We start from the raw sequence: 57,671 nt of genomic DNA, 5'->3' as shown, positions 1-57,671 counted from the left end.
AGCTCTTCGCCCTGTTCGACGCGGGTAACGAACGGTTTTTCCAGCACCACATGTTTACCCTGCTGCAGAGCGAGCTTGGCCAGTGCAAAGTGCGCGTCGTTGGGGGCGGTGATGATCACCAGCTCGGCATCGCTTTCTGTCAGCAGGGTTTCCGCATCCGCATACACGGCGACGTCAGGATACTGCTGCCGTACCTGCTCGCCTTTCGAGGTGCTTACCGCAGTAAAGCGAAACTGGGGCAGGTTCAGGATAAACGGCAGGTGGAAGGTGGTGGCGGAAAAGCCGTAGCCGATAATGGCGGTTTTGATTTCGGTGGTTGTCGGCATGGTATTGGGGCTCTTAAGCTATTTGGTGCCGGATCAGGCTCGCCCATTGCCTTTGGCAATAATCTCGTTCACCAAATCCGTAGTAAACAGGGATTTGGATAAGTACTGCCGGCCACCGGATTTGGCCACCAGAATCAGCCCCAAATCGGTTTCAATAACACGCTCGATATCCGACCACAACAGCGCGGTTTGCGCATAGGCATTCTGCGTCTGGATGCCTTCTTCATCGATGGTTAGTTGCACTTCAGCACCGGCACCTTTTCCCCACATCTGCCGCGTTAACCACCAGGCGCGCCGGAAGCGAATATGCAGCAGCTCCAGAATGGCCAGCGCGATCAACAGGTAACCGGCGACTTTGGGTTGCCCGGTAAACAGCAGTAACCCGGCACCCGCCGCAAACAGCAAAACCGGAAAGAGATAGTTGGGCTGGGCACCTTTCCCATAGGGCAAAGACTGATCGAAACACTCGGCAAGGTATTCTCGGGACAGGGTAAATTGGGTTGTAAACGGTTGCACGGGAGCCACTGGTTGTTTTCGGTTGGTTGTCTGGTTTGACGTTATACCTTCCCCGAATGATTGTAGATAGGCCATTGCACCTGTTACCGGACATAGATCACGATGAGGCTATCCGCTCTTTTTGCTTCTTCTGATATCCCTGACCAGATATGACTTTCCCGGACCCCGCTTCAACTCAAACAGGTCGATGGAGCGGAACAGGCTGCTCAGGTTTTTGTAACCGTAGTTGCGGCAGTCGAAGGATGCTCTGTTGGAAATGTTGGAGCCGACGGCGCCCAGTACGGCCCAGCCATCATCGTCCTCGGTGGCTTCGATCGCCTGACGCAGCAGGGTAATCAGCTTGGTATCCGATTTGATGTTCTTGGGCTTATCACCGTTCTCTTCCTTGACCACGTCTGATTTGTCGAGGAAAAGGAACTTGGAGCAGGCATTCACGAAGGGCGGCGGTGTCTTGCGCTCGCCAAACCCGAGCACCACCTTGCCCTCGGCCAGCGCTCTGGTCACCATCGGGGTAAAGTCGCAATCCGATGAGATAAAGCACATCACGTCGATGTCCTTGGTGTACATCACATCCATCGCATCGATCACCAGCGCAATATCGGAGGCGTTCTTGCCCTTGGTCAGATCATACTGCTGCACTGGCTGAATAGCATGTTCGTGCAGAAGATCTTCCCAGCCTTTTAGAGACGATGACTTCCAGTTGCCATAGGCCTTGCGAATGGTGACCACGCCGTATTTGGCGACCTCGCTCAGGACATCCTCAAACTTGCTCGCCGGGGCATTGTCGGCATCGATAAAAAGGGCAATCTTCTGCTTGATTTCGTCCATCTTACATCCGTGGTAATTCTGGGTTTAAGGTAATGTATACGTCAAAACGTTGATTTGAACCCATTTAATATCAGTTTGTATACGCCGTGCCATCGGCTTCTTTATGTTCTTCAGCTTCCTGTAATTCTTCAGCAAATATTTGATGCAGGCCGAATCGATAGCTATCGGTGCTGTTCGCAGCATGCGTTCCGTTCGGCGTAGTATTGAAGGCTATTTTCCAAGGGGTACTTTCCCTGTTTGCCCAATAATCTTGCCATTCCAGAGCGCTGGCACGCAGGGCAGGGATATCGTGGGCACTGCTGGTGACCACCAGAGTCAGATCATGGCGGGAAGCCTCGGCGGGAGTGGCGAAAAACTGCTCCCGTCCGGGGTTCAAGGTGGGGTTGCTGGCTATTCGGCCCCAGAAAAGGTCCGGCTTCTGCATCGCCGTGTACAACACCATATAGCCACCCCGGCTCTGGCCGAACAGGATGCGGCGCTGCGGGTCGGCCCGGTACTTTTCTTCTACGTGTGGCAGCAACTCCGTTTCCAGAAACGCGAGGAAGTCCTCGGCACCACCTTGCTTTATCTGATTGTTCTCTGCCGGTGTTGAGAAGTCGTAACTGCGCCGATTGGTGGCGGCATCAAAGCCACCGTAGGCAATGCCGACAATGATAGCCTCTGGAAGCTTGTCATCGTAGGTCAGGAACAGGTGGTTGGCGGCCAGTATAGGAAACAGGGAATCCCCGTCGAGCAGATAAACCACCGGGTAGTGTCGTTCCTGGTTTTGGTCGTAGCCCTCAGGATAGCGAATATAGATATGGTAGGAGCGGCCAATAATTTCGGAGTCCAACCGGAAGTAGTCACCTTTCAAGGCCGGAAGAAAGTCCAGTGGTACCACCTGACTGCCGGTAGGGTCGAACTTATTGCTGTCCTGATTGCTGGCAGCTAAGCAGGTTGTAACGAACAGTACGATGATCAACATGAAAGGAGATCGCTGTTTATTCAAAATTCCTCCAATGGCGTGCGGTGTTAATGCATAGTGCGATGATCAGTAAAAAATTCTTTTACGTGTTTTGTGTTATGCAGTGTCGAAATGTTGATCTGACCCTATTTTAATTTGTGCGCCAGAAATTCTGTTCTGACTCCAATTTTTTGACCCCAATTTTTCGCAATTTTTCGTATTCCAGTCTTTTCAGTCATTGTCTTTGATGGTTGGGCGTGCCAGTGCCCACTTTGCGAGCCGCCAAAGCGCTATCGCTATTGCAATTGGGAATATAAAAGTACTGAGAAAGAAGACCACGATAAGTTCAACCGTATCTTTTGCAGTTTCCTTCATGGCCTCGGAATAGCGTTCAAGTTGTACCGCTGAGGCCGCCTTGATTTTCACCCCTGCCGCCCATTCTTTGAGCTTTTCCCATGACCCTTGTACAGATTCCTCCGGAATCTCTGCACCGCGCTCGGCATTGATCGTACGAACACGGCTCGACGCTTCAGAAATCCCCTGTTCTGCTTCGACGTGTTGGGCTTCCAAAAAGCTTGAATACATCCACTCTGACCCGACCACCGCAATGGGAACGACGAATCTTACCATAGCGAGAACTACAAATCCTCGCCATAGATAATGCCGCCATTCGGAAATAGATTGAGCTCCAAAAGAACGTAAGACCAACGAAGAAAAGCCTAGCGCGACAAGAAATATTGAATACGGCAGCCAGCTCGATATTTCTATCAATACCCTTTGCGTTCCAAGCGCTACTGAGCTTACTAACATAAAGCCAGAAAAACGCTCCACTAGATCGTTCAGTGGATCCAGTACCTCGCCTGGCGCCAATGTCAAGCCCATTCCTAGTGGGGTGACGCTAACCTCGGTTCCCTGTGCTACTGAGATGACAGCGTTCAAACTGCGCGCTATTCCGAAGGTAACAAGAGAGCGCTTCAACGCAGTCTCCACCGCTTCTTCGGCTTCAGAGTCGAAAGCTCCCGAGAATGCACCTATTGCAACAACAATTGTGATCAGGAGCGGCCAAGTAAAATTTCTAAGTATGCCTTCGTTCATACCTTCCCTAAGTCGTCAAGCAGATTATTTAAAAAACGCGAAAACGGGGAGTAGAGCAAAGTTTTGGTATAAGCACTCGTGTGTACAAATTCTACTCTGACTCTAATGTTTTCAGGCCTGTTATCAAATAGCTGCTTTTGTTCACTTTTATTCTTCTAAATGAGTTTGCTGATTAGTGTCGAGGATTATCTGAATTGAGTGAATTCTACGTCAAAACTTTACTCCGACCCCATTTATTCGACCCCATTTATTCATGAGGGTAGGTGATTTCCAGTTGCCATAAGCCTTGCGAATGGTGACGACACCATACTTCGCGGCCTCGCTCAGTACATCTTCAAACTTAGCCGCTGGGGCATTGTCGGCGTCGATGAAAAGGGCAATCTTTTGCTTGATTTCGTCCATCTTTATTTCATAGGTGTATCGGCTCAGGCGACATTTTTGCGTCAAATATTTGCTCTGACTCGATTGATTCCTAAATACCGTCAGATTCTATTGAATCTAAAAGATTAAGGATGTCTTCGGCAAACCTCTCAAGTACTATATTCAGTGTCCACGCCTTTTTCCCGAATTCTACTCCCTTAAGCTGAATTGCGATTTTGCTGTTACCCTCCCATAGTTCTGGTGGGAGCACGGGCTTTGCAACAGTGTTGGCGTGTATGATTTTGTCGCAGACCTGTTTCAGTGTTGCAGGTCTATCAATTAGTTCGTCGTCATAATAAAGCCAAGATGATTCCGGAAGCTCTATATTGGGGTTTGAAATGGTTTCTTGATATAAATTAATTCTGATCGCAATGGCGAGATTCAGGAGATTGCTTGAAATTAAGTTTTGAAGAGCAGATTCCAAGTTTTCTGTAATTTTTAGTCGACAATCACGCGAGGAAAAGCTGCTGCTTGTAAAGTCAAGCCCGTGACAGGTAAGGCAAAGACGCCTTAGTTCACTAAAATCCTGGCGATGTCGTGATATTAGATCTCTCATTTAACTATTTGCCTTTGAAAAATGGAGCCAAATCAGCTTTTGGTTGCTTTTTTTATGTGGTTCTGCGTCAAATTTTGATCTGGCCATTTATTGTTTATTGAATTGCCTATATCTTGAAATGTTTTTTCATTACTTTTTCGGAAATATGGTCTTTATATAGGGCAACTCTGATGCACATCAAATAGCGAGGGTCTCTCACTGAGTAGGAGTTGCTCTTCTCATTTTTGTTTAAGAGGGGCTTTTCACCTTTTGTGAGTTCTCCTAGTATCGATCCGATTCCCATGTTGGTTACCGGTATCGTGCTTGGGAATTCTTTTCTGATGAGATTGTCGATATCGTTAGAGTCAAATTGATGGCGTCTTATTTTGGCAATACAAAATATTACTTGATTTCTTCTTGCTACGGCCGTTTCTCTACTATTTAGGTGGTTTTCAATAACTTGATAGCTTTGGCGTAGTCCTTGTCTTAGCCAGGATAAGTCGGTTTTGTGAAGTAGAGACTTATCATATTTCCAGTCGTTATCCTCGATTTCATATGCTAGACACTCGCAATATTCGTGTACGCGTTGAGCGATGCCGAGTGTAACGTCCCATACGTGGTCTGATAGATCGAGCAGCGATTGACCAGTAATATTTATAGATAGCTGATCAAATCCTTTTTTTATTATTTCCATAACTTGTCCGGAGCCAAGACCTGTTACTTTTTCGACTTCTTGAATGCGGTTGGCAACTGACTCTAGGTTTTTGGTTTCATTAAAATACTGTAGTACCCCATTCGGGATGCCTACTATAAGAAGATTTATATTGCATGATGCATATCGTTCATCATCGAGCAAAATGACTATGTCGGCCAATTCATCCATTAAGTCTTTGGAGCCAAAAATGGATTCCAAGTTATCAAGTACAATAATTTTTTTATTTGGCGTGGTGTCCGCAAATAACTTAAATGCCTTGAGAAGGGGTTCCTCTTGGGTTATGTCATAGCTCCCGTTATGTTTTATGCCACCTTTGGCAAAGTATGCACTTACTTCAGCCGCCTTTTCTTCATTGAACCCTAATTTTGTGACTGTGCCAGGCTCTATGAGGCAGCTGCAAATTTCACTCGTTATAGACTTTAATCTGGATGCATTAGCGCAGTTGGCTACAACGTATGGGATCGAGTTTTCTTTTAGAACTTTCTTGTAGAGCCACGATTTTCCATTTCCGCTGTCGCCGAAAATTAGTGTATGAGAATTTCTTTTTAGTGATCTTCCAAGTGACTTTTCATACAGAGGTCGCAACACATACATCTCTGTATTAACTTCGCTTTGTCTCGGGGTGAAAACATCGGTGATTTCTTTGCGAATACTCATTTATAGGTGAAAACCTTGATTGGCAGATTGTCGGCGTTACCATCAAACTCCGACAGGCTACATTTTTATTGTTCAGTTTCTCTGTACGAATAACAGGGCTTACTAGTAAATATGTAAAGTGGCTTGCTAAATTTGGAATTCAATTAACTAAATTGCATGCCATAAGAATAAAAAAAGCGGGCATTACGCCCGCTTCAATACCTCTCTTCCTGTGAGCGACTCTTCGTTGTAGTAAATCCTTTTCTACAGTCGATGCATTTAGTGGTTTACCACTGTAGTGCACCGCCGGTCTGGTATTCGATAACCCGTGTTTCGAAGAAGTTCTTCTCCTTGCGCAGGTCCATGATCTCGGACATCCAGGGGAAGGGGTTCTGGGCGCCCGGGAACTGTTCTTTCAGGCCCAGCTGGCTCAGGCGACGGTTGGCGATGAAGTGGAGGTATTCCTCCATCATCGCTGCGTTCATGCCGAGTACGCCGCGGGGCATGGTGTCGCGGGCGTAGGCCACTTCCAGTTCCATACCTTCCAGGATCATCTGGGTTACTTCCAGCTTGAACGCTTCGGTCCACAGGTGCGGGTTTTCCAGTTTGATCTGATTGATCACGTCGATGCCGAAGTTCAGGTGCATGGACTCGTCGCGCAGGATGTACTGGAACTGCTCGGCAACGCCGGTCATCTTGTTGCGGCGGCCCATGGACAGGATCTGGGTGAAGCCACAGTAGAAGAAGATACCTTCGGTAACGGCGTAGAAGGCGATCAGGTTGCGCAGCAGTTCCTGGTCGGTTTCTACGGTGCCGGTCTTGAAGTTGGGGTCGCTGATGGAGCCGGTGTGCGCGAGGCTCCACGCAGCTTTCTTGGCGACGCTGGGTACTTCGCGGTACATGTTGAAGACTTCGCCTTCGTCCATGCCCAGGGACTCTACACAGTACTGGTAGGCGTGGGTGTGGATGGCTTCTTCAAACGACTGACGCAGGATGTACTGGCGGCATTCCGGGTTGGTGATGTGGCGGTAGATGGCCAGCACCAGGTTGTTGGCTACCAGGGAGTCGGCGGTGGAGAAGTAACCCAGGGAGTATTCCACGATGCGACGCTCGTCCTCGGTCAGACCGGCGGGGTCTTTCCACATGGACACGTCTTTGTTCATGTTCACTTCCTGCGGCATCCAGTGGTTGGCACAGCCGTCGAGGTATTTCTGCCAGGCCCAGTCGTACTTGAACGGTACCAGCTGGTTCAGGTCGGCGCGGCAGTTGATGATGCGCTTTTCGTCTACCTGGATACGGGCGGCGCCCATTTCCAGTTCTTCGAGGCCCGGGGCCGGGTCCAGGTCGGCGACGGCGGCGCGCGCGGCTTCTACGGCAGAAGAGGCGGCTGCAGTTAACGAGGATTCGGCTTGGGCCGCGGTCGGTGCCGGGGCACTGCTGGCGCTCTCTACCTGGTAGCTAGCGCCGGGTTCGGTGACTGCCTGCTCGGATTGCAGGGCGCCCGGCACCGGTTGCGGTTCTTTGGCCTTGGGTTCGGCTTTGGATTGAGTCTCGAAATCGTCCCAGCTGAGCATGACTTCCCCTTGTAATTCCGTGCGATTCCCGTGCCAAACGGTCATCTGCATTGTGTGTTTTTTGCAGCCTGCGCCCGGCCCGGATTTGTTTGCTTTTTTAGTGAGCAATTTCCGGGGCCGGGGTGGCGCTTATGGTCTTGGTTGCACGGCGCCGGCTACTGGGTAACTGGTCCGTGCGGTGCTCTCCCCCGAGAGGCTTTGGTTCTGCTCACGAGCTTCGCTTCGCGAGGCTCGTGAGTTCGCCTGCAAGCAGGCTCCTACAAAGTTACTGGCAGGCTTCGCAGTCCGGATCGTCCAGGGAGCAGGCTTTGGGCACTGCAGCCGGGGCGGGTTCGGCCTGGGGTGCTGCGGCGACCGGGGCGCTGCCGCCGGCACTTACCGCGTTCAGGGTGCCGGTGGTCACGGTGGACTTTTCCGTGGAGGTAGCAGCCAGTGCGCGCAGGTAGTAGGTGGTCTTGAGACCGCGGAACCAGGCCATGCGGTAGGTCAGGTCCAGCTTCTTGCCGTCGGCGCCGGCGATGTAGAGGTTCAGGGACTGGGCCTGATCGATCCACTTCTGGCGGCGGCTGGCGGCGTCCACGATCCAGCGCGGCTCCACTTCAAACGCGGTGGCGTATTTGGCTTTCAGGTCGGCCGGGATACGGTCGATCTTCTGCACGGAACCCTCGTAGTACTTGAGGTCATTGACCATCACCTTGTCCCACAGGCCGCGGGCTTTCAGGTCGTGTACCAGGTAGGGGTTCACCACGGTGAATTCACCAGACAGGTTCGATTTCACGTACAGGTTCTGGTACGTGGGCTCGATGGACTGGGATACGCCGGTAATGTTGGCGATGGTCGCGGTCGGGGCGATGGCCATCACGTTGGAGTTACGCATGCCCTGGCTGGCTACCTTCTCGCGCACCAGATCCCATTCGAGGGTGCTGCTGGTGTCCTGGTCGATGAACTGCTCACCGCGGTTCTTGGCCAGGATTTCGATGGAGTCGATCGGCAGGATGCCCTGGCTCCACAGGGAACCTTCGTAGCTGCCGTAGCTGCCGCGCTCTGCCGCCAGGTCGCTGGAGGTGGAGATGGCGTAGTAGCTGATCGCTTCCATGGTGGTGTCGGCGAACTGCACGGCTTCATCGCTGGAGTAGGAGATGCCGGCCTTGTACAGCGCGTCCTGGAAGCCCATCAGGCCCAGGCCCACCGGACGGTGGCGCATGTTGGACTGACGCGCGGTTTCCACGGAGTAGTAGTTGATGTCGATGACGTTATCGAGCATGCGCACGGCGGTCTTCACGGTGCTTTCCAGCTTGCCCATGTCGAGCTTGCCGTCTTCGCCGATGTGCTGGGACAGGTTTACGGAGCCCAGGTTACATACCGCGATTTCGTCGTTCGCCTTGGTGTTCAGGGTGATCTCGGTGCACAGGTTGGAGCTGTGAACCACACCGGCGTGCTGCTGCGGGCTGCGCAGGTTACAGGCGTCCTTGAAGGTGATCCAGGGGTGGCCGGTTTCAAACAGCATGCCCAGCATCTTGCGCCACAGGTCGAGCGCGCGCACTTTCTTGTGCAGGCGCAGCTTGCCTTCGGCGGCCATTTTCTCGTAGTGGGTGTAACGCTCTTCAAACTTGTTGCCGAACAGGTCGTGCAGGTCGGGGGTGTCCGCCGGCGAGAAGAGGGTCCACTCCTTGTCTTCGAACACACGCTTCATGAACAGGTCCGGTACCCAGTTGGCGGTGTTCATGTCGTGGGTACGGCGACGGTCGTCACCGGTGTTTTTGCGCAGTTCGAGGAATTCCTCGATGTCCAGGTGCCAGGTTTCCAGATAGGCACACACGGCGCCCTTGCGCTTGCCGCCCTGGTTCACCGCTACCGCGGTGTCGTTGGCCACTTTCAGGAAAGGAACCACACCCTGGGATTTGCCGTTGGTGCCCTTGATGTAGGAACCCAGGCTGCGTACGGGCGTCCAGTCGTTGCCCAGGCCGCCGGCCCACTTGGACAGCATGGCGTTGTCCTGGATGGCGCCGTAGATGCCGTGCAGGTCGTCTGGAACGGTAGTCAGGTAGCAGGAAGACAGCTGCGGACGCAGGGTACCGGCATTGAACAGGGTCGGGGTGGAGCTCATGTAGTCGAAGGAGCTCAACAGGTTGTAGAACTCGATCGCGCGCTCGTTGGGGTTCTCTTCATTAATGGCGAGGCCCATGGACACACGCATGAAGAACAGCTGCGGCAGTTCGAAACGCACTTCGTCGGAATGCAGGAAGTAGCGGTCGTACAGGGTCTGCAGGCCGAGGTAGGTGAACTGGTGATCGCACTCGGGCTTGATTGCCTCGCCCAGTTTTTCCAGGTCGAAGCTGGCCAGTGCCGGGTCGAGCAGTTCCAGCTCGATACCGCGCTTGACGTAAGCGGCCAGTGCCGGCTTGTACAGGGTTTTCATTTCCTGCTGGGTGGCGGACTCAGCCACGTCCAGGAAGCGCAGGGCTTCGGCGCGCAGTTTGTCCAGCAGCAGGAAGGCGGTGGCGTAGGTGTAGTTGGGCTCCTGCTCAACCAGGGTACGCGCGGTGATCACCAGTGCGGTATTGATGTCGGTTTCGGAAACGCCGTCGTACAGGTTCTTCAGCGCTTCGGACAGGATCAGTTCGCCGTCCACGTCGGTGAGGCCTTCACAGGCTTCGCTGACGATGGTGCGCAGGCGCTCCATGTCCAGCGGGATCAGGCTGCCGTCTTCCAGTTTTACACGGATGCTCGGGTGGGCATCGGCGGGCTGTTGGGCAGCGGCTTTCTGCTGTTCTTTTTCTTTACGCAGGCGCGCGTGCTCTTCGCGGTAGAGTACGTAGTCGCGGGCAATCTTGTGCTCGCCGGCGCGCATCAGTTCCAGTTCTACCTGGTCCTGAATCTCTTCGATGTGGATGGTGCCACCGGAAGGCATACGGCGCTTGAAGGTAGCGCTGATGTGGGACACCAGATCCGCCACGCGCTCGTGGATGCGGCTGGAGGCGGCCGCGGTGCCACCTTCAACGGCGAGGAAAGCTTTGGTTACGGCCACGGAGATTTTGCCGTCGTCATAGGGGACGACGGTACCGTTACGCTTGATCACACGGACTTGGCCAGGGGCTGTCGCAGCGAGGGTGGTGTTGCTGCTGGCCTGGTCGCTAACCGAATCCTTGGTGGTGCCATTTGGCACAGGCTGAGAACGCCCTGTCTCTGTGTGCATGAAATTCTCCGTAGTTAGTGTGCGCGTCGCGTGTGACTCGCTTTGGTTTTTACTTTGGTATTTTGAAACGTTGGCTTGTCGCCGAAACGGTTTATCCGGGAGCCCGCGACCGGCTGGGGTCTACTGGCGCCTTTACTATCTCTTCCTGTTCTCTCTCCCGCAGTATCTCTTTAGTAACTCTTTCCCGCCGCGGGGCCATCGGCCGCGGGCTGACCGGATTGATCCGGCAGGCACAAGCAGTGATGACGAAGCCAGGGCTTCGCTCGGGTAACTCTTGCGGGGTACTGCGTGATACTGCGTCAGATTGTGCGCACCTGGACTTGAACGGAACACGCAAGTTGCGGGCCAAGCCACTCGTGCCCGGTCGCGGGCTGTTTGCAGGTCGATCGTTGTAGGTGCGACGGAGTCGGAACACAAGATGTTGTGGTTGGATTCAGGCGAGGTGTGCCGTTTTCCGCGGGGTCATTTGCCCCTGAAACCCAATATGTTGGGGTCCGTACTCGAATGACCAACAAGATAATGCGGTTGGGGGCCTAATTCAAGGCGGATAACTTAGGGGTTAGTTGTGGATAATTTGTGGGTAGTCGGTGCGGCGGTTAAATTTTCTGCTCGCTAGCGCCCGTAGTTACTGGCTGGGTATAAAAAATGAGCAATGGCGTCGGTTGCCCGGGATTTTTCAGAATATTTTTTAATAGCAACCACGCCTCAAATTAAGCGCAGCAATAATAATTTGGAGCTGATTATTCACTGATCAAAAGGGCACCGGTAGGTCAAAAAATGCACGGATTGTTCCTGCTGTGGTGTGGCGGGGCACGGGGGGGAGGTTTGTACGAAAAGTGATCAGAAAAAGGGGGCGCCGGAGTAGCCCGGCGCCCCTTTTTACCGATGTATCAGTTGCTGTTGTCCAGCAGGAATTCCATCAGTGCCTTCTGCGCGTGCAGGCGGTTTTCGGCTTCGTCCCACACCACGGAGATGGCGTCGTCCTCCAGCAGCTCACCACTGACTTCCTCGCCGCGGTGGGCGGGCAGGCAGTGCATGAAAATCGCATCGCTGTTGGCGTGGCTCATCAGCTCGTGGTCTACCAGGAAGCCGTCGAACGCCTTGATGCGAATCTGCTGCTCGGTTTCCTGACCCATGGAGGCCCATACGTCCGTGGCAACCCAGTCCGCGCCGCGCACGGCGTCTACCGGTTTGCGCACGATGGATACGCGATCGCCGGCGACAATGCTTTCGTCCGGGTCGTAGCCTTCGGGGCAGGCAATGCGCAGTTCAAAGTCGTACTGGCGTGCGGCGTTGATATAGGAGTGGCACATATTGTTGCCGTCGCCCACCCAGGCCACCACTTTACCCTCGGGGCTGCCGCGGTGTTCCACATAGGTCTGCAGATCCGCCAGCAGCTGGCAGGGGTGGTAACTGTCGGACAGGGCGTTGATCACCGGTACCTTGCTGTATTCGGCAAAGCGCTCCAGCACGTTGTGGCCGAAGGTGCGGATCATCACCATGTCCACCATGCGCGAGATGACCCGCGCGCTGTCTTCAATAGGCTCGCCGCGGCCGAGCTGGGTATCCCGCGGGGACAGGAACAGGGCGCTGCCGCCCAATTGCGCCATGCCGGCCTCGAACGAGACCCGGGTGCGGGTGGAGGATTTCTCGAAGATCATCCCCAGCACCTTGTTGCGGAACGGCTCGCTGGAAACGCCCTGGTTACGTAGTGCCTTGAGTTCGATGGCGCGCTCGATCACCGCGCGCAGTTCGTCCCGGCTCAGGTCGAGGAGGGTGAGAAAATGTCTGACTGCCATGGTTGTTTTCTCCGTATTCAGGCGGCCTGTTGGGCGAAGTCGCGAATCAGGCCGGCGACGCCGGTGGCGATCTGCTGACACTCCGCATCGGTCAGGGTGAGTGGCGGCAACAGGCGCACCACATTGCCGGCGGTGACGTTGATCAGCAGGCCCTGGTTGCGGGCCAGTTCCACCAGGTCGCCGCAGGGGCGATCCAGCTCGATGCCGATCAACAGTCCGAGACCGCGGATCTCTTTTACATGGGGACAGCCTGCCAGTTCGCGTTGCAGCTGGTCCAGTAACTGGCTGCCGAGTTCCGTGGCCCGTTCGATCAGCTGTTCGCCCTGCAGGGTTTCCAGGACCGCGAGCGCTGCGCGGCAGGCCAGCGGGTTGCCACCGAAGGTGGAGCCGTGTGTACCGGCGGTAAACAGCTGGGCCGCCTTGCCGCGGGCGAGGCAGGCGCCGATGGGAACACCGTTGCCGAGCCCCTTGGCGGTGGTGACCACGTCCGGCAACAGGCCCGGGCAGTGCTGGTAGGCGAACAGTTTGCCGCTGCGGCCGTTGGCGGTCTGGATTTCGTCCAGCATCAGGAACCAGTCCTGCTGATCGCACAGGGTGCGCAGTCTGGGAAGATAATCGGCGTCGGGAATGCGGATACCGCCTTCGCCCTGCACCGGCTCCACCAGAATCGCGACGATGTCGCTGTGCTCGGCGGCGAGCTTCTCGATCGCCTTCACATCGTTATAAGGAACCCGCAGGAAACCTTCTGGCAGCGGTGCGAAGCCTTGCTGCACCTTGGGGTTGCCGGTGGCAGTGAGGGTGGCCAGGGTGCGGCCGTGGAACGCGCCTTCGGTCACAATAATTTTGGGGCAGGCGAGACCGCGCTCGTTGCCGAGCTTGCGTGCCAGTTTGATCGCGGCCTCGTTGGCCTCGGCACCGGAATTGGAAAAGAACACATTGTCCATACCCGACAGCGCGACCAGCTGTTCCGCCAGTTTCTCCTGGGGCAGCAGGTTGTACAGGTTGGAGGTGTGCAACAGGGTGCTGGCCTGATCCTGGATGGCAGCGGTGACCGCCGGGTGGCAGTGTCCGAGGCCGCACACGGCAATTCCGGAGAGAGCGTCGAGATAGCGTCGGTCTGCATCGTCCCACACGTAATTGCCTTCACCTCTGACCAGGGTCAGGGTTCTGTTACCGTAGTTTTGCATCAGTGCGGGATTGGCCACTTTGCTATCTCCTCTGTAGGTGGGCCACAAAAAGGGGAGCCGCAGAAAATGCGCTTGGCGCGTTATTTTGCCGCGAATTCCCCGGGAAGCCGGCAATACTAGCACAGCGAGGCGACGGCACCAGCGGGGCGTGCGCGCTGGAGGGAATCAGGTACAATGCGCGCTTTCCCGTGATCGATCGGCTTCGGGCCCCGCCCGTGGCCGCAAATTTTCCAACCCGAGGTTTGCTTCCACTATGGATACTCTGGAGAACATCAAACAGCAGATCGCCGACAACGACATTCTGCTTTATATGAAGGGCAGCCCCAATGCGCCCCAGTGTGGTTTTTCCATGCGCGCATCCCAGGCGATCATGGCCTGTGGCCAGCGATTTGCCTATGTGGACATTCTGGCAAACCCGGATATCCGTCAGGAACTGCCGAAGTACGCCAACTGGCCGACCTTCCCGCAGCTGTGGGTCAAGGGCGAGCTGATCGGCGGTTGCGACATCATCATGGAGATGTATGAGAGCGGCGAACTGAAGACGTTGATTGAAGAAGCGACCAAGGGAGCCGAGCAGGGCGAGTAATCGTTGCTGTTACCCGGATCAGGTTTCTGGGGGCACAAAAAAACCGCGAAATTTCGCGGTTTTTTTGTGCCCGGCCTTTTCTCCCCAACTTTGTTGTAGGCGCCTGCAAGCAGGCTCCTACAAGATGGGTAGTACGTTTACTCTTCGGAAGCGCGGGCCATCTGGGTTTGCAGGTAATTCTGCAGGCCGACCTTGTCGATCAGGCCCAGCTGGGTTTCCAGCCAGTCCACGTGCTCTTCTTCAGACTCGAGAATTTTCTCCAGCAGTTCGCGACTGCCGTAGTCGCGCACGGATTCGCAGTAAGCGATGCCATCGCGCAGGTCGGGAATGGCTTTCTGCTCCAGCTTGAGATCGCACTTGAGCATTTCCTCGGTGTTTTCACCGATCAGCAGCTTGCCCAAGTGTTGCAGGTTGGGAATGCCCTCGAGAAACAGAATCCGCTCGATCAGCCAGTCGGCGTGTTTCATTTCGTCGATGGACTCGTGGTATTCCTTGTCTGCCAGTTCCTTCAGGCCCCAGTCTTTGAACATACGCGAGTGCAGGAAATACTGGTTGATGGCGATTAGCTCATTGCCCAGTGCCTTGTTCAAATGTTCGATAACCTTGGGATCGCCTTTCATTGCTATCTCCTTGTGTCCTGAAAGGACGTTTTATTAATCATAGAAATCCTAAGCGCGCACCGAATGATATAGGGGTAAATCCTTGCGGATTTCCGAACCCCATTTTTCTCTCACGAATTGTAGGGTCGCTACGGCTTTGCGGGTGAGTTTGCGTTGCAGGGTTTGGCAAGTCAAGCGCCGATTTTCGCGGAACGTGCAGGGAAAAAGCACGAAAATTAATTGGAAAACGGCAGAAAAAATCAATGCGAATAATTGCCGTTTAGATTGTTTGTGGGCGCGTGGCGAATATGGGTTTCCATTACGGAAGGCGCTAGGGCAGGAGCTGGGTGCGCAGGTGATTGATTTTTTTCTGGATGGTTGTGGTGTCGTATTTGTCGTCGATCTGTTTTTCACAGTCTTCCGCCAGGCGTTCGACACAGTATTTCAGTGCGCGCCTGTCTTCCTCGCGGCTGCAGATTTCCGCCAGTTGCTGCAGTGCATCCAGCAGGTGGTGCAGCACCACGGCGCTTTGGCTGCCGTACTCGCGTATTTCATCCAGTGCCGCGGCCAGTACATCGGCGAAGTCCAGTTCGGTGGTTACCAGGCGCAGGCGCTGCTGGTGGTCGTGAAAGCAGTTGGGCAGTGGCGGGCGTTGCAGCACTACACCGATACCATCGATCAAGCGATCGATACAGGAGTAGGCGGTGAAGGGGTCGTTGATTCCGGGGGAGAGCGCGCGCACGGCAATCTGGGCGAGCTGGCGAATGGAAAAGATGATGTCCTGTTCTGCGGTGGGTTGGGCGCCGACGGTGATGGCACTGCGCACTGCCTCGGCGATTGTCTCGCTATCGATGGTGCGTGGGGGATCAAACACGCGGGCCATGCCACTCCAGTGATTGAGAAAGGTGCCGGGGTGACATTCGAGGTGGATACAGCAATCGTTATCCGTGGCCCATCGCCGCAGCTTTTCCCGGTCGATCAATTGCACATAGCCGCTACTGCGGGTGTTTACCCACAAGTAGTCGTCACCGAGATTGAGGTCGCGAATGTCAACACGGCTGTTGCGCGGGTCGCGGCTTTCTTCGGTTGGATAGATCTGCTGCAGGGCACTGCGGAATTCCCGATTGATGTGAAAGGTGATGTTGTCCACCTGGATGGACTGAGCCACGTTGTGAATGAAATAAATCAGGTAGGCGATACAGAGCAGTGTCAGCAGCAGTGCCATGCTCACTGCCAGGCTCTGGTTTCCTTCGCTGCCGTTAATCTGGCTGCTCTGGATGCCGCGCATAACCATCAGGGCGTATACAAAGGTAGAGAGGAAAATACCCAGGGAAATCTGGGTGCCGCGGTCGCGGATAAAATTGCGCACCAGGTGGGGGCCGAACTGGTTGGCGGCCAGGGTCAGCGCCACGGTGGTAATGGAAAAGACGGTGCCGGCCACGGTAATGGTGCTGCCGGCGATGATCGAGAGCAGGGCGCGCGCGCTCTCCGGGTCGCGCAGTTTCAGCCAGCGCAAGCCGGGAAGGTGATCCACGGTCAGGTGCTGATCAAGCAGCAGCAATCCGTGAGCCAGTAAAATGGCGGCTGCCATCATTACTGCCGGCACCAGCCAGAAGCTGGCGCGCAGACGTTCGGACAGGTGCAGCAGCCGCTGTTTCATAAACTATCCGGGGCTATGGGCGATGCCATTAAAGATAGGTCAGGGCCTGTGGCTCTGCGGCGGCCGAGGCGTTCTTGAGATACGAAGGCTTGGGGGATACGGAGGATTTGGGTGATGACGAAGCAGAATGGTGCTGTCGACCACGGTGGGCGAACTGGCTAGCGGGGCGATGAGATTAGGGTGGGTCGGAGGTGCCCGTGATGGGCAGGGATTCCCCGGGCGCCGAAAAGGAAATGGCGCCCGTGGCGGGGTTCAGTCCGGGCGGATCAGCCGGCGGAATAGAACAGGGCGCTGTTGGCGGTGGCCATAACGCCGCCGGCCATGGTTTCGTCGATGATCTCCTGGGTCAGCTCGGCACAGCGGCCGCACTGGGAAGATACGCCCAGATGGCGACGCAAAGCCTTTACCGAGGTAGAGCCGTCGTATACGGCCTCTTTGATCTGGCTGTCGGTGATACCTTTACAGATACATATGTACATTGCGGGAAACCTGGCGCAAAAACAGACTGAAATTGAACGTGCAGAGGATCTTATTGGTAATGAGAATAAGTGTCAATAAGATTATTCGACCGTTCAGTAATTAGTCTAGCCAGTGGTGATGGCGCCAGTAGTGCTATTTGGGACCTGTTGGTCAGCTGCTTCGCGGCGGAGTGAATCGGGAAATGCACAGTGTGCCTGGCGACTTCTGTCGTGGCTTCTATCGCCTTTATATAAAAATTTAATGGGACTGCCATAAGGCGCTGTGTATCATAGCGGCCCCCTATCAAACTTTTATCAATCTATAGCCGCTGGTTATAAATTGACCGTTTCCACTATAAATTATCAAATCCGTTGAGGAGGTTCTCATGGCCGTATTAGTAGGCAAGCCCGCTCCTGATTTCACTGCAGCTGCTGTTCTGGGTAGTGGCGAAATCGTTGACACTTTCACCCTGGCAGAAGCCATCAAGGGCAAGAAAGCGGTTATCTTCTTCTACCCGCTGGACTTCACCTTTGTATGTCCTTCCGAGCTGATCGCTTTTGATCACCGCTTCGAAGAGTTCCAGAAGCGTGGCGTTGAGGTAATCGGTGTTTCCATCGACTCCCAGTTCTCCCACAACGCATGGCGTAACACCGCTATCAACGATGGCGGCATTGGCCCGGTTAAGTACACTCTGGTTGCTGACGTTAAGCACGAAATCTGCCAGGCCTACGACGTTGAGTCTGAAGGCGGCGTTGCTTTCCGTGGTTCTTTCCTGATCGACGAAGAAGGCGTTGTACGTCACCAGGTCGTTAACGATCTGCCGCTGGGCCGTAACGTTGACGAAATGCTGCGCATGGTAGACGCGCTGGCGTTCCACCAGGAGCACGGTGAAGTTTGCCCGGCTGGCTGGCAGGAAGGTGACAAAGGCATGAACGCTTCTCCGGAAGGCGTTGCTGCTTACCTGAGCGAGAACTCCGGCAAGCTGTAAGTTTGCTTCGGTAGTGAGGGCGCAGTCCTGCGTCCTCAGCGCGAAAAACCGCCGTAAGGCGGTTTTTTTATGCCTGAAAAACGGAGCCTGGATGTGGGCGGCTAATGTGCGCGTTCGTTCCAGTTTTATTACAATGTGGCAGCTCTCGTCGCGAAGGGACCTTCTCTCATGGAGTTCCGAATGTTCCGGGAGTGAAACCGCAAGGCCAGGCGTTGCCTGACCGTGTGGCCGGTAAATTTGCGCGCCCGAACCAGGGATTTTTGCCCGGCCTGCTAGTCTTATTAACAGGTTCCCGGCAGAGAACTGGCGCTCGCTTTACCCGGTTTCCGCTATAGTGCGGTGCGGGAATGGCGAAGCCCTGTCGCGGCAGTCTGAAGTGCGACCCATGGTGTTTTTACGGTGATTCAAGGTTTTTCCAACAGTATTCGCAGCAGGATTTCCGGACTGGTTCTGGCAGTTTCGGCAGCGCTGCTGCTCGGCAGTGCAGCAGTGGCGGATACCGGCGGTTCGGAGCGCATCGGAAAAAGCATTCGCGACGGCGGCAAGGTAATCAGCAAGAGTGTCGATGCCAGCGCCAAGGAATTTGATCGCTATTTTCGCCAGCTGCTGGAGCAGCAGGGAATTCCGGGTGCGGCGTATGTCATCGTCGACCACGACCAGGTCGTGGCGATGGACACCTATGGCGTGCGGGTGAAGGGCAAGCACGAAAAGGTCACCTCTCATACCGTGTTCCGCCTGGCTTCAGTGTCCAAGACCTTTGCCGCCAGTATGGCGGCGGGGCTCGAGCACGAGCAGAAGTTCAGCTGGGGCGACAAGGTGGTGCGCTATGTGCCGGAGCTCACTTTCAAGACTCCGGCGCTGTCCATGCAGCTGCAGGTGCAGCATCTGTTGAGTCACTCTTCCGGCCTGCCCCCGAATGCCTATGACAATTATCTGGAAGACAATCGGCCTCTGTCGAAAATTCTGCCGATGTTTTCCACCATCGACCCCTACTGCACGCCTGGCAAGTGCTACGGCTACCAGAATGTGCTGTTCAGCCTGATCGAAGACGTTATCCAGAAGGCGACCGGTGTGCCCTACGGTCGGCAATTGAAAGAGCGCTTCTTTGCCCCCCTGAACATGGAGGATGCCTCCCTCGGCTGGGAAAGCTTTATGGCAACCAGCAACCGCGCCGCGCCCCATGTGCAGACAGGCAAGGGCTGGCGTCCGGTAAAGGTTGAGAAGGAGTATTACCTGGCGGCACCGGCCGCGGGGGTGAATGCCAGTATCAGCGACATGGCCCAGTGGCTGAAGGCGCAGATGGGCTACTACCCGGAAGTGCTGTCTCATGCCGTGATCGAGGATGTCACCACCGAGCGGGTGGAGACCCGCCGCCATATGCGGCACCGTATCTGGCGCGATTATATCGACCACGCGGGCTACGGCCTTGGCTGGCGGCTTTACACCGTGGGGGATGACCGGATTATTTTCCATGGTGGCTGGGTGGCGGGGTTCCGCGCGGCGATTGCCTATTCCGAGAAGCGCAAGGTGGGCATCGTCATATTGATGAACGCTGAATCGCGGGTGATTTCCGATCTGACCGGCAATTTCATCGCCGATATCACCGGCCGGGGCCAGCTGGTACAGGCCATTGCCGCTGCGGCCAAAAAGTGACCGGGAGGGGCTGAGCCTCCTCCCCTTGGTGCTCTACACCTTCTGCTCTGTCTGTCCTGTTTCTTGGGACCTTTCTTCTCCCGGCTCCTCTTGCAGCGCTTTTTCCTGCGCTGCATATCCCTGCGTTATCTGCGGAATTTAACCTTGTTGCCGGTTTTTCCCGGCTCCTCGACAGTGTCTGCGCTTGAATTGATCGGGCTCGGCCCAATATTGGAAGTCTGTTTGCGTTTTAGCTATCGACCAGATACAGGGGAGAACAGATTCATGACTGTAGAGGCGCATAAAGAAAAACACGGCTTCCAGACCGAGGCCAAGCAGCTGCTTCACCTGATGATCCACTCGCTTTACTCCAACAAGGAGATTTTCCTGCGCGAGCTGGTTTCCAATGCGTCGGACGCTGCGGACAAGCTGCGTTTTGAAGCCCTCTCCAAGCCGGAATTGCTGGCGGAAGATCCGGATCTGCGTATCCGCATCGAATTCGATAAAGATGCCGGCACCCTGACCATCGCCGATAACGGTATCGGCATGAGCCGCGACGAGGTGATCGAAAACCTGGGTACCATTGCCCGCTCTGGTACCGCCAGTTTCATGCAGAACCTGACCGGCGACCAGAAGAAGGATGCCCATTTGATTGGCCAGTTCGGTGTCGGTTTTTACTCCGCCTTTATCGTCGCCGACAAGGTGGACGTGTTTACCCGTCGTGCCGGTAGTGACGCCAGCCAGGGCGTGCACTGGGAGTGCAATGGCGAAGCGGATTACTCGGTGGAAAGTGTCGAGTGGCCGAGCCGCGGTACCCGCGTGGTGCTGCACCTGAAGGATGAGGCAAAAGAGTTTGCCGATAGCTGGCGCCTGCGCTCCATCATCAAGAAATACTCTGACCACATCGCTATTCCGGTAGAAATGCTGAAAGAGGCAATGCCTACTGGTGAAGAGGGTGAAGACGAGTCGGCGAAAGCGCCGGAGTTTGAGGCGGTCAACGCCGCGCAGGCACTGTGGACTCGTCCGCGTTCCGAGCTGAAGTCCGAGGAGTACAAGGAGTTCTACAAACACATCTCCCACGACTTTGACGACCCCCTTACCTGGAGTCACAACCGTGTTGAAGGCAAGCTGGATTACACCAGCTTGCTGTATATCCCTGCGCGCGCGCCCTTCGATTTGTACCAGCGCGATGCTGCCCGTGGACTCAAACTGTACGTGCAGCGCACCTTCATCATGGACGACGCCGAGCAGTTCCTGCCGCTGTACCTGCGCTTTGTAAAAGGGGTGCTGGACTCCAACGATCTGCCCCTGAACGTGTCCCGGGAGATTCTGCAGAAGGATCAGAATACCGACGCCATCAAGAGTGCGCTGACCAAGCGTGTACTGGACATGCTCGACAAGCTGGCGAAGAAGGACGTGGACCAGTATCAGACGTTCTGGGATCTGTTCGGCACGGTCTTGAAGGAAGGTCCGGCGGAAGATTTCAGCAACAAGGAAAAAATCGCCAAGTTGCTGCGTTTCGCCACCACCCATACCGACAGTGCCAAACAGGACCAGTCTCTGGAGGATTATGTCGGCCGCATGAAGGACGGGCAGAAGCACATCTATTATGTGTGTGCGGACAACTTTGCCACCGCCAAGTCCTCCCCTTATCTCGAAGTCTTCCGCAAGAAGGGGATCGAGGTGCTGCTGCTCACCGACCAGGTGGACGAGTGGTTCGTTGGTCATATGCACGAATTTGATGGCAAGCAGTTCCAGGATGTGGCCAAGGGCGCGCTGGACCTGGGTGATGCCGAGAACGACGACGACAAGGCCGAGCGTGAGAAGGTCGAGAAGGAGTCCGGCGCCCTGGTAGAGCGGGTGAAGGAAGTACTGGCGGAGCGCGTTGAGGATGTGCGCGCGACTACCCGCCTGGTGGATTCCCCAGCCTGTCTGGTCGCCAGCGAGCAGGATATGGGTCTGCAGATGCGCCGTATCCTCGAGCAGGCGGGACAGAAGTTGCCGGATGCCAAGCCCATCTTTGAGCTGAATCCCGGTCACCCGCTGGTGCAGCGACTGGATCAGGAGCAGGACGAGGACCGCTTCGCGGATCTCACCAACATCCTGCTGGATCAGGCCAACCTGGCTGCCGGCAATCAGCTGGCGGATCCCGCCGACTATGTGCGCCGCCTGAATGCCCTGCTGCTGGAACTCAACCGCTGAGTTCTGGTTCGTCTCTTCCGGCCGGGCGATGCCCGGCCGGATGCCTTCCGCGGTACGTCCGGTAGCTGTATCGAGATACATCCGGTGCTGGTTACCACGATTTTGTGCGGCGTCTGGCACGGCTGATACGGTCTTGCATTGAATGCCAGAGTCTGCGCTATATTTCCTGTTGCCGGTTTTTTACGCGAATTGGTGGGGAATAGACGCTAATTCGCTGGAAACTTGGCAAATACGAACAAAAATTTATATCGTCATTGGGCACCGGTTGCCGGCTCCGTATAATCCCCTGCTGTAAAGCAAACATCACAGAGCGTTATGACCCAGAGAGACGTACCCTCGAGCGCCCCTGAATCCCGTTATTCCATCGCCATTCTCGGTGGCGGTAGTTTTGGCACCGCGATTGCCAATATCGTTGCCGGCAATGGCCACGATACCCGCCAGTGGATGCGCGATCCCGAGCGCGCCGCCGCCTGCATGGCGCAGCGGGAAAACCAGTACTACCTGCCCGGTGTTGCCCTGCACCCGGATCTGCTGGTGACCAGCGACCTGGAGCAGGCGGTGCGCGGTTGCCAGATCGTGTTTGTCGCCATCCCCAGTCAGTCGTTTCGCGAAGTGGTGCACCGTACCGCCCCTCTATTGGCGCCAGACACCATGCTTATCTCGCTTACCAAGGGCGTGGAGCACGACAGTTTCCACCTGATGAGCGATATCCTGCGGGAAGAAACCGACGGGATGCGCGTGGGGGTGCTGAGCGGCCCCAACTTTGCGAAAGAAATCGTCGCCGGTCACTACACCGCGACCGTTATCGCCAGCGAAGACGAGGCGCTCTGCAGCTCCATTCAGAAAGTGCTGCACTCTGAGACCTTCCGGGTTTACTCCAGTAACGATGTCTTTGGTGTGGAGCTGGCCGGGGCACTCAAGAATATCTATGCCATTGTCACTGGTATGGCGGTGGCGTTGGGGCGGGGACAGAACACCACCAGCCTGCTGATCACCCGTGCGCTGGCGGAGATGATGCGCTTCGCGGAAGCGGTGGGTGCGGACCCCATGACGTTTATCGGTCTTGCCGGTGTCGGTGACCTGATTCTGACCTGCTCCTCGGATCTCAGCCGCAATTACCGGGTGGGTTATCTGGTGGGCAAGGGCAAGAAGCTGGACCAGGCAGTGGCGGAAATTGGCCAGGTTGCGGAGGGGGTGAACACCGTTCGTCTCATCAAGGCCAAAGCTGATGAATTGGACGTCTACATGCCCTTGGTTTCTGCGATTCACGCCATATTATTCGAAGGTACCGCGATCCCTGAGGTAATTCGCGAACTGATGTCCGGGGCGCAGACGTTTGACGTGGCCTACTCGGCCAAGCCCTGAGCACACTGAAAATAACGGACTTATCGATGAATAATGAAACCCTCAAACGCAATCTGACCTCAGGCGACCACTGGCTGCGCCTGCTATTTATGGTTTTGTTTGTGTTTCTGCTCGAAGTGGCCGGTGTGGTAATACTGGCGACCATCGCACTGCAGTTTCTTTTTGCGATTATTTCTGGCAGCCCTAACGACAATCTGCGCCGGCTCGGCAACCAGATTGCATCCTATATTTACCAAACCCTGCAGTTTCTGATTTACAACACGGAAGAGAAGCCGTTTCCATTTTCGGAATGGCCAGAGTCCTGATTTGATTCAGGACTATAATGTTTTCCCGCGCGCCGGTGCTTGCTGCCGGCCACTCCCTTTTGTGGTGCCCAACAACGGACTGGTGATCGCCCCATGAGCAATGAAGAATTGAAACAAAACCTGACCTCGCCCAACCAGTGGATCCGTCTGATCTACATGGTGCTGTTTGCCGTACTGCTGGAAGTCGCCGCCTTTGTGATGCTGGCAGTTGTTATTGCCCAATTCCTGTTTGCGATAGTCAGCGGCAGTGCCAACGACAATCTACGCCGGCTGGGTGACCAGATTGCCTCCTACATCTATCAGACCCTCCAGTTCCTGATCTACAACTCCGAAGAGAAGCCTTTTCCCTTTTCCGAGTGGCCGGAATCGGAAGAGGAAGACCTTTCCTCCTATGAAAGTGCCGAGGAAGTGGATGGCGAGATTATCAGCGCCGACCTGAACCCGGAAGACGATGTGGCTGAGGCGGAAGCGGAGCTGCTGGAACCCGAGCGTCCGCCACAGCCGGCTGCGAAAGCCGAAGGCAACACCGAATCCGCCATCGAGCCCGCGCCGGAAGTCGATTTAAAAGAGGAACCGGCCCAGGAAACCTCTGCAGATCTAGGTGAGACGCAGGAAACACCAAAAGAGACCAAGCCCAGAGCGAACCGGAAATCCAAAAAATCCCGCAAAACCGCTGAGGCGGAAGAGGAAACCGTTATCGAGCTGGGCGCAGATAGTGCCGTCGAAAGTACAGAAACCGTGCGCGGTGAAAGTTCTACCGAAAAAAGTACCGGCGATAAATAAGCCGTCGATTCACCGTCCGTATTTTGATGGGAGAACCCTGTGCTGTTGTTCGTATTACGCCACGGAAAGGCTGAGCCCTACAGTAAAAGTGATGAAACCCGTGAGCTGACCGACAGGGGGCGCATGGATGTGGCGGCAGTGTGCAAGGAACGGGCATCCGAGTTGGCACAGGTCAGGACTATCTGGGCGAGTCCGTTTGTACGCACACGCCAGACTGCCAAGATCGTTGCGGAAGCCTTTGATCTGCCGGTGGAGTTTCAGGAGGTGCTGGTTGGCGACACGCCGGTAAGCGAATTGCTGGATGCCCTGGCTGAAGTCGAGGAGGAGCGTTTTCCGCTGCTACTGGTCAGCCACCAGCCGCTGGTGGGGAGCCTGATCAACGGGCTTTGTGGTAGCGGCAATGAATACTCCATGGGCACCTCCAGCCTCGCGTGTCTTTCTGCCGATGTATGGGCGCGGGATTGCGCCGAGCTGGAGTGGCTGCAACACAAGCCGTGAACCTGCTTCGGCGGATACAGCTGAGGCCATGAGCCTTGTCGCCTGCGGCCATTGCGGTTGCATAGAGCCGCTGTCAGCATGGCAGTTTGAATCGGCCATCGTTGTTTTCCATGCATTATTCTCCCCGCGAAATCAGCCTGGATGTTCAGGGCAATACCATCGCCGCACGCCAGTGGGGCAACCCCGAAGGTGTCCCTGTGCTGGCGCTGCACGGCTGGCTGGATAACTGTGCCAGCTTTGATGCCATGGCGCCGCATCTTGCCAATCTCAATCTGGTGGCGGTGGATCTCGCAGGGCACGGTCAGAGTTACCACCGCCACCAGGACGCCAATTACACGGTCTGGACCGAGATTGAAGATGTGCTGGGGATGGCGGATGCGCTTGGCTGGGAGCATTTTTCCATGCTCGCCCATTCTCGCGGCGCGGTGATTGCCACCATTACCGCCGCCACCTTCCCCGAACGAGTGCGCCAGCTGGCGCTGATCGATGGTCTGGTGCCACCGCCGGCAGCGGACGATGAAGCTCCGGAAACCCTGCGCAGGGGGCTCGAACAGCGTGCCCGTTATCGCAACCGCCGAACCAAGGTGTTCGATTCGTTGGAGGTTGCCGCTGTGGCGCGCAAAAACGGATTGTTCAAGCTCAGTGACGATGCGGCGTGGCGACTGGTAGAGCGCGGTGTGCGCAGTTGTGAGGGCGGGTATACCTGGAGCAACGATCCGCAGTTGCTGGCCAGTTCACTGGCAAAATTGAATGAAGCCCAGGTAAAGGCGTTCCTCGCCCGTGCCACCATGCCGATTCGGCTGGCGTTGGGGAAGTCCGGTATTCAGGGGATGATCGAGCGTATTCGTCCCCTGGCAGAACAGTACCCGAATATCGAAATCCGTGAATTTCCCGGCGGCCATCATCTGCACATGGAAGACAGTGCGGAGGCTGTTGCACAGTGGTTTTTGCCCTTCCTGAATTAAGGGTGGCAGTATCCGCTGGAGGAGATTAAGAGGAGATTAAAACGGCACCCGCTTCGAGTAGCTGGCTTTTTCCATCTCCCGCACTTCCACAGAAATTTCTGGTACTTCCGGCGCCGCTTCGCACAGGCAATTGAAAATGGCTGCGCTCAGGGCTTCTTTCTGCTCAGTGGTACGGCCTTCGAGAATGCGTACCTCTGCGTGAATAAACAGATCGCTTGCGCCTTCGTGGTTTTTGCCGAGCACAAAATCCTGATAGGGCAGGGCACGGGTTTTGATCGCGCTGGGGTTGAAGAGCCCGGATTCGCTCATGGCCTGCTGGCCACTGCTGACCAGTGCAGGAATGGAAAGCATTTCTTCCAGTTTCTGCGAATACTCGATTACCAGATGTGGCATCGCCGGACTCTCCTCGGGTGATTAGCGAATCAGAGACAGGAATTCATTGCGGGTGGCCTGCTGGCTGCGGAATGAACCCAGCATGGCGGAGGTCTTCATCACCGAATTCTGCTTTTCTACACCGCGCATCATCATGCACATATGTTTGGCTTCAATGATGACGCCAACACCGGCGGCACCGGTCACACGCTCAATGGTCTGCGCAATTTCTACCGTCAGTTGTTCCTGAATCTGCAAACGGCGGGCAAACATGTCTACAATGCGCGCCACCTTGGACAGCCCCAGAACCTTGCCATCGGGAATATAGGCAACGTGAGCCTTGCCGATAAACGGCAGCAGGTGGTGTTCGCACAGGGAGTAGAGTTCGATGTCTTTTACCAGCACCATCTCGCTGCAATCAGAAGGGAACAGGGCTTCGTTGACCACTTCTTCCACGGTCTGCTGGTAGCCGCGGGTCAGGTACTGCATGGCCTTGGCGGCGCGCAGCGGTGTGTCCTTCAGGCCCGGGCGATTAATGTCTTCGCCGATGGCTTCGATGATGTGTGCGTAGTGTTCTTTCATCAGTATGCTTCCAACGTCTCGCCCGCTGTGCGTATTACTCCGCGATACGCAAAAAGTTGGGCGTTCGATCACCGGTGTGTGTGCCGGTGGGTGCTGCCATATACAGGAACCCGGTCCGGGGATCCAGAGGGTGCGCTACCCTAAGCCTTTGTTGAGCGCGAGTAAAGCGACAAAATTTGAGGAATATCCGCAATGATAGAGAAACGTGAGTCCAATTTGCATGAGTTGTGCACAGTTTTGGACTACGTCCGCTGGGGAGCCAGTCGCTTTAACGAGAGCGAGCTCTGGTTTGGCCATGGCACCGACAACGCCTGGGATGAAGCCGTCCTGCTGGTCACGCACGCGCTGCATCTGCCGGTGGACAGCAAGCCGGAGATTCTCGCCGCCCGCCTGACCATGGAGGAGCGCCGTGAGGTGATGGCCGCGCTGGAAAAGCGTGTCAATCAGCGTGTGCCCGCCCCTTATATCACCAACGAAGCGTGGTTCTGTGACCTTCCATTCTATGTGGACGAGCGGGTGCTGGTGCCGCGTTCACCCATCGGTGAGCTGATCCGGCAAAATTTTGAGCCCTGGCTGCCGCGGGAGCCGCTGGCGATCCTGGATCTGTGTTGCGGCAGTGGCTGTATCGGCATTGCCTGCGCGGAGACTTTTCCTGGTGCCCGGGTGGATGTCAGTGATATTTCCGCAGATGCCATCGAGGTGGCCCAGATCAATATCAACCGCCACCACCTGAACGAGGAGGTGCGCGCGGTGCAGTCGGATCTGTTTGCGGGCCTGGAGGGCTGTAGCTACGACCTGATTGTCAGTAATCCCCCCTATGTGGATGCACGGGATCTGGCGGAAATGCCGGCGGAGTATCATGCGGAACCCGGGCTGGCGCTGGGTTCAGGGGATGACGGCCTGGACTTCACCCGCCGGCTGTTGCTGGAAGCTCCGAACTATCTGCAGCCGGAGGGCATTCTGGTATGCGAGGTCGGAAATAGCTGGGAAGCACTGGAAGACGCCTACCCCCGGGTGCCGTTTATGTGGCCGGAGCTGGAGGACGGCGGACACGGGGTGTTTGTTTTGAGCCGTGAAGATCTATTGGCTTGTCGGGAGTTTTTTGAGAGCGCGGGTGGCTGAAAGCCTGCTTCTCCAGCAAGGCTTGGTGGCGGTAACGCTAGCGGGTGGGGCTTTGTGAAACACGCCGTGCACCCATCCCTGGGGGCTCTGCACCGCCATCCATGGCGGTGAAGGTTTCACAAAGCCCCACCCGCTATCGTCACCTTCGCCCCAAGCGCATTGTGCAAAGTACAATTAAGCAAACACCACTGATAACAAGATAATTCACCGAGTCGACAGCGGCGGAATCCTCTATAATGCGCCGCTTTCATCGAATAATTCACTGGGGTAGGGAATACCGGGTATGTCGGGCAACACTTTTGGCAAGCTGTTCTGTGTCACCACTTTTGGTGAGAGTCATGGCCCTGCACTGGGCTGTATCGTTGACGGCTGCCCTCCCGGGCTTGAAATTTCCGCCGAAGAAATCCAGCTGGAGCTGGATCGCCGCAAGCCGGGCACCTCGCGCTATACCACTCAGCGTCGCGAAGCCGATGAAGTGAAAATTTTGTCCGGTGTTTTTGAAGGTAAAACCACCGGCACGCCCATCGGCCTGCTGATCGAAAACACCGATCAGCGCTCTAAAGACTACGCCAATATTGCCGAGCAGATCCGCCCGGCCCACGCGGATTACACCTACTGGGCCAAGTACGGTCTGCGGGACTACCGCGGTGGCGGCCGCTCTTCTGCACGGGAAACCGCCATGCGCGTGGCGGCAGGGGCAATCGCGAAAAAGTGGCTGAAGCAGCAGCTGGGTATCGAAGTGCGCGGTTACCTGTCCCAGCTCGGACCTATCAAGGTGGAAAAGCTCGACTGGTCCCAGGTCAGTGAAAACCCCTTTTTCTGCCCGGATGCCGACAAGGTGCCGGAGATGGAAGAGTACATGCAGGCCCTGATCAAGGAAGGCGACTCCATCGGTGCGCGTATTTCCGTGCATGCCAGTGGTGTTCCCGCTGGTCTTGGCGAGCCGATCTTTGATCGCCTGGATGCGGATCTGGCACATGCCCTGATGAGCATCAATGCGGTGAAAGGCGTGGAGATCGGGGCCGGTTTTGCTTCGGTGGAGCAGAAAGGCACCGAGCACCGGGATGAAATTACTGTGGAGGGGTTCCAGTCCAACAACGCCGGTGGCGTATTGGGGGGGATTTCCAGTGGCCAGGAGCTGATCGCGCATATCGCACTCAAGCCCACTTCCAGTCTGAGGATTCCCGGCCGCAGTCTGGATATCAACGGCAATCCCATCGAGGTGGTGACTACCGGTCGCCATGACCCCTGTGTCGGTATCCGTGCGACCCCGATTGCCGAGGCGATGATGGCGCTGGTGTTGATGGATCACGTATTGCGCCAGCGGGGGCAGAACGGCGATGTGGCGTTTGGTTTGAGGATTCCCGCGGGCGACGCGGGCTGACTTACGGGTATTCACCCCTCAATGCCAACGCAATAAAAAAGGCGGAGCGCTGAAAACGCTCCGCCTTTTTTATTCGCTGCGTGCCTGATACTTACAGGTGCAGGCTCAGGCCAAGGTAGGGGCCTTTGATGTCCAGGTCGCTTTCCAGGACGTCCAGCTCCTGTACGTCCAGAGTCATAGCGCGGTAACCGGCTTCCACAGCGAAATCCAGTGCAGGAACGAAATCCCAGCGAATTTTGGCGGTGACGTCGGTGTGGCTGTCGCCGTTATAGCTGGTGCCGTTACCCTGGGCGATGATGGACCAGCCAGTGAAGGGCAGGTCGAAGCGGACCATGCCGTAGACCATCGGCAGTACACCAGAGAGTTCTAGGGTTTCGGAGGTGGCAGGAATGGCGCCAACCACGTCTGGGCTTGAGTAGTCGTTTGCCGCCTCAAAATAACCGTCGTACTGGCGGGCAGTCAGGCCCAGGTCCAGGTTCACCCAGTTGTCGAGAATCTCGTAGTACAGGGTGGCATCGGTGTGGGTCAGGGTCAGGTTTGCGCTGATATCCTGATTGGCGATAAAGGTTTCACCACCGAACTCTACGTTCTGGCTCAGGTTGGCAACACCGTTGGTTTCGATCTTGCTGTGCGCGACCATGATGTTCGGGATCAGCGGGATCGGGTGCTCCAGTGCAACCTGCAGAAAGGTGGCGTTGTCTTCGGCAAAGCCGAAATCATCCGCGTCTACATTCGCGGCGCCAACCAGGCCGCTGTATGCGGGCTTCCACATACCGGCAGTGGCATCAAGGCCGAGGATGGTGTCGGCGCTGGCTGCAGTGGAGGCCAGGGCGGTGCAAATGGCCAGAGTGAGTTTTTTCATAGGTGAGGCTCCCCTTTTTTAGTTTTGCGGCGCAGTTTACCCCTTTTTTGTGAAGATTCCTTGACCAATTGGCGTTTCAGAGAACTTATTTCCTGTCTTTCCCGTATTTGTGAGCGTATTACACCTGTAAATGCCGGGTGTATCACACAAAACTTCTCCGGCTATTCAATACCCTTTGGCTTCCTTGACCAGCAGTTGCTGCAGGGCGTTGGCCGCGTTGCTGAGGGTGCGGTTGCGGTGATAGATAACACCGAGGTTGCGCAGGATGTTGAGCTGGGGCATGGGCAGTTCGGCCAGGGTTTCATCCACCAGTGTTTTCGGCAGTACGCTCCAGCCCAGGCCCACCCCGGCCATCATCTTGATGGTTTCGAGGAAGTTGGTGGCGAGCTTGGCGTGCAGCTTGAGACCGTGAGCATCGAATTCCCGCTTGATCAGGCGCCCGGTGTAGGTATTCAGATCGGGCAGGATGGCGGGGTAGCGGGCGAGCGCGGGCAGGTCCAGCTCGGGCATCTGGGCGAGGGGGTGATCCGGTGCGGCGACGACAACGCAGGGGTCGGGCCAGATGATCTGGGCGTTGAGGCTGGGGTAATCCTTCAGGGCGAGGGTAACGACGGCGAGTTCGTATTCTCCGGCCATCAGGGCTTCGTAGGCTTGTTCGGAGTCGACGAAGTCGATATCCAGGGCGACGTCGGGGTAGCGGTTGCTGAAATCCCGCAGCACCGGCGGCAGGTGGTGCAGGCCGACATGGTGGCTGGTGGCAATTCGCAGGCTGCCACCGATGGTGTCGCCGAGGCTTCTGAGTTCGCGCTCCGCATCGCTGACTTCGTTGAGGATGTGGCGGGCGCGAGGCAGCAGGGCTTTACCGGCATTAGTGAGCTGCAGGCGGCGGCCGATGCGGTCGAACAGGGGAGCACCCAGCTGTTGTTCCAGGGAGGCGAGGCGCTTGCTCACCGCCGGTTGCGTCAAGTGCAGGTGTTCCGCCGCTTCGGAGACTGAGCCCTGTTCGGATATGGCTAGAAAGGCCTTAAGCCACTGGATTTCCATGGGGTGAGTTAACCTCGCTGGCGGAGCTACTTGCGGATGGGGCTTTGTGAGACACGCCCTGTACCTATCCCTGGGGGCTCTGCAAAAACATCCATGTTTTTGACGGTCTCGCAAAGCCCCACCCGCAAGCAGCGCCTTCAATTCGGGGGTTCATTAACCCGAATCTGGTTTGTAGGGGCTTTGGTACAGAGTATTCCAAAACCGAATGCGCCATATAATAAATATAAATTGATGTTATTCAATGCCCCCCATAGACTCCCGCATGTTATCCATAGTGGAGTTGCGGAAATGAGCCTCGAAAAGAATAAAAAACAGACGCTGTACGACAAGCTTTGGCAAGACCATCTGGTTAAGAGTCGTGAAGACGGCACAGCACTGATTTATATCGATCGCCACCTGATTCACGAAGTGACCTCGCCCCAGGCCTTCGAAGGGCTGCGCCTGGCTGGTCGCAAGCCTTGGCGTACGGATTCCGTGGTGGCGACCCCGGACCACAATGTACCGTCCGATGCTGCGGAGCGCGCCGGAGGTATTGAAGGTATCCAGGACGAGGTTTCGCGTATCCAGGTCAGGACGCTGGATGAGAACTGCAAGGACTTCGGCATTGTTGAGTTCGGTATCAACGATCCCGGCCAGGGCATTGTGCATGTGATCGGCCCGGAAACCGGTGCGACCTTGCCGGGTATGACCGTGGTTTGTGGTGACTCCCACACTTCCACCCATGGTGCATTGGGTGCACTGGCCCACGGTATCGGCACGTCCGAGGTGGAGCATGTAATGGCCACCCAGTGCCTGATCCAGAAAAAAATGAAGAACATGCTGGTGCGTGTGGACGGCAAGATCGGCCCGGGCGTCACGGCAAAAGACGTGGTACTGGCGATTATCGGCAAGATTGGTACTGCCGGCGGTACCGGCTACGCCATTGAGTTTGGTGGCGAGGGGATTCGCAACCTGTCGATGGAAGGTCGTATGACCGTCTGCAACATGGCCATCGAAGCCGGCGCTCGCGCGGGTATGGTGGCGGTGGACCAGACAACTCTGGACTACGTGAAGGGCAAGCCGTACGCACCTAAAGGCGAGTTGTGGGAAAAGGCGGTAGAAAACTGGAGCCGCCTGCATTCCGACGACGGTGCGCATTTCGATCAAGTTGTTGTTTTGCGCGGTGAGGAAATCGAACCGCAGGTGAGTTGGGGAACTTCTCCGGAAATGGTCGTGCCGGTCAGCGCGCTGGTGCCGAGCCCCGCGGATGAGAGCGACCCGACCAGGAAAGCTGGTATTGAGCGCGCGCTGGAATATATGGGGCTCAATGCCGGTCAGAAGATTACCGACATCAATCTCGATCGCGTATTTATCGGCTCCTGTACCAACTCCCGTATCGAAGACCTGCGCGCAGCGGCAGAAGTGGCCAAGGGCCACAAGAAAGCCGACAGTGTGAAGCAGGTGCTGGTGGTACCGGGCTCCCAGTCTGTGAAAATGCAGGCGGAGAAAGAGGGACTCGATAAGGTGTTTATCGAAGCCGGTTTCGAGTGGCGCGAGCCTTCCTGTTCCATGTGCCTGGCAATGAACGCAGACAAGCTGGGGCCGGGTGAGCACTGTGCGTCTACGTCCAACCGGAATTTTGAAGGTCGTCAGGGTTACGGTGGTCGCACTCATCTGGTGAGCCCTAGCATGGCGGCGGCGGCGGCCATTGCGGGTCACTTCGTTGATGTGCGTGAAATACAGACGGGGACAGCCTTGAGCGGGGGGAATAGATAAAGATGAAAGCTTTTACTCAACATAAAGGTGTTGCCGCGCCGATGGACCGTGCCAATGTGGATACGGACCTGATTATTCCGAAGCAGTTTTTAAAGTCGATCAAGCGCAGCGGTTTTGGTCCGAACCTGTTCGACGAGCTGCGTTATCTCGATGAAGGTCAGCCGGGGCAGGATTGCAGCAATCGCCCGGTAAACCCGGAGTTTCCGCTGAACCACCCCCGCTATCAGGGCGCTTCGGTGCTGTTGGCGCGCAAGAATTTCGGTTGTGGTTCCAGCCGTGAGCACGCGCCCTGGGCGCTGGATGACCACGGTTTCCGCGCCATCATCGCGCCGAGTTTTGCGGATATTTTCTTCAATAACTGCTTCAAGAATGGTCTGCTGCCGATTGTTTTGGAAGAAGAGATTGTCGAGCAGTTGTTCCAGGAAATGTATGCCGAGGAAGGTTACGAGCTGGTTATTGATCTGGAAAAGCAGCATGTAATCAAACCAAATGGCGAGGCCATTGCTTTTGAGGTGGACGAATTCCGCAAACATTGTTTGCTGAACGGCCTCGATGATATTGGCCTGACGCTGGAAGATGCGGACGATATTCGTGCCTACGAGGCCAAGCGCCGCGAACAGGCGCCCTGGTTGTTTGATGCAGTGAAGTGATTCGGCCAACAGAATAATTGGAAGAACAATGAGCAAGAAAATCCTGATCCTTCCGGGCGATGGTATTGGCCCGGAAATTGTTGAACAGGCGGTTGCGGTACTGAAAGTTGCCGATGAAAAATTCAACCTGAACCTGGAATTTACCGAAGGCCTGATCGGTGGTGCTTCCATCGATGCCCATGGCGAACCGCTGACAGATGCGGAGCTGGCCAAAGCTGGCGAGTGCGATGCGGTGCTGCTGGGTGCGGTTGGTGGTCCCAAGTGGGATACCCTGGATCGCGCCATCCGCCCGGAAAAGGGCCTGCTGAAAATTCGCAGCGGTCTCGGCCTCTACGCCAACCTGCGTCCGGCCATTCTCTATCCGCAGCTGGCCGCGGCCTCCTCCCTGAAGCCGGAAGTGGTTTCTGGCCTGGATATTCTCATTGTACGCGAGCTCACCGGCGGTATTTACTTCGGTGAGCCCCGCGGCATCAAGACCCTTGAGAATGGCGAGAAGCAGGGCTACAACACCTACGTCTATAAAGAGTCTGAGATTGAGCGTATCGCCCGCACCGCGTTTGAAGCGGCACAGAAGCGCGGCGGCAAACTGTGCTCCGTGGACAAGGCCAATGTGCTGGAAGTGACCGTGCTGTGGCGCGAAGTACTGGACCGCCTGGCTCCGGAATACCCGGATGTAGAGTTGTCCCATATGTATGTCGACAACGCAGCCATGCAGCTGGTGCGCGCGCCCAAGCAGTTCGATGTGATGGTGACCGGCAATATGTTCGGCGACATTCTGTCCGACGCTGCCGCTATGCTCACCGGCTCCATCGGTATGCTGCCGTCCGCATCGCTGAATGAAAAAGGCTTTGGCTTGTACGAACCCTGCCACGGCAGTGCGCCGGACATCGCCGGTCAGGGTATTGCGAACCCGCTGGCCACGATTTTGTCCGCGGCCATGATGTTGCGCTATTCCCTGGATTTGGGGGAAGCGGCAGATGCCATCGAAGCAGCGGTCAGTAAGGTATTGGATCAGGGACTGCGCACGGCGGATATCTACACGGAAGGCACCAAGAAAGTTTCCACCGCAGAAATGGGCGCAGCAGTGGTGGCCGCTTTCTAATTGTCTGCGGTTTAGTCGTTACGTCATCCCGGTTTCTTTATAAAAGTGGCGCGGCCGCTCCGGGATCCAGAAACAAACAGATTCAACAAGGTAAAGAAATGAACAAGGTAGGATTCGTAGGCTGGCGCGGTATGGTCGGCTCCGTTTTGATGGGTCGCATGCTGGAAGAAAACGACTTCGCGCACATCGCCGAGCCGGTATTTTTCTCCACGTCCAACGCCGGCGGTAAAGCGCCGGAGATTGGCAAGGACGTTGCGCCGCTGAAAGACGCCTACGATCTGGATGCACTGGCCGAGCTGGACGCTATCGTCAGCTGTCAGGGCGGTGACTATACGAAGGAAGTATTCGGCAAACTGCGTGAGAAAGGTTGGAATGGCTACTGGATTGACGCCGCTTCCAGCCTGCGCATGAACGACGATGCCATCATCGTGCTGGATCCGGTGAACCGCGACGTGATCGACCGCGGCATCGAATCCGGCGTGAAAAACTATATCGGCGGTAACTGTACCGTGAGCCTGATGCTGATGGGTCTGGGTGGCCTGTTCAAGGCGGGTCTGGTTGAGTGGATCACCGCCATGACCTATCAGGCTGCCAGCGGCGCCGGCGCCAAAAATATGCGCGAGCTGATTTCCCAGATGGGCAGCATCCGTGACGGCGTAGCCGCGGAGCTGGCGGATCCAGCCAGCGCGATTCTAGATATTGATCGCAAGGTGGTCGAGAACATGCGCAGTGGTGACTTCCCGACTGCCGAGTTTGGGGCACCGCTGGCCGGTAGCCTGTTGCCCTGGATTGATACCCAGCTGGAATCCGGCCAGAGCCGTGAAGAGTGGAAGGCCCAGGTGGAAGCCAACAAGATTCTCGGTACCAGTGCTACGGTACCGGTTGACGGTACCTGTGTACGTATCGGCGCCATGCGCTGTCACAGCCAGGCCTTCACGGTCAAGCTGAAGAAAGATGTACCGCTGGCGGAAATCGAGCAGCTGATCGGCTCCGCCAACGATTGGGTGAAAGTGGTACCAAACGATCGTCCTGTAACTCTGCAGGAACTGACACCGACTGCGGTGACTGGCAAACTGGATATTCCGGTAGGTCGCCTGCGTAAACTGAGTATGGGCGGTGAATATCTGAACGCGTTCACCGTGGGAGACCAGTTGTTGTGGGGCGCTGCGGAGCCTCTGCGCCGTGTATTGTTGATCCTGCTGGGCAAACTGTAAGCCCCGTGAAATCTACTGTGTGTGCGCCTGGCGGCGCCCGCAGATCGCGATTTTTCATGGTGTCTCGCGATATTTAGTGCCTGCAAGGGTATCTGCAAGTGTCCATTTCGCCGCCCCCTTTCCTTAGGGGCGGCTTCCCCCCGTCCTCTCCGCGAGTATAATCCCCCCGCATTTTTAGGCTGCCGAATTTATCGCCGAATTGGCGTAAAAGCGGACAAATCGAGACGTGAGTACAGATATGACAGAGTCCACCCGGGAATTGGTGATCGTCGGTGTTGGCAGTGCGCCCTTTGACGCGTTGCTGGAAATCCTTGAAGAGCGTAAGACAGTAACCCCCGCTGAATTGAAGTTGGTGATCGCCGACGAATCCGAGGCCGACCCTCAGGTGTTCGCCAATCGCAGTATTGCGGTGCAGCCAATAAAGGATTTTGCGTTTAGTGCCGACCAGGTGCTGTTGCTTCTGACCAGTGACGACACCGCCAAGGCCGCGTTGAACAAAGCTGAAGATGCTGGTGCCTGGGTTGTGGACGCGGCGGGGATCACACGGGGTGACGAAACGGTGGCGCTGATACATCCGTTGTTGAATGCGGCGCAATTGCAGAGTGTCGAGCGCAAGGTGGTGGCGGTGCCGGCGGCGGGCGCAGCGATGCTGGCAGAGGCGTTGTTTCCGCTGAAATCTCGCCTGCAATCCGTTGAAGTGGTTCTGAACCAGCCGGTGTCCGCGTTGGGAAAAAGCTGTGTGGACGCAACCGCGGCGCAGACCGCAAGGCTGTTCAATGGCCAGGAGCCGGAAGTGGATGAAACTACCGGGCAGCGCCTCGCGTTCAATCACCTGAGCTCCGCGGAAGCACTGCTTGAGAGCGGCCACAGTTTTGGTGAGCTGGCACTGGTGCTCGAGCTGCGCCGCCTGTTGGGTGACGATATTGGCCTGGATGCCACCATTAATACGGCATCCGTATTCCACGGACAGCTGGCCAACATCAGTGTGCAACTGGATGACGACGCCGATCTGGAAACGGTGCGCGGCCTGTTGCGCAATGGTGCCCGCCTGCAAATGCGGGAGCGTCCGTCGGCTCAGGATGCGGTAGGCAGTGAAAATACCCTGGTGGGACGCTTGCGCAGCGGGCTGATCAAACCAGGTCAGTTCAATTTTTGTGCGGTATCAGACAATCTGCGGAAGGATGTCGCAATTAATTGTGTACAGATTGTCCACTTGTTGCTAAAAAACCATTGATATTTAATACTTAGCGGCGATTCTGAAGGTTTCTTCTTAACTTTGACTCGCTCGTGTGTGGCCAGGAAGTGGCCGTACCTTTTGGGGGTGCTGTTCGAGTGCATTGGAGAAACTGAGCGACGCTGAGTTAAATGGGGGGCGAATTTTTCGCCGGAGAGTAAAGCCAGTTGCCTGAATACTGGCTTTATTGGTTAAATATTGTGCAGGATTTCTGCGCAGTCTGGTTTCTGTTTTCGACCTTTGGGGTGAATTTTGAGCAGATTCCGGCATGATTCTAACAATAAAGGGAATCGGATATGCGTGTGCAAAAGCTGGCACTTGCGGTAGGTCTGGTCAGCGCACTGGGTGGCAACGCGGCTCTGGCGCTGGGTCTGGGGGAGGTCAAACTGAACTCCACCCTCAATCAGCCTCTCAATGCGGAAATCAAACTGCTGCAAACCCGCGGCCTTGGCGAAAATGAGATCAAGGTTCGCCTCGCTAGCACTGAGGATTTCGAGCGCGCCGGTGTCGATCGATCCTATCTGCTCGACGAGCTGCGCTTCACCGTGGATTATTCCAGTGGCCAGCCGGTTGTTCGTATTTCCAGTCGCAATCCGATTCGCGAACCCTTCCTGAATTTCCTGGTAGAGACCCGTTGGCCCAGTGGTCGCCTGTTGCGCGAATACACGTTGCTAATGGATCTCCCCGCATTCTCCACCAATACCGCATCCCAGCCGGTGCGTGCCGCCGAGCGCGAGCGCCAGCAGGTCCGCCGTGATATCCCGGTGCAGCAGCCGATCCAGCGCCCCGTGCAACAGGAAGTGCAGCCACCGGTTCCGGCGCCGATAGAACAACAGGTTCCTGAGTTCGAAGAGTCCGCCGGCGCGGTGTCCGAGACTGTAGCCGCCGAGCCTCAACAGCCGCTGTACGAAGAGCCTGCCGAACTGACCGTGGAAACCCCGGTTGAAACCTCTGCAGCGTCCGGCAGTCGTGTATATGGTCCTGTGGAGGCCAACAAAACCCTTTGGGAAATTGCCCGCGACAGCCGTGAAAACCGCTCCATGTCCGTGCAGCAGACCATGCTGGCGATTCAGCGCCTGAATCCGGAAGCCTTCATCAACAACAATATCAATTTGTTGAAAAAAGGCGCTGTGCTGCGACTGCCCACTGCGGAAGAGGTGCGGACTCTGACCTTGACCGAAGCGGTATCCCAGGTCGCCACTCAGAACGATGCTTGGCGAGACCGTGTGGGCTCTGCCGAGGTCACTGGTGCAGCCCTGGATGGCCGCGCTGTGGTAGAGGAAAGCGTTGAAAGCGACGTGCTCGAAGGGCGTGTTTCCCTGGCTGCTCCGGGGGATAACGAATCCGTGCTGTCCGGTTCCGGCAGTGGTACCGGCGAGAGCGAAGCCCTGCAAGGGGAGCTCGCAGTTAGCGAAGAGGAGCTCGATAAGTCCCGCCTGGAAAATGCCGAGCTGCAGGAGCGTATTGGTGAGCTCAATGAGCAGATCGACACCATGGAGCGCATGGTAGAGGTCTCCAGTGAGGAAATGCGTGCGGTGCAGGCGGCAGCTGAGCAAACCGCGCAGGACGAGGGTATCGATGGAGGTGTCGACGGGGTCGCGATAGAAGACGACGTCGCCAGCGAATCGGAAGCGGCTCTGGGCGAGCAGTTGCAATCTGAGGCGGAAACCGTTGACTCCGCACCTGTGATTGCTGCCGAGCCGGAGGCGACCGAGGTGGCTCCGGAAGATGACGACGCCCGCAACCGGGTGGTGGTGCAAACTGTTCAGGAGCCGACGCTGGTTGAGCGCCTGATGGAAAATATCCAGCTGTTCGGCATTGGTGCTGGCGCGCTGGTTATTGCCCTGGCCGGTTTCTTTACCTGGCGTCGCCGCAAGGAAGAAGAGGAAGCCATTCGCCAGGTGGAAGCGGAAATGGCTATGGAGCCGGGGCTGGCGGAAGATTCGGAGCTGTTTTCCGAGGACGATTCTCTGGCGGCGGTTGAGGAGCTGGAAGCCAGCGAAAACTTCGACCTGGATGAGCTGGGTGAAATTCAAACCGATGACCCGGTGGCGGAAGCCGAGATTCATCTCTCGCTTGGCCAGTATCAGGAAGCCGAAGCCAAATTGCTGACCGGTCTTAAGGCCGCGCCGGAAAATATCGACGCGCGCCTGATGTTGCTGGAGGTCTATGCCCAGCAGCAGAGTCCGGAGCAGTTTGACGATCACTACCGCCAGCTGTTGACCTACAACGATGGCCCTGTGGCGGATCGCGCAGCGCGCCTGCGTGAAAGTATTGCTGGCATCGGTCCTTTTGTTGCGCCTGAGATGGACTTTTCCAGTGAGTCCCTCGAGGCGGCCCAGCTCGATGATCTGGGGGCGGACTTCGATGCAGAAGCCAGTTTTGAAGATCTGGACGAATTCGCCTCAGTGAAGGCGGAAGTACCGGCCGACGAAACCGATGACGATGATTTTGGCTTGTTGGAAGGTCTGGATCTGGCGGATGACTCTTTCGGCTCTGCTGATGGGTCTCTTGATCTCGCTGATGGGTCTCTTGATCTCGCTGATGGCTCTCTTGATCTCGCTGATGGCTCCTTCGACCTCGAAGGTGAAAGCCTCGGTGGGCAGGATTCCGCCGAGCAAGACGAATTTGATCTTGAGTTGGATCTCGATGATGACCTCGAAATGGGTCTCGACAGCGGACTGGATCTGGAAGGGGAGCCCGGAATGGGCGACTCTGCGGAAGACGAGTTAACCCTTGACCTTGAAGGTGAAGAGTTTTCGCTCGACCTGGAGCAGGACGCCGGTCTGGAGTTGGAGCTGAGCGCAGAACCTGACACTGAGGCGGACGATTTTGAACTTGAGGATCTGGTAGCCGATGGCGGGCTGGATCTGGAAAACCTTGATGGTCTGGATCTGGATTCTGATTTTGACATCGAGCCTGCCCAGTCTGTACCAGCACCAATTGGGAGTGCGGCAGCGGACCAGCCTGAGCAGGCCGGCGGCCTGGAGTTTGACCTTGACCTGACACCGATGGACGACGCAGATGGGGAGCCGGATGACGAGCTGGATGCCTTCGGCGACGACCTGGATACTTTCGGCAACGACCTCGAAGGCCTCGATCTGGATTCTATCGATCTGGGTGATCTTGAGCTGGATGGCGCAGAGCCAGAGCTGGGATCTGTCGACGTCGGGCACGCAGGCCTGACGACAACTGGTGCCCTCGAGCTGGAAGATGATCTGGATCTGGTGGTGGCGGAGGCTTCAGTTTCCCCGGCCAGTGAGCCCTCCGCGGAAGAATCTGAACTTGAAGACGACCTGGGCTTCGATCTCGAGGGTGACCTGAACTCCGAGCTGAATCTGATGGAAGGCACAGATGAATTCAGCACTAAATTGGAGCTGGCGCAGGCTTACCTGGACATGGGGGACAAAGACGGCGCCCGCGAGATTCTCGGTGAAGTGGTGGACGAGGCGGCCGGCGAACATCAGCAGCGCGCCAAAGACCTGCTCGAGCGCATGACCTGACCCCATCACAATACTTTTTCTGCTATCTACAGCAACAACACTTTGACCCCGCATTAGCGGGGTCTTCTTTTTTTGTAGCCGGTGTAAAATTCGGGCCCATGATGAGCAAGATTTACGAATACAAGCCCAACGGTGAGGTGCCAGCGGGCGAGTCACTGCCGGAAGGGGTGCGAAGAATCGCGTTGGGCGTGGAATACTGTGGTACCCGCCTGCGCGGTTTCCAGAAACAGCGGCATGACCGTCTGACGGTTCAGGAAACCCTGGAGAACGCACTGTCAAAAGTGGCTGCGGAACCGGTAACCCTGGTGTGTGCCGGGCGCACAGATGCGGGTGTACACGCCACGGGTCAAGTGATCCATTTTGATACCCGGGTCCAGCGCCCGACCAAGGCCTGGATACAGGGGGTCAATACCGGGATGCCTTTTGATGTGCGGGTTCATTGGGCGCGGGAAGTGCCCGCTCAGTTCCACGCGCGCTTTTCCGCACGCAATCGCACCTACCGCTATCTGATCCACAGTGCGCCCACACGCTCGGCGCAGGCCGCCAGTGAGGTTACCTGGACTGAACGCGATCTGGATCTCGATCGTATGCGTGCCGGCGCCCGGCATCTGATCGGCGAGCACGATTTCAGTAGTTTCCGGGCATCCCAGTGCCAGGCCCGCTCCCCGGTGCGCCGGTTGACCCGTCTGGATATCGGTCGTGTGGGCCAGCTGATTGTGCTGGAGGTGAGCGCCACGGCGTTTCTGCACCACATGGTGCGCAATATTGCTGGCGTACTGATGGCGGTGGGGCGCGGTGACCGCGCGCCCGGCTGGGTGGGTGAGGTGCTGGCAGCAAAGGACCGTACTGCCGCCGGTGTTACCGCACCACCTCATGGCCTGTATCTCGTGGATGTGCAGTACCCGGAAGAATTCGAGCTGCCTGTTGTGACGCCCGGCCCGCTATTGGTACCGGTGCCACTGGCTTCCATTCGTTAGGTTTCATCCCGATGTTGCGGGAAAAGCAGGGTGGCTCGACGCCGGTTTGACTGGCGCGTTTCGCCAGCCTCTCCGATCTGCTAGTATCCCGGGCTCTCCGAATTTCTCTGCCGCCAGCGCCCGAGATTTATGGCGGCTCCTGCCGATCCGGCAGTCACTGCGGTGTAGGGATTATGCGCGTAAAAATCTGCGGAATCACAAGTGTTGAAGACGCCGAGCTGGCGGTAGATGCCGGTGCGGATGCCCTGGGCCTGGTGTTCTATCCTCCCAGTCCACGCAGTGTGACGCCGCAACAGGCGGCGGAAATTGCCCGCGCGGTATCGCCTTTCGCGGTACTCACCGGACTGTTTGTGGATGCACACCCACAGGAGGTGGAGGCGATACTGGATCAGGTGCCGCTCAACCTGCTGCAATTTCACGGCAGTGAAAACGCACCCTATTGCCGCCAGTTCCGTCGCCCCTATATCAAAGCGTTGCGTATGAAACCGGAGCTGGACCCGCTGGAGGCCATGGCGGCCTACCCGGATGCGCGGGGTATTTTGCTGGACGCCTATCGCAAGGGCGTGCCCGGTGGTACCGGCGATACCTTCGATTGGCAGCGGGTGCCACAGAACACCAATCGACACATTATTCTTGCCGGCGGCCTGACCCCGGATAACGTCGCTGAGGCTATCGCCGTTGCGCAGCCACAGGCGGTGGATGTCAGTGGCGGGGTGGAAGCGGCCCCCGGACGCAAAGATGCCGGCAGGGTGCAGGCATTTATTCGTGCTGCCCGCGCCTGTGCGCCTTCGGCACCGGCGCGGGCCGGCAAAGTAGAATTTACACAAGGAGTTTGAGCAGTGAGTAAACCCACATCGCCTATCGACTATGGCGCCTACCCGGATGCGCGCGGGCACTTTGGTGAATTCGGTGGCCGCTTTGTATCAGAAACCCTGATCAGTGCCCTGGACGAATTGCAGGAGATGTATCAGCGGCTGAAAAATGACCCGGAATTTCAAGGCGCGTTCGATTACGACCTGGCGCACTATGTGGGGCGCCCGTCACCGCTTTACCTGGCGGAGCGTCTGTCCGCGGAAGCCGGTGGCGCGCGAATCTGGCTCAAGCGCGAAGACCTGAATCACACCGGAGCGCACAAGGTAAATAACACTGTGGGCCAGGCTCTGTTGGCGAAACACAGTGGCAAGCGCCGGGTCATCGCCGAGACCGGTGCGGGCCAGCACGGTGTGGCCACGGCCACTGTTGCTGCGCGTCTGGGCCTGGAGTGTGCGGTTTACATGGGCGCAGAAGACGTCAAACGCCAGTCTCCGAATGTGTACCGTATGAAACTGCTGGGGGCGGAAGTGATCCCGGTGGAATCCGGCTCCAAGACCCTGAAAGACGCCATGAACGAAGCCATGCGCGACTGGGTTACCAATGTAGACGACACCTTCTACATCATCGGTACTGTTGCCGGGCCGCACCCCTATCCGCAGCTGGTGCGGGATTTCAATTCCGTGATCGGTCGCGAGGCCCGTCGTCAGAGTCTCGAGCAATTCGGTCAGCTGCCGGATGCACTGGTGGCTTGCGTGGGCGGCGGCTCCAATGCGATCGGTCTGTTTCACCCATTCCTGGGGGATGAGTCAGTGAAGATGTACGGCGTCGAAGCCGGCGGTGACGGTGTCGAAACCGGCCGTCACGCCGCGCCGCTGAACGACGGTGTGCCGGGTATTCTGCACGGCAACCGCACCTATCTGATGGAAGATGAAGACGGTCAAATCATTGAGACCCACTCCGTATCCGCGGGCCTCGACTATCCCGGAGTCGGTCCCGAACACGCCTGGCTGAAAGACATTGGTCGGGTGAATTACGTTGCCATCAACGATGACGAAGCCCTCGCGGCCTTTCGCAAGCTGACGCGTACGGAAGGCATCATTCCCGCGCTGGAATCCAGTCACGCAGTGGCTTACGGCCTGAAACTTGCGGCGTCCATGCAGCCGGACCAGAACATTGTGGTGAACCTGTCCGGTCGCGGTGACAAGGATATTTTCACCGTCGCCGCCATCGACGGCATCAAGGTTTAAGGAGTGGCATCGTGACCGAAACAAATAGAATCGATCGCCGCTTTGCCAAGCTGCGCAGTGAGGGCCGCAAGGCCCTGGTGACTTATATTGTTGGCGGCGATGGAGGGCTGGAAAATACCCTGGAGCTGATGCACCAGCTGGTGGCCAGTGGCTCTGACCTTATTGAGCTGGGCGTACCCTTCTCGGACCCGATGGCGGAAGGTCAGGTCATCCAGAAAGGGCACGAGCGCGCGCTGGAGCAGAAGTCTTCGCTGCGCAAATGCCTGGCGCTGGTGAAAGCGTTCCGTGAAAACGACAGTGAAACACCGGTAATCCTGATGGGCTACGCCAACCCCATTGAGAAAATGGGCGCAGAAGTCTTTGCTGACAACCTGAAAGAAGCCGGTGGTGACGGCGCCCTGACCGTGGACCTGCCGGCGGAAGAAGCGGGGCCGTTAAACGACCTGTTGAAAGCGCGCGACCTGCGCAATATCTTCCTGCTGACCCCCACCACCAGCGACCAGCGTATTGCCGAGATTACCCGGCTGGCCAGTGGCTTTGTCTACTATGTTTCCCTCAAGGGCGTGACCGGTGCCGGACATCTGGACCTGAACTCTGTGCGGGAAAACCTGGTGCGCATTCGCCGTCACACCGACCTGCCACTGTGTGTGGGCTTCGGAATCAAGGACGGCGCCTCTGCAAAAGCGGTCAGTGCCGATGGCGACGGCGCGGTAGTGGGCAGTGTGCTGGTGGCAGCCATTGGCGAGGCGGAGAATGGCGCCGCGGCGAAAGACCGTATTGGCGCCATGGTCGGAGAGATGCGCGCCACCCTGGACAGTTGAGCGGCCCGCAGACTGCGATCGGTGTGTGGCCAGAAAGGCCCTGTTGGCGGCTTATCTGGCCACATGAATTGATGTTGAAAGTGGTTTAATTCTCGGTTTTGGAGCTGCCGGTCATTTATCCTCCGCCCTCATGGTTTGGGCGCGCTGTCCCGGCAAATAACGAATTCAGCAAGCATCAGATTATCGGATTTTGGAAGCAGAATGAGCTGGTTAGAAAAGATTGTCCCCGCGGTTATCCGCGCCGAGCGCCGCACCGGCGCCAGCAAAGTACCGGAAGGGGTGTGGAAGAAATGCGTCAAGTGTGACGCGACCCTGTATCTGCCGGAGCTGGAGCGCAACCTGGAAGTTTGTCCCAAGTGCGAACACCACTTCCGCATTGGCGCGCGCAAACGCCTGGATATGTTTCTGGACGTCGATCACCGGGAAGAGCTGGCGACGGACGTTGAGCCGGTGGATCGCCTCAAATTCAAGGATGTCAAAAAGTACAAGGATCGCCTTACCCAGGCCCAAAAGGCCACCGGCGAAAAAGACGCGTTGATTGCGATGCAGGGCCTGCTGGAAGGCAAGCCGCTGGTGGCCGTTGCGTTTGAATTTGCATTCCACGGTGGCTCCATGGGCTACGTGGTGGGTGAGAAATTTACCCGTGCGGCGCAGCGGGCACTGGAAGAGCGCATTCCGCTGGTTTGTTTCTCCGCAACCGGTGGCGCCCGCATGCAGGAAGCGCTGATCTCGCTGATGCAGATGGCCAAGACTTCCGCGGTGCTGGAAAAGCTGCGTATGGCCGGCGTGCCCTATATCTCCATCATGACCGACCCTGTGTACGGTGGTGTGTCCGCGTCACTGGCGTTGCTGGGCGATATTAACGCCGCAGAGCCGGGCGCTCGCGCGGGTTTCGCTGGTCCCAACATCATCGAGCAGACTATTCGCCAGAAATTGCCCAAGGGCTTTCAGCGTGCGGAATTCCTGCTGGAGCACGGCGCCATCGATATGATTATTCCGCGTCACGACATGCGTAACACGGTCAGTCGCCTGCTGGGTAAACTCAGCAACAATTGATCGCGTGGTGTACTGCTTGTTGCAGTAGCCGTGACGCCAGGCCCCGGAAAACACGGATGTTTTCGGGGTCCTGTTACCTCTCTCCCCCGCCAACAACTAATATTTCCACACCGCCCACCATCCAAGACGATACTCATGCGCGATCTTCAATCCTGGCTTTCCCGCCTGGAACAATTGCACCCTACCGAAATTGAACTGGGGCTTGGGCGGGTCGCCTCCGTCGCCGCTGTTCTCGAAGTGCAGGCGCCCGCGCGCAGCGTCATCACCGTTGCCGGTACCAACGGCAAGGGCAGTTGTGTGCGCTCCATGGAAGCCCTGTTGCTTGCTGGCAACCACCGCGTGGGCGCCTACAGTTCACCACATCTGCTGCGCTTCAACGAACGGATCCGGATCGGAGGGGAAGAGGTTGCGGATGCGGAGTTGATTGCGGCCCTGGAAGCGGTGGAGCAGGCCCGCGGGGATGTGAGTCTGACCTATTTCGAGTTCACCACCCTGGCGGCACTGTGGTTGTTCAAGCGCGCGGACGTGGAGTTTGCACTGCTGGAAGTGGGGCTGGGCGGGCGACTGGATGCGGTCAATCTGGTGGATCCGGATATCGCGATTATCACCAGTGTGGCGGTGGATCACGAGGCCTGGCTTGGCAGTGACCGGGAGGTAATCGGGCGTGAGAAAGCGGGCATCCTGAGGGCGGGAAAGACCTTTGTCTGTGCCGACCCTTACCCCCCGGCATCGGTGGTGGATATTGCCAGTAAGCTGGGATGCGACAGCTACTTCATCGGACATCAGTTCTCTCTGGTGGACAACCATTACCAATTGCACGCGCAGCCCGAACTGGCGCTGGGCCTGCCCGGGCTGCACCTGCCAAAGCCCAGTGTGGCCGCGGCGATTACCGCGCTGGGACTGGCGGGGGCGCTGCCGGGGGTGGAACAGGTTTGCCGGGTTCTTGAAAACCTGCGCATGCCCGGTCGTTGCCAGTCGCTGCACTGGCAGGGACGGGAACTGGTACTGGATGTAGGGCACAACCCGGCAGCGGCGGAGTATCTGGCGGATTGGCTGCGGCGCAATCCTGTCTCAGGGCGCACCCTGGCGCTGGTGGCGGTAATGGCGGACAAGGATCTCGCCGGACTGGTCGAGCCCCTGGAGAGCGAAATTGCGTGCTGGTATCCGGCGTTATTGCCCGGCAACGCCCGCGCCGCCGGCGCCGAGCAGCTGCGCGCCGGATTGGTTGCGGCGAGCGTCCCCGAGGGGCAGATATCCGGCCCGGCAGCGCCGGTGGCGCAACAGCTAAAGGCTGCGCTCGCACAGTTGGAGGCCGGTGACAGGTTGCTTGTTTTCGGTTCTTTCTTTACCGTTGCAGAGGTGCTGCAGCTTACGAGAGAACAACAGAATGGCCAGTCGGAATAACGACTCTGACGCATTTGCCCGGGGTGGTGCCTCCCGAGGTGCCCGCAGGGGCCGTATCGATGACGGCGTGAAGCAGCGCATTGTCGGTGCACTGGTGCTGGCGGCGCTGGCGGTGATCTTCCTTCCCAGCCTGTTTGACCGGGAAAGTGCCCGCTATATCGATGTAACCAGCCAGATTCCTGCCGCCCCGGATATCAAACCCATTGTTATTGCCGAGCCGCAGCCGGTCGAGAATGTCGAGCCGGCGCCGCCACTCAACGAAGTGTTCCAGCCGGATTTGGTCGAGCAGGCGTCCCCGGCTCCTGAACGCCCATCTCCCGAACCCGAAGCGGTGACTGAGCCTGCGGTAGCGGCCGCCAAGCCCGCCGCCGAAGCCAAGCCGGTTGCCAAGGTGCCGTCGGAGTCGCCGTTGCAGCTGCCCGCCGAGGAAACCCAGTTGGATGAGCGCGGTCTGCCGGAAGGCTGGGTCGTGCAGGTGGGGGCATACAAGGAGGCGGCGAGTGCCGACCGGATGCGCAACAAGCTGTTGGATGCCGGGTTTCGGGCCTATACCCGTTCTGTGGATACCCCCAAGGGCCCACTGGTGCGCGTCTTCGTCGGACCCAAGCTGAGCCGCGGGGATGCCCAGTCAGATAAGCAGGAGCTGGATAAGCTGTTGAACATCGAAACCCTGATCCTGCGTTACCGGGCCTGATTTCCTGAGGTGGTTGACGATCTCGCCGCTAATGCCTCGTTTGCCCGCGCGCTGGCTCGATGTTGTGCTAGGTGGTCATCCCCTGGCAACGGACTTTCGCTGCGCAAACTACCTCCTAATTCCGGTTAGGATGGTGAACTGCTTCACTGGCCCGGGTGGGTAAGTTAGAATGCGCGCTCTTCGCGGCCGACGCCGCGTAGCAGGTAGGGTTGAATGAACTGGGCTGACTGGACCATCCTGGCAATTGTCGCCATTTCCACACTGATCGGCTTGAGCCGAGGCTTCGTGCGCGAAGTCCTGTCGCTGCTTACCTGGGTAGCGGCGTTTGTGGTGGCAATGATGTTCCGTGACCAGTTGGCTCCGTTGCTCTCCAACCTCGTCGATACGCCTTCACTGCAGGCCATAGCCGCCTTTGCCATCCTGTTCATTTTTACCCTGCTGGCCGGCGCCGGCCTGAATATGACCCTGTCTGCGTTCGTGGAGGCCACCGGCCTTTCCGGGACCGATCGGGTGTTGGGTATGGTGTTCGGGTTGTTTCGCGGCTGCATCATTGTAATGGCACTGCTGATCTTCGCCCCGGCGCTGGCGCCAGTGAACGAGGACCCGTGGTGGCGGGAGTCGACGTTGATACCGCATTTTCTCGCATTTGAGGATCGCGCGCGCGAAGCGGCAGGCGCGATCAAGGATTTCTTCGCAGGGCAATTTGATTGATCGCGGATCTGCGGGAGGCAGTACCGGATCACCTTGACCATTTCGAAACGACTGGGGTTATCTGAAGTATGTGTGGCATCGTTGGAATCGTCGGCAAGAGTGACGTCAATCTACAGTTATATGACGCGCTCACTATGCTGCAGCACCGGGGCCAGGACGCTGCCGGTATTGTTACCTGTGATGGGGACCGCCTGAATCAGCAGAAGGCCAACGGCCTTGTGCGGGATGTGTTCCGCGCGCGCCATATGCAGCGCCTTACCGGTAACTTCGGTATCGGCCACGTGCGCTATCCGACTGCCGGCAGCTCCGGTCCGGCGCTGGCACAGCCGTTTTACGTCAACTCCCCCTACGGCATCGCCATGGCTCACAATGGCAACCTTACCAATGTGAAAGAGGTGAGTGAGGAAATCTTCCAGCAGGACCTGCGCCACATCAACACCGACTCCGACTCCGAAGTCCTGCTGAACGTATTTGCCCACGAGCTGCACAAGCAGCACAAACTCCAGCCCAAGGCAGAAGATATTTTTACCGCGATGCGCGCGGTGCATAAGCGCGTGCGCGGCGGCTATGCCTGCGTGGCGATGATCGTTGGCTACGGTGTGGTGGCCTTCCGCGATCCGAACGGTATCCGCCCGCTGGTATACGGAAAACGCGATACCGAACAGGGCCCGGAATATATGGTGGCCTCTGAGTCCGTTGCTCTGGACGTACTGGGTTATACCCTGGTGCGCGACGTGGCGCCGGGGGAATGTATTTACATCGAGCTGGATGGCACTGTGCATTCCGAGCAGTGTGCGGAAAACCCGCAGCTGCGTCCGTGTATTTTCGAACACGTGTATTTCGCCCGTCCGGACTCCATCATGGACGGTGTTTCCGTACACAAGGCGCGTCTGCGTCAGGGTGAGCATCTGGCAGAAAAAATCCTGCGTGAGCGCCCGGATCACGATATCGATGTGGTCATTCCGATTCCGGATTCCTCCCGCTCGGCAGGGCAGATGGCGGCACACCGTCTGGGCGTGAAATTTCGCGAAGGTCTGGTGAAGAACCGCTACATCGGCCGTACCTTCATCATGCCTGGCCAGAAGCAGCGCAAGAAGTCTGTACGCCAGAAGCTGAACCCGATCGAGCTGGAGTTCCGCGGCAAGAATGTATTGCTGGTGGACGATTCCATCGTGCGCGGTACTACCTGTAAGCAGATCATCCAGATGGCCCGCGATGCCGGCGCCAACAAGGTGTATTTCGCATCCGCGGCACCGGCAGTGAAGTATCCGAATGTGTACGGCATCGATATGCCATCCGCTACCGAACTGGTTGCCCACGGCCGCACCACGGAAGAGGTGCGCGAGGAGATCGGTGCTGACTGGCTGATTTACCAGGAATTGGAAGATTTGATTGTGTCCTCCGGCGAAGGTAATACCGAGATCAAGCAGTTTGAGAATTCGGTTTTCGACGGTCAGTACATCACCGGTGATGTGACCCAGGAATATCTCAATAACCTGCACGCAGCGCGCAACGACAATGCGAAGGAAGGATCGGGTAACCAGAGCTCGATGTAAGGGGCTTTATCCCTCTTGTTGATACACGTATTCGGCCCACCAATCGGTGGGCCGAAGTGTTTTCGGTGAAAGCGAAGGTATCGCTGCCGCTAGATGTTTGCGACGCTTCTGAAAATGGAAAGCCGTCACACTGCCTTCACGTCATGGTTTATTGCTTCCTAGCTTTTGCATCTTCGATTCAGCGTAGCGCTGTTTCATGGGTTAAGATTACCGCCTCCAATCACACCAACCCGGGACGGTTAATCCATGTTTGAAGACGACGGCTACGCACTGGAAACTCTGGCGGTACGTGCAGGCCAGAGCCGGTCGGCGGAAGGCGAGCATTCAGAGCCTATTTACACCACCTCCAGTTACGTCTTTCCCTCCGCGGCCGAAGCCGCAGCGCGGTTCTCCGGAGAGTCCCCCGGCAATGTCTACTCGCGCTACACCAATCCCACCGTGCGCATGTTCGAACAGCGCATTGCTGCGATGGAAGGCGGAGAGGCTGCGGTTGCCACGTCCAGCGGCATGGCCGCAATCCTGAGCCTGTGCATGGCACTGCTGAAAAGCGGTGACAAGGTCATCTGCTCCCGCAGTGTGTTCGGCACCACCACCGCGCTGTTTACCCGCTATATGGTCAAGTTCGGCGTCAAAGTGACGTTTGTCGACCTCACCGACTTGCAGGCCTGGAAAGACGCGCTGGATGGCGATACCAAACTGCTGTTTATGGAAACCCCCTCCAACCCTTTGTGCGAAGTTGCCGATATTCGCGCCATGGCGGATCTTGCCCACAGTGCGGGAGCGCAGCTGGTGGTGGACAACTGTTTCTGTACCCCAGCCCTGCAACGCCCGTTGGACCTGGGGGCGGATATCGTTGTTCACTCCGCCACCAAGTTCCTCGATGGTCAGGGCCGCTGTGTGGGTGGTGTGGTCGTGGGTAAGAAGGACGTGATGGACGAGGTTGTCATCTTCCTGCGCACCTGCGGTCCCAGCATGAGTCCATTTAACGCCTGGGTGTTTCTCAAAGGTCTGGAAACCCTCAAATTGCGGATGCAGGCCCACTGCACCAGCGCGCTGGACATCGCCTGGTGGCTCCAGGAGCAGCCGCAGGTGGCCAAGGTCAATTACGTGGGCCTCCCCAGCCACCCGAACCACCAGCTCGCCGCGGCGCAGCAATCCGGTTTCGGTGCCGTGTTCAGCTTTACCGTAAACGGTGGGCGCGAGGCGGCCTGGCAAGTGATCGATGCCTGCCGAATTTTCTCTGTCACTGCGAATCTCGGCGATGCCAAAAGCACCATCGTCCACCCAGCAACCACCACCCATGGCCGCCTGAGCGAGGAAGACAAGGCGAAAGCGGGTATTGCGGAGAATCTGATCCGAATCTCCATTGGTCTGGAAAATGTGGAAGACCTGAAGGCCGACCTGGCACGAGGCTTGTCTGCGCTCGCGTGATCGGGTCACAATGGCGCGGAATGTTGCATTATTGATAGCCCCGCTTTCCGGGGCCTATCATTAATAGCTAGCAGTGCCAGTCTTATGGCTGGCTAGCTGCGTACCACTGCAATGGATAGAGAAAAGCTCTGGAAATTTGCGCTGGAAGAAAAACCGAGCAGTAATGGATTTGCCGTGCAAAAAACTATTTCCGCCATCGTTGCCGATATCGGCAAGGTCCTTCTGGGTAAAGAACATCAGGTCAAACTCGCGCTGGCTTGCCTGTTGGCTCGCGGTCACCTGCTGATTGAAGACCTGCCCGGCATGGGCAAAACCACCCTCGCGCACGCCCTTGCGCAGGTGCTCGGGCTCTCCTACAAACGGGTGCAGTTCACCAGTGACATGCTCCCCGCAGACATTTTGGGTGTCAGCATTTTCGAACGCGAATCCGGCCAGTTCCGCTTTCATGAAGGCCCCGTTTTCAGTCAATTGCTGCTCGCTGATGAAATCAATCGCAGCTCACCCAAAACCCAGAGTGCCCTGCTGGAGGCCATGGAAGAGCGCCAGGTCAGTATCGACGGCGAAACCCGCCAGCTGCCCGAGCCGTTTTTCGTTATCGCCACCCAGAATCCTCTGCAGCAGTCCGGCACCTTTGTGCTGCCGGAATCCCAGCTCGATCGCTTCCTTATGCGCATCAGCCTCGGTTATCCCACCCGCGAAGCCGAACGCGCCCTGTTCCAGGGTGTAGATCCCAGAGCCCAGCTCGCGCAACTCAAGCCCGGGATCGATGGTGAGGGGCTGCGCAAACTGCAGGCGCTGGTCGGCCAGGTCAAAGCTTCGGACTCCCTGCTCGACTACCTTGAACGCCTGGTGCTCCACAGCCGCCAGAGCCCCGAATGCCCGGTGGGCCTCTCTCCGCGCGGGGCGCTTGCGCTGTTGCACGCGGCTCGCGCCTGGGCACTGATCCACAACCGCGGCCACCTGCTGCCGGAGGACCTGCAAGCCGTGCTGCCCGCGGTTGCCGGCCACCGCTTGCAGAGCGATGGTAGTGACGGTACGCAATTGGTTGAGCGCATGATGCACCAGGTGGACATCATAGCCGCCTGAGCGGAGTGGAGTTGAAATGGCAAAAGTCACTTCCGCAGGTAGCGCGGATTCCTCCGGGCGAAAGCAATTCTGGCAGCCTCTTCGGCACGCCCGTTGGCAGCGCTGGCTCGACCGGCGCCTGCCCGCCGCCCACAGTGTTACCCTCGATCACCGCAAATTATTCGTACTGCCATCTGGTGCCGGGCTCGGTTTTACCCTGGTGATTTTGCTGCTTTGGCTGTTGGGTACCAACTACGAAAATAATCTCGTATTTGCTTTCGACTTTCTGCTGGTAGGGCTAATGGTGGTACTGCCGGTACACACTTTCGCCAACCTTTCCGGCATGCGTTTGCAGCTGCTGGAGGCGGAGCCGGCGTTTGCGGGGGATTACGGCCGCGCAAAAATAGCGCTCACGCAAACCGGTAAACGATTTCACGAGCGGGTGCACCTGGCCTGGCCGTCGCAAGAGGGGGCGCTGGTAGACGTGACCGGCGGCCGAGATGCGCGGGATATCTGGATTGATCTGCCGCTGCTGCGCCGCGGTCGCGTGCGCGCTCCGCGCATTCTGGTGGAGAGCCGTTTTCCCCTCGGGCTTTTCCGCTGCTGGAGCTGGGTGGATCTGGATGTGGAGTTTCTGGTTTACCCGCAACCCAAATCGGCGGGGCCGCTGCCTGTTGGCGCGACCAGCGGGGACGGTGAGCACGAACGGGTTTATTCCAGCGGTGGTGACGACTTCGTTGGGCTCAAGATTTACCAGCCCGGGGATTCCCTGCGCCATGTGGCGTGGAAGCAATTTGCCGGCGGACGGGATCTTTACAGCAAGGAATACGCCTCCGGTAGCGATGCCCGTCTGTGGCTTGACTGGGATCTGTTGGCGGGAAGGGAAATCGAAACCCGCCTCAGCAATCTTTGTGCCTGGGTACTGGAAGCGGAGCACGCCCAGATACCCTATGGATTGCGCCTGCCTGGGCAGACACTGGCGCCGGGGCTGGGGGCGGCGCACAGGCAGCAGGCGCTGACACTGCTGGCGCTGTTTCCGGTACAGGGAGTGAGCCATTGATCAGGGGCGTCAGTCAGTTGCAAACGTTGCTGCCGCGGGAGAGCCTGCTGTGGATCTTTGCCGCGCAGCTTGTGGTACTGCTGCCGCACTTTGCACATCTGCCGGTGTGGCTGGTGGGGGCCTGGTGCGCGGCGGTGTACTGGCGCTATCAAGTCTTTCTGGGGCGCCGGGAAATGCCTGGCAAACTGATAAAACTGTTGGCAGTTTCGCTGGCAGTGGCAGGGTTGGCACTCACTTACCGGCGCTGGTTTGCCCTGGAGCCGATGGTGGCACTGCTGGCGCTGTCCTTTACCCTGAAAAATATCGAACTGGCCAGCCGCCGGGATGCGCTGCTGAGCCTGCTATTGGCGTACTTCCTCGCCGCCACCCTGTTTGTGTTCGAGCAGACCATACCCTATGCGGTTTACGGTATTTTCTGTGTCGTGGTAATCACCGCCGCACTGGCGGCGCAGCAGGGGCGTGCGAGTGCGCGGCCGAAGCGGGCGCTGGGGCTGTCCGCCCGGTTGCTGGCCCAGGCGGTACCGGTGATGCTGCTGTTGTTTGTGGTGATGCCGCGCCTGGGGCCTCTGTGGGCGGTGCCCCAGAACAGTTCCAAGGCCTCCACCGGTATCAGTGACTCCATGAGTCCCGGGGATTTCAGCCAGTTATCCAAGTCGGCCAAGCCGGTACTGCGTATTGCCTTTGACGGGGCACTGCCGCCGCCGGAGCAGCGCTATTGGCGCGGGTTGGTGTATACCCACTTCGATGGACGCCGCTGGAGTGAGCCCGACGCCGGCGTTTACCGCTGGGGGCGCAGTAACCGAGCCCCGGGTGGTGATGGGAGTGAGCGCCCATTACCTGCGGTGGGCCCGCGCTATCGCTATCAGGTCATTATGGAACCCAGCCAAAATCCATGGCTGTTTGCTCTGGCCTGGCCGCACTCGGAAACCCGCGGAGTGCGGGAAACAGACGACGACACCCTGGTGTACCGGTCGCCGGTGAGTGCCCGACTGGCCTATGCCGTGCATTCATGGCCGCGTGAGAGCATTGCGCGGGCGCAGTCCCTGAACCCTCTCGAACAACGCCGCCATTTGCAGTTGCCCGCATCGGGAAACCCGCGTGCTCGTCAATGGGCGGAGGCACGACGGCGGGAGGGTATGAGTGCCGAGGAGATCTCCGCGGCACTGCTGGCGCGGTACAACCGCGACTTCACTTACACCCTGCGCCCGCCCGAACTGGGGCGGGATACCGTGGATGAATTCCTGTTTTCCACCCGTGAGGGGTTCTGTGAGCACTTTGCCAGCAGTTACGTGTTTACCATGCGCGCTGCCGGAGTGCCGGCACGGGTGGTCGCCGGTTACCAGGGCGGTGAATGGGTAGCACAGGAAGAATATCTGCTGGTGCGCCAGTACGATGCCCACGCCTGGGCGGAGATCTGGCTGCCCGAGCGGGGCTGGGTGCGGGTGGACCCTACCGCGGCGGTGTCGCCGGAACGGATTCGCGACGGTCTGCAGAGTGCCGCCGCGGAGGAGTTTATGCAGGACGCTCTGCTGCCCCTGCACAAATTTGCCTTTGTCTCCCGGTTGCGCCTGCAATGGGACATGATCAACTACCGCTGGTACCAGGCGGTAGTGCGTTTCGATCACGAGCGTCAGCAGGGCCTGCTGCAGCGGCTTCTGGGGGAGGTGTCGCCTCTGCGGATCGCGTTGTTCCTCGGTGTGCCGATACTGGTGGCACTGCTGTTGCTGTTGGCGTGGCTGAACCTTTCCAGCCGCGGTCCGGTATTGCCACCCGCGAGCAGGGCTTACCTGCGCTTCTGCCACCGTATGGCCCGCGCAGGGCTGCCACGCAAGCCCGGGGAGGCGCCCGGGGATTACGCCAGCCGGATCGAGCGGGAGATGCCGAGACTCGGTCCCATGGTGCGGCGAATTACCGTCGCCTATGAGAAGGCCGCATACAGCGACGACGAGAGCGCGGAAAAACAGCTGCGCAAGCTGCTGCGGTCTTTCTGGCCGTTGCGGTTGCTACGCTGACCTTTCTTCCGCGGCTGCCCCATAATTGCGCAATCTGTGGGACAATAGCGCCCCGATTTTGGCGACGCTTCTGTCTGCGCTCATTTCGCCGGGGCCCGGATCATGTCAATTCCGTGCCGGGTGCTGCGTACAAATGTATTTCCGGATTCAGTAATGGCATTTCCCGCACTGGCGGCCCGACTGCGTACTTTTCTACTCGGTTACAGCGGTACCTCCCTGGCCACCGGCCTGCAAGTCGTGTTGTTGCCGTGGATAGCGGTATCCCTGGTGGATCTGCCCGCGTTGCAGCTGAGTTGGGTGCAGGCGTCGGTGCTGCTGCCGAATCTGGTTTTCCTGCTGTTTGGTGGCGCACTGGCCGATCGCTTTGACTCGGCCCGTGTGGCGACGCTGTCCTGTATCGGCTTGGGCCTGTGTCACGCCGCATTGGCGTATTACCTGTTACATCAACTTCCCAGTCTGCCCCTGTTGCTGATCTACGGCGTGAGCCTTGGTGTGTGCACAGCATTTCTGCAGCCGGCGCGGGATAACCTGGTGCAGCGTTGCGCGCGCGCGCCTGCAGATGGTGACGGACGTCTTGAACGAATTGATGGCGCGCGGGTGCAGCACACGGTGACCTGGATGATGCTGGCCCAGTACGGCGGCCAGGGTGTGGGAATGTTGCTGGCAAGTCGCTTCGATCACTGGGGGGCAGAGCCACTGTTGCTGATTCAGGTCGGTGTGCTGGCACTGGCTGCGGTATTTTTCTTTTGCATGCGTCACACCGGCCCCGCACCCTCAGTGCCTCGACAGAAATTGCCGTCGGCGTTGCTGGAAGGTTTTGCGGAGGTTCGCAAGAGTCGCGCGATTTTGGAATTGGTGCTGCTGGTGGGCTTTAACGGCCTGGTGCATATTGGCGTATTCCTGGTGGTACTGCCGTTGATGGCGGACAGCTATGGCCGCGGCGCCAGTTATTACGCAACACTGCAGATTGCGTTTGTCCTCGGGACTGTGGTCGCAACCGTCGCCATGTTGCGGCGGGGGCAGGGCGATCAGCCGGGGCGCGGAGTGTTGATGTGTCTGCTTTACAGTGCCGCGCTGCTGATTGCCATCAGTTTCGGCCCGACACCCTTTGGCCTGATGCTGTTGTGCGCCTGTTGGGGCGCCGTTGCTGCAGCGTCGGCGGCGCTGGGGAAATCCATTGTGCAGTTGCTGGCGCCGGAGCAGGTGCGCAGCCGGATCATCTCCATCTACCAGCTTTCCCTGTTCGGTTCCGCCGCCATCGGCGCCCTGGCCGCCGGTGTTGTCAGTGAGTTTTCCGCACCGCTGACCACGTTGTTATGGGCGGGGATTTTCAGCCTGGTGGCCTTTATCTTGGCCTGGTTCAGTGGTGCCCTGCGGGCCCTGAATGTTCAGCAGGGCGGCAGTGACCTCTAGTGGTCCGACCGGATTGTTAAACCACCCGGTCGTGGAATTTAACCGGCTCTGGGTAATGGTCTCCGCACCCCGGGCTATGAGGCCCACTGAGCGTCATGACAGCAGTGAAGAAATGAAAAAAAATGCGTGGATCGGGACTGTGGCAAGTGAGTTGCGCGCTTACCTCGGCATCGAGCGCAATAATACCAGCCACCGCGAAAAACTGATTTCCGCCCTCGGTGCTGCACTGGCGATTGTCTGTGTTTTTTGGGCCACCCAGCGCGCTCTGGGGGCGGGGCTGATCGATGTCTCCACCAGCTTTTTCATCATTGCTTCCATGGGTGCAAGTGCCGTACTGCTGTTCGCGGTACCCCATGGTGCCCTGTCACAGCCCTGGGCACTGGCGGGCGGGCATATGATTTCTGCCTTGATCGGACTGATCTGCCACAAGCTGATTGATCATCAGACCCTCGCCGCTGGAGTTGCCGTCGGGGGTGCGGTGGCGGCCATGTATTACCTTCGCTGTATTCACCCACCCGGCGGTGCCACGGCGCTCACCGCGGTGACCGGAGGCGATACGGTGTATCAATTGGGCTTCGACTTCCTGTTGGTGCCGATACTGACCAATGTCTTGCTGATTCTTTCGGTGGCACTGGCCTTCAATGGACTTTTTCCATGGCGGCGTTATCCGGTGCACCTGGGGCGGCGTATCAAGCCGGTGGTAAGTGCCGAGTCTTCCGGTCGTGAAACGGAAATTACCCAGGAGGATTTCGCCGCGGCGATTCAGGAGCAGGAT

Annotated in this window: 51 protein-coding genes (2 of these 51 cut by a window edge); 32 read left to right on the top strand and 19 right to left on the bottom strand. The window is 57.5% G+C overall.

Features of this window, described 5'->3' with window-relative positions:
* The 12 genes from PVT68_RS06150 to PVT68_RS06095 form a co-directional block, all read right to left on the bottom strand.
* Positions 1-326 carry the 5' end (the start) of an oxidoreductase gene (locus PVT68_RS06150; RefSeq protein ID WP_280321796.1) on the bottom strand. The gene continues 724 nt to the left of window position 1, outside the view, so only the first 326 of its 1,050 coding nucleotides appear in the window; its start codon is at positions 324-326; the stop codon falls past the left edge of the window.
* Between the two features lie 33 nt (positions 327-359).
* Entirely contained in the window at positions 360-842 is a 483-nt protein-coding gene (locus PVT68_RS06145) for a YcxB family protein (RefSeq protein ID WP_280321795.1), read from the bottom strand.
* 108 nt (positions 843-950) lie between these two features.
* Complete coding sequence (locus PVT68_RS06140; RefSeq protein ID WP_280321794.1) at positions 951-1,670, bottom strand: NYN domain-containing protein; 720 nt, start codon at positions 1,668-1,670, stop codon at positions 951-953.
* 70 nt (positions 1,671-1,740) lie between these two features.
* Positions 1,741-2,634: an alpha/beta hydrolase gene (locus PVT68_RS06135; RefSeq protein ID WP_280321793.1), complete on the bottom strand. Its 894-nt coding sequence runs from the start codon at positions 2,632-2,634 to the stop codon at positions 1,741-1,743.
* A 210-nt stretch (positions 2,635-2,844) separates the two neighbouring features.
* Positions 2,845-3,708, bottom strand: a complete 864-nt coding sequence (locus PVT68_RS06130; RefSeq protein ID WP_280321791.1) for a hypothetical protein — start codon at positions 3,706-3,708, stop codon at positions 2,845-2,847.
* 210 nt (positions 3,709-3,918) lie between these two features.
* On the bottom strand, positions 3,919-4,110 hold the full coding sequence (locus PVT68_RS06125) for an NYN domain-containing protein (RefSeq protein WP_280321789.1): 192 nt from the start codon (positions 4,108-4,110) through the stop codon (positions 3,919-3,921).
* 70 nt (positions 4,111-4,180) lie between these two features.
* The gene (locus PVT68_RS06120) at positions 4,181-4,552 is read right to left on the bottom strand and encodes a hypothetical protein (RefSeq protein ID WP_280321788.1); all 372 of its coding nucleotides are present in this window, start codon (positions 4,550-4,552) and stop codon (positions 4,181-4,183) included.
* A gap of 238 nt (positions 4,553-4,790) precedes the next feature.
* Positions 4,791-6,035: an AAA family ATPase gene (locus tag PVT68_RS06115; RefSeq protein WP_280321787.1), complete on the bottom strand. Its 1,245-nt coding sequence runs from the start codon at positions 6,033-6,035 to the stop codon at positions 4,791-4,793.
* 266 nt (positions 6,036-6,301) lie between these two features.
* Positions 6,302-7,588: a ribonucleotide-diphosphate reductase subunit beta gene (locus tag PVT68_RS06110; RefSeq protein ID WP_280321786.1), complete on the bottom strand. Its 1,287-nt coding sequence runs from the start codon at positions 7,586-7,588 to the stop codon at positions 6,302-6,304.
* A gap of 265 nt (positions 7,589-7,853) precedes the next feature.
* On the bottom strand, positions 7,854-10,784 hold the full coding sequence (locus PVT68_RS06105; protein ID WP_280321785.1) for a ribonucleoside-diphosphate reductase subunit alpha: 2,931 nt from the start codon (positions 10,782-10,784) through the stop codon (positions 7,854-7,856).
* Between the two features lie 890 nt (positions 10,785-11,674).
* The gene (argF, locus tag PVT68_RS06100; RefSeq protein ID WP_280321784.1) at positions 11,675-12,583 is read right to left on the bottom strand and encodes an ornithine carbamoyltransferase; all 909 of its coding nucleotides are present in this window, start codon (positions 12,581-12,583) and stop codon (positions 11,675-11,677) included.
* 17 nt (positions 12,584-12,600) lie between these two features.
* Complete coding sequence (locus PVT68_RS06095; RefSeq protein WP_280321783.1) at positions 12,601-13,788, bottom strand: aspartate aminotransferase family protein; 1,188 nt, start codon at positions 13,786-13,788, stop codon at positions 12,601-12,603.
* Between the two features lie 235 nt (positions 13,789-14,023).
* Between PVT68_RS06095 and grxD the strand changes: the two genes are divergently transcribed.
* Positions 14,024-14,356: a Grx4 family monothiol glutaredoxin gene (gene grxD, locus PVT68_RS06090; RefSeq protein ID WP_280321782.1), complete on the top strand. Its 333-nt coding sequence runs from the start codon at positions 14,024-14,026 to the stop codon at positions 14,354-14,356.
* Between the two features lie 137 nt (positions 14,357-14,493).
* Here the strand turns inward: grxD and bfr are convergent, their stop codons facing one another.
* From bfr to PVT68_RS06075, 3 genes are all read right to left on the bottom strand, one after another.
* Complete coding sequence (bfr, locus tag PVT68_RS06085; RefSeq protein WP_280321781.1) at positions 14,494-14,976, bottom strand: bacterioferritin; 483 nt, start codon at positions 14,974-14,976, stop codon at positions 14,494-14,496.
* Between the two features lie 310 nt (positions 14,977-15,286).
* Positions 15,287-16,615 carry a DUF2254 domain-containing protein gene (locus tag PVT68_RS06080; protein WP_280321779.1) on the bottom strand — a complete coding sequence of 443 codons (1,329 nt, stop codon included), beginning with the start codon at positions 16,613-16,615 and terminating at the stop codon, positions 15,287-15,289.
* A 266-nt stretch (positions 16,616-16,881) separates the two neighbouring features.
* Positions 16,882-17,094, bottom strand: coding sequence for a bacterioferritin-associated ferredoxin (locus PVT68_RS06075; protein ID WP_280321777.1), 213 nt, complete (start codon positions 17,092-17,094; stop codon positions 16,882-16,884).
* A gap of 365 nt (positions 17,095-17,459) precedes the next feature.
* On the opposite strand from PVT68_RS06075, the gene PVT68_RS06070 reads away from it, so the two are divergent.
* The 8 genes from PVT68_RS06070 (at position 17,460) to PVT68_RS06035 (ending at position 25,812) form a co-directional block, all read left to right on the top strand.
* A complete protein-coding gene (locus tag PVT68_RS06070; protein ID WP_280321775.1) occupies positions 17,460-18,062 on the top strand; it encodes a peroxiredoxin in 603 nt (200 codons plus the stop codon).
* Between the two features lie 399 nt (positions 18,063-18,461).
* Positions 18,462-19,715, top strand: coding sequence for a serine hydrolase domain-containing protein (locus PVT68_RS06065; protein ID WP_280321773.1), 1,254 nt, complete (start codon positions 18,462-18,464; stop codon positions 19,713-19,715).
* Between the two features lie 264 nt (positions 19,716-19,979).
* Entirely contained in the window at positions 19,980-21,896 is a 1,917-nt protein-coding gene (gene htpG / locus PVT68_RS06060; protein ID WP_280321772.1) for a molecular chaperone HtpG, read from the top strand.
* A 315-nt stretch (positions 21,897-22,211) separates the two neighbouring features.
* Positions 22,212-23,261, top strand: coding sequence for an NAD(P)H-dependent glycerol-3-phosphate dehydrogenase (locus PVT68_RS06055; protein WP_280321770.1), 1,050 nt, complete (start codon positions 22,212-22,214; stop codon positions 23,259-23,261).
* A 26-nt stretch (positions 23,262-23,287) separates the two neighbouring features.
* Positions 23,288-23,566 carry a DUF4389 domain-containing protein gene (locus PVT68_RS06050; RefSeq protein ID WP_280321769.1) on the top strand — a complete coding sequence of 93 codons (279 nt, stop codon included), beginning with the start codon at positions 23,288-23,290 and terminating at the stop codon, positions 23,564-23,566.
* Between the two features lie 93 nt (positions 23,567-23,659).
* Complete coding sequence (locus PVT68_RS06045) at positions 23,660-24,349, top strand: DUF4389 domain-containing protein (protein WP_280321768.1); 690 nt, start codon at positions 23,660-23,662, stop codon at positions 24,347-24,349.
* A gap of 39 nt (positions 24,350-24,388) precedes the next feature.
* Positions 24,389-24,847 carry a phosphohistidine phosphatase SixA gene (sixA, locus tag PVT68_RS06040; RefSeq protein WP_280321767.1) on the top strand — a complete coding sequence of 153 codons (459 nt, stop codon included), beginning with the start codon at positions 24,389-24,391 and terminating at the stop codon, positions 24,845-24,847.
* A gap of 110 nt (positions 24,848-24,957) precedes the next feature.
* Entirely contained in the window at positions 24,958-25,812 is an 855-nt protein-coding gene (locus PVT68_RS06035) for an alpha/beta fold hydrolase (protein WP_280321766.1), read from the top strand.
* Between the two features lie 36 nt (positions 25,813-25,848).
* On the opposite strand, the gene PVT68_RS06030 is transcribed toward PVT68_RS06035, so the two are convergent.
* Positions 25,849-26,205 carry a 5-carboxymethyl-2-hydroxymuconate Delta-isomerase gene (locus PVT68_RS06030; protein WP_280321764.1) on the bottom strand — a complete coding sequence of 119 codons (357 nt, stop codon included), beginning with the start codon at positions 26,203-26,205 and terminating at the stop codon, positions 25,849-25,851.
* A 21-nt stretch (positions 26,206-26,226) separates the two neighbouring features.
* Complete coding sequence (folE, locus tag PVT68_RS06025) at positions 26,227-26,766, bottom strand: GTP cyclohydrolase I FolE (RefSeq protein ID WP_280321762.1); 540 nt, start codon at positions 26,764-26,766, stop codon at positions 26,227-26,229.
* A gap of 192 nt (positions 26,767-26,958) precedes the next feature.
* On the opposite strand from folE, the gene prmB reads away from it, so the two are divergent.
* Together prmB and aroC are read left to right on the top strand one after the other, a co-directional pair.
* Positions 26,959-27,888 carry a 50S ribosomal protein L3 N(5)-glutamine methyltransferase gene (gene prmB / locus PVT68_RS06020; protein ID WP_280321761.1) on the top strand — a complete coding sequence of 310 codons (930 nt, stop codon included), beginning with the start codon at positions 26,959-26,961 and terminating at the stop codon, positions 27,886-27,888.
* Between the two features lie 283 nt (positions 27,889-28,171).
* Positions 28,172-29,272, top strand: a complete 1,101-nt coding sequence (gene aroC, locus PVT68_RS06015) for a chorismate synthase (protein WP_280321760.1) — start codon at positions 28,172-28,174, stop codon at positions 29,270-29,272.
* 91 nt (positions 29,273-29,363) lie between these two features.
* On the opposite strand, the gene PVT68_RS06010 is transcribed toward aroC, so the two are convergent.
* Complete coding sequence (locus tag PVT68_RS06010; protein WP_280321759.1) at positions 29,364-30,134, bottom strand: TIGR04219 family outer membrane beta-barrel protein; 771 nt, start codon at positions 30,132-30,134, stop codon at positions 29,364-29,366.
* A gap of 165 nt (positions 30,135-30,299) precedes the next feature.
* Positions 30,300-31,178: a LysR family transcriptional regulator gene (locus PVT68_RS06005; protein WP_280321758.1), complete on the bottom strand. Its 879-nt coding sequence runs from the start codon at positions 31,176-31,178 to the stop codon at positions 30,300-30,302.
* 288 nt (positions 31,179-31,466) lie between these two features.
* On the opposite strand from PVT68_RS06005, the gene leuC reads away from it, so the two are divergent.
* The 21 genes from leuC to PVT68_RS05900 form a co-directional block, all read left to right on the top strand.
* Complete coding sequence (leuC, locus tag PVT68_RS06000; RefSeq protein WP_280321757.1) at positions 31,467-32,933, top strand: 3-isopropylmalate dehydratase large subunit; 1,467 nt, start codon at positions 31,467-31,469, stop codon at positions 32,931-32,933.
* A 2-nt stretch (positions 32,934-32,935) separates the two neighbouring features.
* Positions 32,936-33,583: a 3-isopropylmalate dehydratase small subunit gene (gene leuD, locus PVT68_RS05995; RefSeq protein WP_280321756.1), complete on the top strand. Its 648-nt coding sequence runs from the start codon at positions 32,936-32,938 to the stop codon at positions 33,581-33,583.
* A gap of 28 nt (positions 33,584-33,611) precedes the next feature.
* Positions 33,612-34,685: a 3-isopropylmalate dehydrogenase gene (gene leuB, locus PVT68_RS05990; protein ID WP_280321754.1), complete on the top strand. Its 1,074-nt coding sequence runs from the start codon at positions 33,612-33,614 to the stop codon at positions 34,683-34,685.
* A gap of 98 nt (positions 34,686-34,783) precedes the next feature.
* The gene (gene asd, locus PVT68_RS05985) at positions 34,784-35,899 is read left to right on the top strand and encodes an aspartate-semialdehyde dehydrogenase (protein WP_280321753.1); all 1,116 of its coding nucleotides are present in this window, start codon (positions 34,784-34,786) and stop codon (positions 35,897-35,899) included.
* 238 nt (positions 35,900-36,137) lie between these two features.
* The gene (locus PVT68_RS05980) at positions 36,138-37,133 is read left to right on the top strand and encodes an Asd/ArgC dimerization domain-containing protein (RefSeq protein WP_280321752.1); all 996 of its coding nucleotides are present in this window, start codon (positions 36,138-36,140) and stop codon (positions 37,131-37,133) included.
* A gap of 296 nt (positions 37,134-37,429) precedes the next feature.
* Positions 37,430-40,636, top strand: coding sequence for a FimV/HubP family polar landmark protein (locus PVT68_RS05975; protein WP_280321751.1), 3,207 nt, complete (start codon positions 37,430-37,432; stop codon positions 40,634-40,636).
* A 98-nt stretch (positions 40,637-40,734) separates the two neighbouring features.
* Positions 40,735-41,613 (top strand): tRNA pseudouridine(38-40) synthase TruA, encoded by an 879-nt coding sequence (truA, locus tag PVT68_RS05970; protein ID WP_280321750.1) that lies wholly within the window; start codon positions 40,735-40,737, stop codon positions 41,611-41,613.
* Positions 41,614-41,786: 173 nt separating this feature from the next.
* On the top strand, positions 41,787-42,449 hold the full coding sequence (locus PVT68_RS05965; protein WP_280321749.1) for a phosphoribosylanthranilate isomerase: 663 nt from the start codon (positions 41,787-41,789) through the stop codon (positions 42,447-42,449).
* A gap of 3 nt (positions 42,450-42,452) precedes the next feature.
* Entirely contained in the window at positions 42,453-43,673 is a 1,221-nt protein-coding gene (gene trpB, locus PVT68_RS05960) for a tryptophan synthase subunit beta (protein WP_280321748.1), read from the top strand.
* An 8-nt stretch (positions 43,674-43,681) separates the two neighbouring features.
* On the top strand, positions 43,682-44,494 hold the full coding sequence (gene trpA, locus PVT68_RS05955; RefSeq protein ID WP_280322475.1) for a tryptophan synthase subunit alpha: 813 nt from the start codon (positions 43,682-43,684) through the stop codon (positions 44,492-44,494).
* A 201-nt stretch (positions 44,495-44,695) separates the two neighbouring features.
* Positions 44,696-45,550, top strand: a complete 855-nt coding sequence (gene accD, locus PVT68_RS05950) for an acetyl-CoA carboxylase, carboxyltransferase subunit beta (RefSeq protein ID WP_280321747.1) — start codon at positions 44,696-44,698, stop codon at positions 45,548-45,550.
* 135 nt (positions 45,551-45,685) lie between these two features.
* Positions 45,686-46,954 carry a bifunctional tetrahydrofolate synthase/dihydrofolate synthase gene (gene folC, locus PVT68_RS05945; protein ID WP_280321746.1) on the top strand — a complete coding sequence of 423 codons (1,269 nt, stop codon included), beginning with the start codon at positions 45,686-45,688 and terminating at the stop codon, positions 46,952-46,954.
* On the top strand, positions 46,938-47,648 hold the full coding sequence (locus PVT68_RS05940) for an SPOR domain-containing protein (RefSeq protein WP_280321745.1): 711 nt from the start codon (positions 46,938-46,940) through the stop codon (positions 47,646-47,648). Before folC ends, PVT68_RS05940 begins: the two co-directional genes overlap by 17 nt.
* A 213-nt stretch (positions 47,649-47,861) precedes the next feature.
* Complete coding sequence (locus PVT68_RS05935; protein ID WP_280321744.1) at positions 47,862-48,359, top strand: CvpA family protein; 498 nt, start codon at positions 47,862-47,864, stop codon at positions 48,357-48,359.
* Positions 48,360-48,427: 68 nt separating this feature from the next.
* Positions 48,428-49,915, top strand: coding sequence for an amidophosphoribosyltransferase (gene purF, locus PVT68_RS05930; RefSeq protein ID WP_280321743.1), 1,488 nt, complete (start codon positions 48,428-48,430; stop codon positions 49,913-49,915).
* Positions 49,916-50,161: 246 nt separating this feature from the next.
* Entirely contained in the window at positions 50,162-51,346 is a 1,185-nt protein-coding gene (locus PVT68_RS05925) for an O-succinylhomoserine sulfhydrylase (protein WP_280321742.1), read from the top strand.
* A gap of 174 nt (positions 51,347-51,520) precedes the next feature.
* Positions 51,521-52,432 carry an AAA family ATPase gene (locus PVT68_RS05920; RefSeq protein WP_280322474.1) on the top strand — a complete coding sequence of 304 codons (912 nt, stop codon included), beginning with the start codon at positions 51,521-51,523 and terminating at the stop codon, positions 52,430-52,432.
* Between the two features lie 16 nt (positions 52,433-52,448).
* Positions 52,449-53,471: a DUF58 domain-containing protein gene (locus tag PVT68_RS05915; protein WP_280321741.1), complete on the top strand. Its 1,023-nt coding sequence runs from the start codon at positions 52,449-52,451 to the stop codon at positions 53,469-53,471.
* Positions 53,468-55,483: a transglutaminase TgpA family protein gene (locus tag PVT68_RS05910; RefSeq protein WP_280321739.1), complete on the top strand. Its 2,016-nt coding sequence runs from the start codon at positions 53,468-53,470 to the stop codon at positions 55,481-55,483. Before PVT68_RS05915 ends, PVT68_RS05910 begins: the two co-directional genes overlap by 4 nt.
* A 153-nt stretch (positions 55,484-55,636) precedes the next feature.
* On the top strand, positions 55,637-56,896 hold the full coding sequence (locus PVT68_RS05905; protein ID WP_280321738.1) for an MFS transporter: 1,260 nt from the start codon (positions 55,637-55,639) through the stop codon (positions 56,894-56,896).
* Between the two features lie 112 nt (positions 56,897-57,008).
* Positions 57,009-57,671 carry the 5' portion of an HPP family protein gene (locus PVT68_RS05900; RefSeq protein WP_280321737.1) on the top strand. 342 nt of this gene lie beyond the right edge of the window, so 663 of the gene's 1,005 nt are visible here — the first part of the coding sequence; its start codon is at positions 57,009-57,011; the stop codon falls past the right edge of the window.

Origin of the sequence: Microbulbifer bruguierae (assembly GCF_029869925.1) — a bacterium.
GTDB classification, from domain to species: Bacteria; Pseudomonadota; Gammaproteobacteria; order Pseudomonadales; family Cellvibrionaceae; genus Microbulbifer; species Microbulbifer bruguierae.
The sequence above is the reverse complement of the archived record's forward strand: the minus strand, read 5'-3'. Positions and strand labels throughout refer to the sequence as shown.

Coding starts and splice junctions, on each gene's coding strand:
- PVT68_RS06140 (WP_280321794.1), bottom strand. CDS start 1,670: ATGGACGAAATCAAGCAGAAGATTGCCCTTTTTATCGATGCCGACAAT.
- PVT68_RS06135 (WP_280321793.1), bottom strand. CDS start 2,634: ATGTTGATCATCGTACTGTTCGTTACAACCTGCTTAGCTGCCAGCAAT.
- PVT68_RS06130 (WP_280321791.1), bottom strand. CDS start 3,708: ATGAACGAAGGCATACTTAGAAATTTTACTTGGCCGCTCCTGATCACA.
- PVT68_RS06125 (WP_280321789.1), bottom strand. CDS start 4,110: ATGGACGAAATCAAGCAAAAGATTGCCCTTTTCATCGACGCCGACAAT.
- PVT68_RS06115 (WP_280321787.1), bottom strand. CDS start 6,035: ATGAGTATTCGCAAAGAAATCACCGATGTTTTCACCCCGAGACAAAGC.
- PVT68_RS06110 (WP_280321786.1), bottom strand. CDS start 7,588: ATGCTCAGCTGGGACGATTTCGAGACTCAATCCAAAGCCGAACCCAAG.
- PVT68_RS06105 (WP_280321785.1), bottom strand. CDS start 10,784: ATGCACACAGAGACAGGGCGTTCTCAGCCTGTGCCAAATGGCACCACC.
- argF (WP_280321784.1), bottom strand. CDS start 12,583: ATGGCAGTCAGACATTTTCTCACCCTCCTCGACCTGAGCCGGGACGAA.
- grxD (WP_280321782.1), top strand. CDS start 14,024: ATGGATACTCTGGAGAACATCAAACAGCAGATCGCCGACAACGACATT.
- bfr (WP_280321781.1), bottom strand. CDS start 14,976: ATGAAAGGCGATCCCAAGGTTATCGAACATTTGAACAAGGCACTGGGC.
- PVT68_RS06080 (WP_280321779.1), bottom strand. CDS start 16,615: ATGAAACAGCGGCTGCTGCACCTGTCCGAACGTCTGCGCGCCAGCTTC.
- PVT68_RS06075 (WP_280321777.1), bottom strand. CDS start 17,094: ATGTACATATGTATCTGTAAAGGTATCACCGACAGCCAGATCAAAGAG.
- PVT68_RS06070 (WP_280321775.1), top strand. CDS start 17,460: ATGGCCGTATTAGTAGGCAAGCCCGCTCCTGATTTCACTGCAGCTGCT.
- htpG (WP_280321772.1), top strand. CDS start 19,980: ATGACTGTAGAGGCGCATAAAGAAAAACACGGCTTCCAGACCGAGGCC.
- PVT68_RS06055 (WP_280321770.1), top strand. CDS start 22,212: ATGACCCAGAGAGACGTACCCTCGAGCGCCCCTGAATCCCGTTATTCC.
- PVT68_RS06050 (WP_280321769.1), top strand. CDS start 23,288: ATGAATAATGAAACCCTCAAACGCAATCTGACCTCAGGCGACCACTGG.
- PVT68_RS06045 (WP_280321768.1), top strand. CDS start 23,660: ATGAGCAATGAAGAATTGAAACAAAACCTGACCTCGCCCAACCAGTGG.
- PVT68_RS06035 (WP_280321766.1), top strand. CDS start 24,958: ATGCATTATTCTCCCCGCGAAATCAGCCTGGATGTTCAGGGCAATACC.
- PVT68_RS06030 (WP_280321764.1), bottom strand. CDS start 26,205: ATGCCACATCTGGTAATCGAGTATTCGCAGAAACTGGAAGAAATGCTT.
- folE (WP_280321762.1), bottom strand. CDS start 26,766: ATGAAAGAACACTACGCACACATCATCGAAGCCATCGGCGAAGACATT.
- prmB (WP_280321761.1), top strand. CDS start 26,959: ATGATAGAGAAACGTGAGTCCAATTTGCATGAGTTGTGCACAGTTTTG.
- aroC (WP_280321760.1), top strand. CDS start 28,172: ATGTCGGGCAACACTTTTGGCAAGCTGTTCTGTGTCACCACTTTTGGT.
- PVT68_RS06010 (WP_280321759.1), bottom strand. CDS start 30,134: ATGAAAAAACTCACTCTGGCCATTTGCACCGCCCTGGCCTCCACTGCA.
- PVT68_RS06005 (WP_280321758.1), bottom strand. CDS start 31,178: ATGGAAATCCAGTGGCTTAAGGCCTTTCTAGCCATATCCGAACAGGGC.
- leuC (WP_280321757.1), top strand. CDS start 31,467: ATGAGCCTCGAAAAGAATAAAAAACAGACGCTGTACGACAAGCTTTGG.
- leuD (WP_280321756.1), top strand. CDS start 32,936: ATGAAAGCTTTTACTCAACATAAAGGTGTTGCCGCGCCGATGGACCGT.
- leuB (WP_280321754.1), top strand. CDS start 33,612: ATGAGCAAGAAAATCCTGATCCTTCCGGGCGATGGTATTGGCCCGGAA.
- asd (WP_280321753.1), top strand. CDS start 34,784: ATGAACAAGGTAGGATTCGTAGGCTGGCGCGGTATGGTCGGCTCCGTT.
- PVT68_RS05980 (WP_280321752.1), top strand. CDS start 36,138: ATGACAGAGTCCACCCGGGAATTGGTGATCGTCGGTGTTGGCAGTGCG.
- PVT68_RS05975 (WP_280321751.1), top strand. CDS start 37,430: ATGCGTGTGCAAAAGCTGGCACTTGCGGTAGGTCTGGTCAGCGCACTG.
- truA (WP_280321750.1), top strand. CDS start 40,735: ATGATGAGCAAGATTTACGAATACAAGCCCAACGGTGAGGTGCCAGCG.
- PVT68_RS05965 (WP_280321749.1), top strand. CDS start 41,787: ATGCGCGTAAAAATCTGCGGAATCACAAGTGTTGAAGACGCCGAGCTG.
- accD (WP_280321747.1), top strand. CDS start 44,696: ATGAGCTGGTTAGAAAAGATTGTCCCCGCGGTTATCCGCGCCGAGCGC.
- folC (WP_280321746.1), top strand. CDS start 45,686: ATGCGCGATCTTCAATCCTGGCTTTCCCGCCTGGAACAATTGCACCCT.
- PVT68_RS05940 (WP_280321745.1), top strand. CDS start 46,938: ATGGCCAGTCGGAATAACGACTCTGACGCATTTGCCCGGGGTGGTGCC.
- PVT68_RS05935 (WP_280321744.1), top strand. CDS start 47,862: ATGAACTGGGCTGACTGGACCATCCTGGCAATTGTCGCCATTTCCACA.
- purF (WP_280321743.1), top strand. CDS start 48,428: ATGTGTGGCATCGTTGGAATCGTCGGCAAGAGTGACGTCAATCTACAG.
- PVT68_RS05925 (WP_280321742.1), top strand. CDS start 50,162: ATGTTTGAAGACGACGGCTACGCACTGGAAACTCTGGCGGTACGTGCA.
- PVT68_RS05915 (WP_280321741.1), top strand. CDS start 52,449: ATGGCAAAAGTCACTTCCGCAGGTAGCGCGGATTCCTCCGGGCGAAAG.
- PVT68_RS05905 (WP_280321738.1), top strand. CDS start 55,637: ATGGCATTTCCCGCACTGGCGGCCCGACTGCGTACTTTTCTACTCGGT.